We start from the raw sequence: 55,413 nt of genomic DNA, 5'->3' as shown, positions 1-55,413 counted from the left end.
GGGGCCCAGAGATATGTTATGGTCTGTCGTAGTTCACAAGCCGGAGAGCCTCATGTCTACACAGCCTGTCCCCGTCAATTCCCTGCTGGATACGTTGCCGCTGCCTTCCCGACCCGCAACCCAAGCCGATATTCCCTACCTGCTGGATCTGCGTCACCGCACCATGGATCGTCACCTGCAGGCCCATGGTCTGGCGCCTAGTGAAGAGGAGTACTTGGCGCGGGTGACGCTGCATCTGGATCATGCTCGCATCCTGCTCTGCGACTCCGTGACCATAGGGCTCTTCAAATTGGTGGCTAGCGGAACGAACTGGGAGTTGGTACAGATCCAGCTTGAGCCGCAGACTCAAGGTCAGGGATTAGGCGATCGGTTATTGGGGTGGACGGTTGGACAGGCCCGATTGGCGGGGGCCAGTGTGGCCTTGAGTGTATTCAAGCTCAATCCCGCCCTGCGACTTTATCTGCGCCACGGCTTTGTGCTGGATCAGGAGAGTGAGCATACCTTTGAGATGATCTATCCGGGCTTAGCCGAGTAGTAAGGCGCGATGCTCGGGCCGTCACAGAGTAAGCCGACTACACTCAGAGAGTGAGTGCATCTTCACCGCTGGCGCTATTGCGCTCGTCCCTCCTTAGACGAGGTAGTCACATGACCGACAAGATCAGTGAGTTGATCGTCAAGATCCGGTTATTGCAGGAGGAGATGGAGCAGGAATTTCGCCACAACCGGGAAAGTTTCCACTTCGTCATAGAGAAGAAACGCATCCGGTTTAGTGAAGAGGTGGCTCGCCAGCAGCGGCACTTCAAGACGGGGCTGTTTCGTTATCTGCGCCGGGCTAGGGTGCTGAATCTACTCACTGCCCCCATCATCTACTCTGGCATCATCCCCTTGCTGCTGCTTGATCTCTTCTTGTGGATCTATCAGCGTATCTGTTTTCCCATCTATGGGATTTCTCGTGTGCGCCGGGCTGACTATCTGCTGTTTGATCGCACTGACTTGCCCTATCTCAACCTCATCGAGAAACTCAACTGTGGCTACTGCTCCTATGGCAATGGGTTGGCGGCCTATTTTCGTGAGGTGGCGGCTCGCACGGAGCAGTATTGGTGTCCCATCAAACATGCTCGTCGCATTCGCGCTGCTCACGATCATTACCCGCAATTCTTTGAATATGGTGATGCCGAGAGTTATCGCCAGGGATTATTGCGTTATCGGCAAGAGTTGGAAGAGGCAAATAGTGAGCACCATGAGGAGTGAGGCGGCGAGAAGGCACAGGGAGTTGAGGTAACATAGGGTGATCTCATCTGCCAGGCTAACGCTTTGCTCATCTGTGGCCAGGTTTACGATCTATTTTATTCATCCAATAGCTAGAGGAGCCTATGACCCAATATCTTGGCGGGTTACTGTTGTGGCTGGTAAGCCAGAGTCTGTTCGCGATACCTCTGCAAGAGCAGAGCCAGTGGAATGATTACTTTGTCAAAGAGGAGGTGCATGGTGTCTTGATCCTGTGCAAGGAGAGCAGCCAAACGTGCGTCACCAACGATAAGGTTCGGGCGGCAACGGCCTTTATTCCGGCCTCGACTTTCAAGGTGCCTCATGCCTTGATCGCGCTGGAAACCGGGGTAGTGCAGAGTGAGCAGCAGATCTTCAAATGGGATGGCAAGCCCAGGGAGATGGCTCTGTGGGAGCAGGATTTTACCCTGCGCGGGGCCATGCAGGCCTCTGCTGTACCTGTATTCCAGCAATTTGCCCGGCAGATAGGGCCCAAGCGGATGCAGTCCTATCTTGATAAGTTTGCCTATGGCAATCGGGATAGTAGCGGGGGCCTAGAGCGGTTCTGGCTGGATGGCGGCTTGCGCATCTCGGCGCAGCAGCAGGTGCACTTTCTGGAGGCGCTCTACCATAACCGTCTACCGGCGACTAAACAGAATCAGCTGATCGTCAAGGATGCCCTGATTGCCGAAGCGACGCCTGAGTACCTATTGCGCGCCAAGAGCGGGTACACGGGGATCAAGGGCAAGATACAACCGGGCATTGCCTGGTGGATTGGCTGGGTGGAGAAAGGGACAGAAGTGACCTTTTTTGCCTTCAATATGGATGTCAGCGACGAAGCCAAGCTTCCGGTGCGTAAAGCCCTGCCCATGGCGATCATGAAAGCAGAGGGGGTGCTGTAGTTGTCGTTCCCTGCGCTTTAAGCATTGAGATGACGTCGCTTAGCTACTCGGCCTTGGCCAGCTAACAAAAAACGCAGCTCATGGGCTGCGTTTTTTATTTTGGTGTCCCCGCCGGGAATCGAACCCAGATCGGTCGCTTAGGAGGCAACAGTTTTATCCAGTTAAACTACGGGGACATTTGCTCTAGCATGACCTGCCGAGCGGCGTGCATTATAGCAAAGCCAAGGTTGAAAGCCAGACTGGAGACACAATTGCTCCAGTCTGATCAGGGGCTTATTCAAGCACGGCCAGATCGTTGATCTGGATGTTACCGGGAGCGTAGCGGTTCAACGGCATCATGACAGCATTGTCTTCATAGACCCGTTTGACTTCCATCATCCCTGTCGTGGGGTTGCGGATGGTGCGATCGCGGCCAAAGCCATCGGTAAAGTCGGCCCTTTGCTCGATATAAAAGTGATCGCCGGTTTTGATGCCATTACGCTTACCAAGATTGATATGGTAGTTGTCGCCATCGATGCGCATAATGCGGGCAATGGGGTTGGTGCATTGTAGCTTGAGCTGCAGATCTTGTACCGCCCGATTGAGTTGGGCGCTGATCTCCATACCATAAGCAGAGTTCCAGAACTTCTGACCAGTGACATCCACTTGCTCCTGCTTATCAAAACTCCAGACAGCTTCGCCTTGATAGTTTTTTTGCTCGCTGAGCTCGCCGGTGAGGCCATCGAACAGGTAGAGCTGCATGCTGAAGTGACGGATGGGGTCATCCAGCCACTGATCCAGCAGGTTGCCCTGGGCATCGCGCAAAGAGATGTCCTGCAGTACGCCAAACAGTAGGTACTGGCTGTCGGTCTCGGCGGCTAGACTTTGCAGTTGACGGTGGTAACTGTTTTCCCCCTGCAGCAGGCGACGTGGATCCAGTCCCAGGTTTTCATCTAACCAGCGGCGAGTGACGAAATTTTGACTCAGGCCGCTCAGGCGGTTGAAGAGTTGACGGGTGATCTCGCTGTTGAGTTCATAAATTTGACCATGTCTGGCTTGATCACTGTCGGCCAGACGAAAACGAATCAGGGTGATGCCCTTAGCATATTGGGCACCGCTGCAGCGACTGCGGTCGGCGACTATATAGGCACGCAGGGTGACAAACAGCCGGTCGTTTTGCCGCTCCTCTTCCAGCAGATTATATTGGCGGATCTCACTGTTGGCGCGGATCTGGAACATGTCGCGGGTGAGGGCGCCGTTGCTGAGGTTTTGGATGCTGGAGACCGAGGCTCCTGCCTGCAACATGGCCTGACGCAGGGCATCTTGGGTGGCCTGTTCGCGGGCAAATTCGGTATCGCCATTGACTATGGGCGCGCTGCCACGTGCTTTGATCCAGTTGGCCTGAACGGGAAGGGCCAGCAGAAGAATGAGCCAAATCCACTTATTCATGGTATCCATCTTGCTAGGTTTTTATCATCATGAGCCATTCAATGCATTTAGCATGCCGCCAAGCTAGTGTGAAATGCGGCTTCAGGAATGGACGGTCAGGCCGATAACCTGTGAAACAAGGATAAAGGGTGGAGAGTCTTATGAACAAAACGGCGTTGTGGCTTTGCCTGTTGCTACCACTTTGTGCCTGCAGTACCCAGACTCAGCCGAAGAGCACTCCCTATGCTGGGCCCAATGGTTCGGGAGTTGAACTCAATCGCTTGGTCTCCGAGTTAGCGGATCGCCTGTTCCAGACCAAGCTTAGCGGCGGCTCGATACTGAACCCGATCGCTGTGGCCTCATTCGTCAATCTCAACACCCTGGAAAATACCAATTGGTTGGGGCAACAGATGGCCGAAGACATGATCCATGAGTTGCATAGACGCGGTGAGGTGGTGCTGGATTACAAGGTGACTGGCAGCATCAAGGTAACCCCGGAAGGGGATTTTATCTTTAGCCGGGATTGGACTGAGCTCGCCAAACGCGTGCCGGTGTCGCGTATCCTGACCGGCACCCTGTCGCGCAACGATCAGGGCGTCGTGGTCAATGCCCGTATCGTCAGTCTGAAAACACATATGGTAGAAGCCACGGCTCAGGGCTTCATTCCAAGCGATATGCTCAAGGGCGGGCTGGAGCCAGGCAGTACGGGGCGTACTGTGACTGTCACCAAGGGGATGATAGTGCGGGGTGAGTACCCCTATGGCCAGTACAGCCCATCCGTTACGTTAACCCATTGAGGCATTCATCATGTGGCAGCGATTGTTGATCGGTAGTATGGCGTTGTGGCTGGTGGCTTGCTCTAGCAATGGGGTCACTCGCTATCAGGTGGAGGAGCCGGATCGTTTTCCGGTTCTGCATGCGGTTGGTTACGCCATAGTCGATGTGCAGCCTGGTCCAAGCCGGGCGGAGAAGATGCTGCAAGCCCTGCGTGCGTCCAAACTCGATGCCTATCGGGAGCTGACTGAGCAGGTGTATGGCCAGTCACTACAAGGCTCCACCACCTTGCGGGATGCGGTGCAGACCAATAACCAGTTGCAGGCCTCAGTAGAGGGGATGGTGCGTGGTGCTCGGGTGCTCAAGAGCTACCCGGTAGATAACATGTATGCCACCGAGCTGGAACTCGATACCCGGGTACTCTACGATCTCTATAAACTGCAGAACGCCTATTAATCTGGTAGTGCCGTGCTCTTCGGTGCGGCGTATTTCCCTTCTTTTACCAAAACCTTCATCTCTTCCGAGCATTGCCTGCGCGAGATATTTCTTCGGGAAACAGAAGAGGGTTATGGCTTAGATAACCTGCGTGTGGAGAGGCGGCAGGGCGGTTAAAACAAAAAAGCCTGATGGGTGTCAGGCTTTGATCCCTATGGTGGAACTGGTGGGACGAGTGTGCCCCTTGCTGTCATAGGTGATGTTGTTCTTGTCTCGGATCTGGGTCAGCATGTTGGCCAGACGGCGATTTGAGTTGAGAGTCAGCTCAATGAGGCGGCCATTTACATCGTTCTTTTCCTGACAATGGGTCAGGGTTTCACGCAGTTGCTGCTGCTGGCTGAGCAGAGAGGTGTTGAGTTCTGCCACATCAGGGTGAGCTGATATGCTACTGTCCAGGGCTTGGATCTGTTCGAGCAACTGTTGTTTCTGCTCGGCAACTTCGGCCAATGGAATAGCATGACGCTGCTTGAGCAAGTCCAGCTCTTGCTCAAGCAGCGTCATCATGGTGTCAAGATTCTGTTGCTGTTGCTTCAGTAGCTCTATCAGCGGCATCATTTATTCAACTTATCCAATTCGGCTTCCATATCCAGCATCTTTTTGGCTACGCGCTGGCTGTCGACTGTGTAGTCGCCTTTCTCAATTGCGGCCTTCAGATGTTCCACCTTGGTTTGATTGGTGGTGGTGGAGGAGCCAATCTTCTGTTGCATCTTAGTCAGCAGCTGAGCCTGGTCGGTCAGCAGCACAGCATCCTGACGCACCACACCCTTGCTGGCATTATTCACCGCTTCTTGGGTGGCGCTGTTGTTGGCTGCGACATTGCCGCTGGTCTGCGCCGGGGCTGATTTACTGCCGGTAACTTTACCACTGGCATTGTTCAGCATGTTGTTCAGGTTGTTGATGGCCATGATGAGCTACCTTGGTTGCCGAATTCTCTTCATGCCTTGGTATCGGCAGAGTAGAGGTTAACTTTAGAAAATATTTTGCAGTTTCTCACATCTCGACCTTTACCACGCCCACTGCCACGACTTGGGCTGATATGACCTTGTGGGAGCGTAAGTTTTCAACCCGCAACTGCTCACCATAACTGGCATCCTGTAGCGCCTTACCGGCGGTACGAATGGATATGCCACCTGTCTCGGCGACAATTTCTACCGTGTCATCTTTGCATACTACACAGATTTGGTTGCTACGCACAGGTTGGCCAGGACGCAAATCTCGCTTGCTGCGAGTGCCGATAAGTTTCTCTATGTTATCAAAGCTGTCACCTCGCATCAGCACCTCCTCCATGAACTCCACTTTCAGATTTTCGGCCGAAAGGGTCGTGGATTTAGCCACGGCTTGGCTCACAGTGACAAAGGGGCGCAAGATCTTGACTCGTACCGGTACGAAAATCTCCCAGCGTGGGTCACTATCACAACTTAATTTCACCGCGGTATTTCGTTTGATCTCACCATTACCAGCTACACTAGCTGTAATATGCTCAGGGCAGGCATGAAGTTGTCGGCGCGAGTCTATCTGACTGGCGTTGACTTCAACTTGGCTTGTGGGGTCGATAATCAACTGACTGTAGACAAATTGTTCGGCCTGATCTTGTAGCTGCTGCAAGAGATCGTCAGCCGCCCAGGTCGAAAAGGTGATGCAGAGCCCTGACACGACAAGAGATAACCGACTAATCGTTTTCAAGTGCTTGCCGATAAAGCAGAATAACGACATATAGAAATATACTATCCTTGAATAAGACGACCGAGACGGCCCCGGTCTAAGGTTAATAGCCTAACGCTACCACTTCACTTTGCCGAATATGCAGGTTTGGTGCCAACGGCCTTACAATGGAGATAACTATGGCGAGTATCCTGGACTCAGTGAATCAGCTTACTCAATTGGTAGGGCAAAACCGATTGGAGTTACTGCTTTTTCGTTTGAATGGCCGTCAACGCTTTGGCATTAACGTCTTCAAGGTGCGTGAAGTGCTACAGTGTCCATCGCTGACAGTCATGCCTAAACTTCACCCCTATGTGCGTGGTGTGGCTCATATCCGCGGTCATACCATATCAGTCATTGACTTGAGTATGGCCACGGGTGGCCGCCCTATCGGTGATCTCTCCAAATGTTTCATCATCATTGCTGAGTACAACCGTTCGGTGCAGGGCTTTTTGGTCAGCAATGTTGAGCGTATCATCAACATGAACTGGGAATCCATTTTGCCTCCCCCCAAGGGTGCGGGTCGTTATAACTACATGACGGCGGTTACAGAAGTGGACGGTGAGCTGGTGGAGATCCTTGATGTGGAGAAGATCCTCGACGAGATCTCGCCCATCAATACCGAGGTGAGTAAGGCTTTGGTGGAGGAGAGTAGTCGCAGGGATCCTCATAGTCGTCCGGTTTTGGTGGCAGACGATTCCTCTGTGGCCCGTAAGCAGGTTGAACGCGCGCTCAATGCCATTGGCGTGAGTTGCATCTTGGCTAAAGATGGCAAAGACGCCTTGGATATGTTGAATGACATGGCCAAGAAAGGACCTATCGCAGAGCAAATCGCCTTGGTGATCTCCGATATTGAAATGCCAGAAATGGATGGTTACACCTTGACTGCCGAGATTAGAAATAATCCTGCGCTCAAAGGATTGCACATTATTTTGCATACCTCCTTGAGTGGTGTATTCAACCAGGCCATGGTGCAGAAGGTTGGAGCGAACAACTTTATTGCCAAGTTTCATCCAGATGAATTGGCGAAGGCCGTTCAGGATGCCATGTAACTTACTAGATGCAGAAATTAAATGAAGACACTGTCCGAAGACTTGTATAAACAGTTCAGTGCCTTTTTGGAGGTCCAAAGCGGGATTGTTTTGGGCGCCAATAAGCAATATCTGGTCAAGAGCCGTCTTGCTCCCTTGCTGGGGCAATACGGTTCTGACTCCCTTTCTGATCTCATCAAACGCGCCATGGATCCCAAGGAGCGGGATCTAAAGATGGCAGTCGTGGATGCGATGACCACTAATGAAACCCTCTGGTTTCGCGACATCTATCCGTTTCAGTTGCTGACGGACAAAATTTTCCCCGAACTGGGCAAGAATGGCCGTCCACTGAAGATTTGGTCTGCCGCCAGTTCCTCTGGGCAAGAGCCCTATTCCATTGCCATGACGGCCTTGGAGCACCAATTCAAGAAACCGGGGACCCTGTCAGGGGGAGTGCAGATCACGGCCACTGATATCTCACCTTCTATGCTTAACCAATGCAAAGAGGGGGTATACGACAGCCTAGCCCTGGCCCGAGGCCTGTCGGCGGAGCGTAAGCGTCAATTTTTCGAGCCCTTTGGTGAAACCAAAATGCGCGTCAACGACAGAGTCAAAAAATTGGTGGCCTTTCGCCCCTTTAACCTTCTGGATAGTTACAGCTTGTTAGGCAAGTTTGACATTATCTTCTGTCGCAACGTACTCATCTACTTTGCACCGGAAGTGAAGTCGAAGATCCTCAACCAGTTTGCTGGCAGCCTTAATCCTGGTGGCTACTTGATGCTGGGGGCCTCGGAGTCCCTGACCGGCTTGACCGATCGCTTCGAGATGGTTCGCTGTAATCCAGGCATAGTCTACAAAGTCAAATAACCCGCCTCAATTCATGGCATACCTCTTGCACAATAAATTTGACAGGAGGTGCGCCATGGCCATTTCATTTGATAAAGCATTCGGGATCCATCAGTACACCCTCGGGGCTCGCGCTCAGCGCGCCGAGGTGTTGTCGAACAACATCGCGAATGAAGATACACCGGGATATAAGGCTCAAGATCTCGATTTTTCTGCGGCGTTGCAACAAGCCCAGTCTGGTCAAAGTTTTGGTCTCTCTTTGACCAATGAGCACCATATTCGCAGTGAAGTGAGCTCATCTGGCGCACTGAAATATCGCGTTCCAAATCAAGCAGATACTGGTGACGGTAACACAGTGGATATTCAGCAAGAACGCAGCAACTTCTTGGAAAATGGCCTGCAGTATCAGGCATCACTGGAGTTTCTCAATGGCCGTATCGCCGGGCTGTTGAAGGCGATCAAGGGAGACCAAGCATGAGTCTGTTTCGGATTTTTGACATAGCTGGCTCGGCCATGAGTGCGCAATCCGTGCGCTTGAATACCACTGCCAGTAATTTGGCGAATGCCGATAGTGTCAGCTCCAGTGCGGATACGACTTACCGTGCCAGGCGGCCGGTTTTTGCCGCAACGCTGGATGATGCTATGGGTGGCGAGCAATCTGCCGGTGTTCAGGTGAAGGGGATAGTCGAAAGCGATGCGCCCCTGCTGCGTGAGTTCAACCCGACCCATCCGCTGGCCGATAAAGATGGTTTCATCTATCGGCCCAATGTGAATCAGGTGGAGGAGATGGCCGACATGATGAGTGCCAGCCGCTCCTACCAGACCAATGTGCAGGTAGCCGATTCGGCCAAGCAGATGTTGCTGCAAACCCTGCGACTGGGTAAAGGCTAAGGAGGCGTCTCGTGTCTATCTATAGCAATCTAGGGCTGACCACTAATGAAGCTGCGACTGCCGCAGCCAGCAAGAGTGCGTCGGCGAAAAATAGTGGCACTCTGAGTCAGAGCGATTTTCTGTCGTTGTTGACTACTCAGTTAGCCTACCAGGATCCAACCAAGCCGGCGGATAACGCCGAGATGGTTTCCCAGATGGCGCAGATTTCGACTGTGGATGGCATCGCCTCCCTGAACAAGTCGGTGACCAGCCTGAGTAGTTCGGTTACCTCCAGTCAGGCGCTGATAGCCTCGAGTCTGGTGGGGCAGAAGGTGCTGCTGCCCTCTAACGCGGGCTACCTGGCCAAGGATGGCGTCATGGATGGTGTGTTGGCTACCGGTTCCGGCGCTTCGGATCTGAAGGTGAGTATTACCAACGCCAGTGGTGAGGTGGTGCATCAGTATGCCGTCTCAGGTTCCCAGAGCGGGAATGTCCCCTTCAGTTGGGATGGTAAAGATGACAAGGGCAATGTCGCTCCGGAAGGTAAGTACACGGTCCAGGTTAATGGCCTAGTCAATGGCAAGAGCCAGGAGTTGTCGGCTCTGGTCTACGGCAAGGTCAACAGTGTGACACTGGGGTCATCCAGTACTTCGACCAGTTTGAATCTCAGTGGACTAGGCTCCATTGAGTTGAGCAAAGTTTTGGAAGTATCCAAATAAGTTATAGGCGAATCGCGAAGGAGCCATTATGTCATTCAATATTGCACTGAGTGGGCTGAATGCCGCACAGAAAAACCTGGATGTGACAGCAAATAACATTGCTAACGTGAATACCACCGGTTTTAAAGGCTCCCGAGCAGAATTTGCCGATGTCTACTCGAGTTCTGTCTTCGCCAATGCCCGAACCCAAGTGGGGAATGGCGTGGCCACGGCGGCGGTGACCCAGCAGTTTCATCAAGGCGCGCTGCAGAACACCAATAACGCCTTGGACTTGGCCATCAAGGGCGACGGCTTTTTTGTCACCTCGGGTAGTGTGGGTAGTCTGGATCGTTCCTACACTCGGGCCGGGGCTTTCCAGGTTAATGATGCCGGTTTTGTGACCACGGCGCAGGGTAACTACCTGCAGGTCTATCAGGTGAACTCCGATGGCACCCCCAAGGCGGTGAGCCTGGATTCGACGCAACCCTTGCAGATCCCGGCGGTGGCGGGTAAACCGCAGATGACTTCTCAGATCAATGCCAGCCTGAATTTGCCGGCCAATGGCAAGACAGTGGACCCAGCCAAGTTTGATCCAACCGAGTCTGATACCTATACCTCCTCTACCTCTGTGGTGATCTATGACTCGTTGGGCCAGTCCCATACGGTCAGCCAATACTTCCTGAAGGACTCCACTGCGGCTAATCCCAATACCTGGCGCCAGCTTACCTACGTGGATGATATGCCGGTTGATATTGCTGGTGGCTATGCGGCGACGCCCCCCCTGACCACGGCCTCCATGCCGCTGGGTGCCACCTTGGTGTTTGATTCCCAAGGGGTACTGGATACTACAGTGGCCACTAATCCGGCGCCTAATCCCCTGCGTACCGAGACATTGGGGGCTGCGGGTGTTATCACCAATGGGGCGGATGGCACCCAGGTGTTTGACATGAAATATGACAGTATCACTCAGTATGCCTCGCCGTTTGAAGTCAACAGTCTGGCCCAGGATGGCTCCACCGTCGGACAATTGACGAAGGTGAATATCGGTTCCGATGGTGTGGTCAGCGCCGCTTATAGCAACGGTTCGACGGTTAATCTGGGCATGGTGGCTATGGCCAAATTCTCCAACCCTCAGGGGCTTACCCAGATCGGTGATACCGCGTGGAAGGCCTCCCTAGATTCAGGTGAGGCTGTTCCCTCAGTGGCTGGGGTGGGTACGGTTGGTAGTGTGCAGTCTTCGGCTCTGGAGGCCTCAAACACCAACCTCTCTTCCGAGTTAGTGGATCTCATCACTGCGCAGCGTAACTATCAGGCCAACTCACGGGCGCTGGAAGTGAACAGCACACTGCAGCAGACCATACTGCAGATCCGTTAATTAGTGGTTCCCTCCGGGCGGCAAACATTGCCGCCCTTTTTTTAAGTTTCGTTTCTGTTTTCTCCTCTGTCTATTTCCTTTCTAATCCTTGGCACCATAGTTGCAAGCTTGATGATTAAGTCACCCTTTTGACTGGAGCGAGCCATGGATCATCTGCTGTACATCGCCATGTCGGGCGCCAAGGAAAATATGAATAGCCTGGCGATCCGCGGTAATAACTTAGCCAATGCCAACACGGTTGGCTTCAAGGCCGACCTGGAGCAGGCGCGGGCCATGCAGGTGTACGGCGATGGTTTACCCTCCCGGGTGTTTGCCATGACGGAGAGTCCAGGCCAACGAATGGAGCAGGGTGGTTTGATGACCACGGGTCGGGATCTGGACGTGGCGGTGCAGGGGGACGGTATGTTGGCGGTCAAGGATGCCAATGGTCAGGAGGCGTTTACCCGTATGGGGAGCCTGCGCGTCTCGGCATTGGGGGTGCTGGAAACCAGCACGGGTCTCAGTGTCGTGGATGATGCGGGACAGCCCATCATTTTGCCGCTGCCCATGGAAAAGATTGAAATCAACCAGGATGGCACTGTGGTCGGGCGGCCTGAAGGCGCGGCACCGGACACGATAGAGGAGTTTCAGCGGATCAAGTTGGTCAAGCCAGATCTCAAGGGTGTGACCAAGGGGCAGGATGGCCTGTTCCGTCGGCTAGATGGTAAATCAGAGCTGGCGGCCGCCGATGTCACCGTGATGAGTGGGGCACTTGAGTCCAGCAATGTGAACGTAGTGGATGAGATGACCAACCTTATTCGTCTGCAGCGCCAGTTTGAAACCCAGGTCAAGATGATGCAGACCGCCGAAAAGAATGATGAAGCACAGAATCAGCTATTACGGCTGAGCTGAGTCCAGTAGGAGGACGCTATGATTCCCGCATTGTGGATTAGTAAGACAGGACTGGATGCCCAGCAAACCAATATTTCTGTGGCTTCAAACAACTTGGCCAACGCCTCGACGGTAGGTTTCAAGAAAGGGCGGGCGATTTTTGAAGATTTGCTCTATCAGAATATCAACCAGCCCGGCGGTCGCTCCTCGGCTGATACCACGCTGCCCTCCGGCTTGATGCTGGGGGCGGGAACCAAGGTGGTGGCCACACAGAAGAACTTTACCCAGGGCAACGTGCAGACCACGGACAACTCGCTGGATGTGATGATCCAGGGGCGGGGTTTCTTCGAAGTACAGATGCCGGACGGCACGACCACCTATAGCCGTAATGGCCAATTTTCGCTGAACTCGGAGGGGACCCTGGTCACCTCCGGCATGGGCTATCCCATCCAACCCGAGATCCAGATACCGCAAAACGCCGAGAGCGTGACCGTGGGGGGGGATGGCCAGGTTTCGGTGAAGTTGAAGGATCAAGCCGAATCTCAGGTGGTCGGCCAATTGACGCTGACTGACTTTGTTAACCCGTCCGGTTTGCAGCCCATAGGTGAAAACCTTTATGCCGAGACCCAATCCAGCGGTGCGCCACTGCAAGGGGTTGCGGGAGCTGATGGGTTGGGCGTGATCAAACAGGGCATGCTGGAAACCTCCAACGTCAATGTAACGGAAGAGCTAGTCAATCTGATCCAGGCCCAACGGGTTTATGAGATGAACTCGAAGGTGTTGAGTACGGTCGATCAGATGATGTCGTTCCTGACACAGCGTAGCTGAGTCAGGTTGGTTAGGAGGTGGTTATGGTTAGTCGTGTCTGTTTGTTGTTGTTGCCCTTGCTGGTCGTGGGTTGTACCTCTCTGCCCAATGGTCCCAAGCCTAATGATCCCGATTTTGCGCCAACCATGCCGGAAGAGGATATGGTCAACGTGGAGCCGACAGGCTCGATCTTCAATCAGGGACAGGTCAACAGCATCTATTCGGATATCAAGGCGCACCGGGTGGGGGACATCATCACGGTACAACTTGCTGAATCGACTACTGCCAAAAAAAATGCCAACTCGCAACAGGGTAAAGACTCCAGTCTCGGGATGGATGCGTTGAAGCTGGGCGGCGATACCGTCACGCTCAATGGTTACAATACCAGCGCCAGCATGGGGGCCACGAACAGCTTCAAAGGGCAATCCAAGGCGGATCAGAGTAATAGCCTGCAAGGCAATATCTCGGTCAGCGTCGTCAAAGTTTTGGCGAATGGCAACCTGATGGTGCGCGGTGAAAAGTGGTTGATGTTGAACAACGGCAACGAATATGTCCGCATTACCGGCATAGTGCGTTCCGAAGACGTAAATGCGGACAATACAGTGATCTCCCAGCGGGTGGCCAATGCCCGGATCCAGTATGGCGGCTCGGGTGACTTCGCTAATTCGCAAGAACGTGGCTGGTTGGCACAGTTTTTCAATGGTCCATGGAGTCCCTTCTAGGAGATGGTCATGAAACAGTCGATTCGGATAGTATGGGCTTCACTGCTGCTGACGCTTTGCCTACCAACCCAGGCCGCGCGCATCAAAGATTTGGCCAAGGTACAAGGGGTGCGTAGCAACCAATTGATGGGCTATGGTCTGGTGGTGGGCCTACCGGGAACCGGTGAGAAGAACAACGCCTTCTCCGAACAGACCTTCCGCACCATGCTCAACAACTTCGGCATCAAGGTGCCGGATAACCTCAAGCCCAAGATTAAGGATGTGGCCCCGGTAGCGGTTCATGCCGAGCTGCCAGCCTTCTCCAAGCCGGGTCAAACCATTGACGTAACCGTTTCCGCCATTGGTGAGGCCAAGAGCCTGCGCGGCGGTACTCTGCTGCAAACCTTCCTCAAGGGGGTGGATGGCCGGGTCTACGCTATTGCTCAGGGCTCTTTGGTGGTGGGTGGGCTAGGGGCCGAGGGTGCTGATGGCTCTAAGGTGGTGGTGAATACCCCTACCGTGGGCCGGGTACCCAATGGCGCCATGGTCGAGCGCGAAGTGGCCACCTCGTTTGCCAATGGCGATACCATCACCTTCAACCTCAATCGTTCCGACTTCACCACGGCTAAACGCATGGTTGATGTGATCAATGGCTTGGTGGGCCCCGATACTGCCCAAGCCCTGGATGCGACCTCGGTCCAGGTCTATGCGCCCCGGGAGCCCTCACAACGGGTCTCCTATCTGGCGACGCTGGAGAATTTGGAAGTGGATCCGGCTGATGAAGCGGCCAAAATCATAGTTAACTCCCGGACGGGTACTATCGTCATTGGTAGTCAGGTCAAACTCAAGCCTGCCGCTATTACCCATGGTGGTTTGACGGTGACCATCTCCGAGAATCCCCAGGTCTCCCAGCCCAATGCCTTCTCTAATGGTGAGACAACCGTGACGCCGAACTCGACTATTAATGTGCAACAGGCTGATAGCCGCATGTTTAAGCTGGATACCGGCAATTCGCTGGATGATTTGGTACGGGCGGTGAATCAGGTTGGGGTCGCGCCTGGTGATTTGATGGCCATTCTGGAGGCCCTGCAGCAGGCAGGTGCGATTCAGGGTGAGTTGGTGATCCTTTAAGGTCGAGGTGGCTATGGACAAGTTAACCACAGACGTTGGCCTGGTGCAGGATGTGCGTGGACTGGATCAGTTGCGCAAACTCAGCACCAAGGATGCGGGCAGCCAGAAACAGGCACTGGAAGCCGCTGCTCGGCAGTTTGAGTCTATCTTTAATCAGATGTGGGTGAGCAGCATGCGCGAGGCCAACGAGAGCATAGCGCCTGATAGCCCATTGCGCAGTCGTTACAGCACCATGTTTGAAGGCATGCTCGATGAGCAGCGCACCTCGACCATGAAGGGCGCCGGTGGCCAGAGCAGTCTGGCGGCGCTTATCGTCAAGCAACTCTCTCCTGAACAGCACAGCCAGGCCCAAGAGGCAAACCGCACCTTGAAAATGCCCGACGAACGGCTACCGGTGATGCGGCGTTTCGCGCGCTGGGAGGGTAATGCTGATGATAAGGCTGAAGCTGGCGCAAATATTGCTAACTTAAATCAGTTAAATCGGGTCAATGGCACATCCGCTGGCAATGATGGCAGTGCCAATAGCGGGGTGGCAGCCGCAGAGCGCTTCGTGGCGCGTCTGGACAAGATGCAGCGCAATTTCACCCGGCCAGTAGGCTCGGCGGCGGCAACAGGTTCGGGCCAATTCTCCTCCCCCGAGGAGTTTGTGCGGCAACTGTTGCCAGCGGCCAAACAGGTGGCCAAGCGCATAGGGTTGTCGCCTGTCGCTCTGCTGGCCCAGGCGGCCCTGGAGACAGGCTGGGGGCGCAACATGATGAGCAACGGTGATGGTTCAGCAGGTAAAAACTTGTTTGGCATCAAGGCCGGTAGTCGTTGGCAGGGTGGCAGCACCCTAGCCAACAGCCTGGAATATGAGGGCGGGCAACCCGTGATGCGCAAGTCAGCTTTTCGCAGCTATAGCTCCTTTGTGCAGAGCATGGAGGATTATGTGCAACTGATTGGTAACAATGATCGCTACAGTAAGGCCAAGGCTGTGGCCCATGACCCAGACGCCTATTTTGATGCCTTGCAGCAGGCTGGGTATGCCACCGACCCCCACTATGCCAACAAGCTCAAGCAGGTGATCCGCAGCGATGCTTTCAACAGTGTGTGGCAAGCGGCAGAACTGTAAAACTGCCATTAGATAAGGAGTGGATATGTCATCAGATCTTCTGTCAATCGGCAGCTCAGGCGTGCTGGCCCAGCAGAAGCTGCTGTGGACCACGAGTAATAATATCTCCAATATTAATACTCAAGGCTACACTCGGCAGTCCACCACCCTCTACACCAATACTACTGGGTTAGGGGTTGGCATGAGCCAGACCAACCGCCTGCTGGATCTCTATGCTCAGAACGAGGTACGGCGTGACACCTCGGATTTTAAATATTACCAGAGTGCCTACAACCAGTTGGCCACCACGGATCAGCTGCTCAGCGATGATGCCAACAGTATTTCCACGGCCCTGAACAATTATTTCAAGGCCTTTCAATCAGCCAATGAGAGCCCGAATACCGACGCTAGCCGCGAGAGTCTGATGAGTCAGATTAAGGGGGTTTCCAACCGCTTCCAAACCATCTCCGGCTCGCTGAATAAGCAATATACCACCATCAATAACAAGGTGGAGGGCGAGGTCAAGAGCATCAATGACTTGCTCTCGGGGGTGAATGATTTGAACCAGCAGATCGCCAAGTCTGGTGGTAACACAGATGGCACTGAGCTTAATTTGGTGGATCAACGAGATGAGCTGATCAGCCAACTCTCGGAGAAGATGGATATTCGCACCGTAGCCCAGAGCAACGGCACTATGCTGGTCAATTTGAGCTCTGGTCAATCTTTGGTATTGGCCGGTGGCGCGGCTAGTCTCTCGGTGACCCAAGGCAACCCGGATGTTACGCAGACGGGTTTGCAGTTGACGATTGGTACCAGCAAGGCATCGCTTGATACCGCGGTCGGTGGCGCCTTGGGCGGTTTGTATGAGGCTCGTGACGGGTTACAACCGGTACAGCGTGAGGTGGGCCAGTTAGCCGTGGCGCTGAGTGATGCCATGAACAGCCAGAATAAGCTGGGGATGACGCTCAACAATCAATTAGGTTCCGATCTCTTTACCTTGCCGACCTCCAAGGGGTTGCCCGATGCCAACAACACAGGCTCGGGTGCCATCAGTGTGGCGTTTATGGCGGGCAAGGGGAGTGACGTGACGCCCAATGACTTTGAGGTCAAATTCACCAGCGGCACCGGCTTTGAGGTCTACATGCTGGATGGGGATACCAAGTCGTTGGTTACATCGGGCTCTACACCGCCCAGTCTGTTCCAGATGCCCGATTACGGTATTGAATTCACTGTGAGCGGGGCGCCGGCAACAGGGGATTCTCTGTTGCTGCAACCGACCAAGGACGCAGCCAGCAATATCTCAGTGGCCATCTCCCGTGGTGAGGACATAGCGCTTGCGGCCTCCGTCAAAACATCGGCAGTGGCCACTAACTATGGTACGGCCAAGATCTCGCTGGCCGGGGTGTATAACACGGGGGCTGGTTCCAATTTCACCAGCAATAGCTTGCAAGCTGCCGCGCCCCACACGGTAAAGCTGGACAGTGCAGGTAATTATGAGGTGTATGACGGTGGTGCTCCCGCCACCTTGCTAGGGGTGGCTCCAGCGGCCAGTAAGGGGCAAAACCTGTTCGCTAATATGGAATTACCATTGGGTGGCCCCAAAAGTTACGCTGATGTCAAAGTATTACCGGGTTTTGATGTGAATGTCAGCGGCATCGCTAAGGCTAATGATCAATTCAGCATTGGTTTCAACACCAATGGATTTTCCGATAATTATAATGGCCTGGCTTTGGCTACCTTGCAGACTCAGGATATGGTGCGCAAAGGCAACAGCACGGCTGCCGATAACAAAATGACCTTCAACGAGGGTTTTTCTGCCACAGTTTCGAGTCTGGGATCGAGCGTAAGCAGTCTGAAGACTAATTCAGATGCGGCCGAGGCCAAGCAGACTCAAAGCCTGGATCGCTTCAACAGCGAGGCTGGGGTCAATATGGATGAAGAGGCGGCCAATCTGGTGCGATTTCAGCAAGCCTATGCGGCTTCAGCCCAGATCATCACGACTGCCAAAACGGTATTTGACACTCTGCTGAGTGCGGTGAGGTAATAACAGATGCGTATCACGACCAATATGATGTTTGATCGCAATCTCAGCAATATGGGCAAGAGCACCACGCGCCTGGATCGTGCATCCGAGCAGATGTACACAGGGGAGAAATTCAAAGTTGCCAGTGAAGATCCAGCCGGTATGGCCCAGAAGTTGGGTTTGACCAGCGAGATTGAGCTATTTAAGCAGTACAGTACCAATGGCGGGCTATTGCAGGGGAGTTTGAGCCTGGAAGAGACGGTGTTGGATTCATTGAATAGCACCATGACTAGTGTCTATACCAAGGTACAACAGTCAATGAATGGTGCACAGGATGCGACGGATAAGGAGGCTATTGCCACTGAGCTGGAAGAGCTGCAGAAGCATATGTTTGATCTGATGAACAACAAAAATGCCTCCGGAGAGTATATTTTCGGTGGCAATCAGAGTCAGACCCAGCCCTTTATCAAAGACAGCAGTGGCATCTATCAGTTCCAGGGGGATACAGGGCAGCGTTTTGTCCAAGTCTCGCCCTCGGTGCGTATTGCCTCCAACGACTCAGGGCTAGAGCTGTTTCAGGCTGTACCTACGCGACGGACCGCCACCGCGAATACGGCCAATATCACAGCGGCGGTGGCAGATCAGGGGCAATTTGATAGCTTCTACCGTACCCGCTATGATCCGGGCACCCCAGCTAACAACACCTATACCGTCAATACCTTGGCAGGCGTTCCGCCTCAATATGAAATCCGGGATACCAGCGGTACGCTGATGCAGTCGGGAAATTATACCCAAGGTGGGGCCATTGGTTTTAATGGCCTGGAGTTGAAGGTGAATGTGGTGGCGCCTGGTGCCGCGCAGACCTTCGATCTCACTCCGCCGAAGAATGACAATATCCTCAATACCATGAGTGACATGATTGCCGCATTGCGCGATCCAACCTTAACACCGGAGCAATTCAAGAGTGCGGTGGCGGACACCGAGGTGCATATCAACAAGGCGCGCGATACGGTTAACGTGGCTACCGGGCATATAGGTGGGCGCATGAATAACCTGGATGATGTGTTGAACTCTAACGAGGGGTTGAACGTACTGAATCAAGAGTCGCGGGCCAATGTATCCGAGATCGATTTGTATGAAGCCATATCGAATGTGACTAAAGAAAACTCGGCGTTAAGTATTGCCCAGCAGGCATATACTATGGTCAATAAAACTACATTGTTTAGCTATTTATAATATATCCCCGCCTTTTCACCTGACAGCTTAGATTATTTTTTTATCTGGGTGGTTTAATTCCGCCCAGAGCCTGTTCTGCTGTCGTTAATAGGTGTCGCCTATGCTTGCTTGAACGTTTTCACTCCCTGCTTCCCCCATCGCTTTGTCATTCCACTCCTGCCTTCTGGGCGGCGTTTTCAAAAAATCAACTCATAACGCATTGATTTTAATGGTGAATGCTTCAGTGACTGTCTTTTGGTGTTTTTATTAAAAAAACACTAAAGCTTTGCGGTAGGGTGACGATAACTAATATGTAACGGTTATCTCAAAGCAGCGAAGCGAAAAAAATTGCTAAAGTTCTTCGAGAGGCAGCCGATAAATAAAGTAAGCATGGCGAAGATAAAAATAATAAGCCAGCACAGTTAACACTTTAGAATCGCTTAGGAGAAAACATCATGGCTATGTACGTCAACACCAACGTTTCATCACTGAATGCCCAGCGTAACCTGAGTAACACAGGTAAGGCAATGGACACCTCTTACACCCGTCTGGCTTCTGGTCTGCGCATCAACAGCGCTAAAGACGATGCCGCTGGTCTGCAGATTTCCAACCGTCTGACCTCTCAGATCAACGGCCTGGATCAGGGTAACCGTAACGCCAACGATGGTATCTCCTTGGCTCAAACCGCCGAAGGTTCCATGGATGAAGTGACCGGCATGTTGCAGCGTATGCGTACTCTGTCACAACAAGCTGCCAACGGTTCCAACAATACCGAAGATCGCTTGGCCCTGCAGCAAGAGTATGCCCAGCTTGGCACTGAAATTAACCGGATCTCCACAGATACTACTTTTGGTGGCCAGAAGCTGCTGGATGGTACTTACCGAGGGGAGTTTCAAGTGGGGGCGGATGCCGCTCAAACTATCTCCTTCACCATGACCACCTTTGAGTTTACTGTGAGTGGTATCGCAGCCGCCAACAGTATCTCTTACTCCGTCTCTGCTGATAGCTTGGGTGACTTCAAAGTTTCCTCTACTGTCGGTGGTGCCCTGGCATTCAGTTCCATCAGCGATATCTCAGGTTCTACTGCCAGCAATGCCGAATTGGCGATGGCAAACCTGGATCTGATGCTCAAGAAGGTGGATGGTAAGCGTGCCGAGCTGGGCGCGGTGCAAAACCGGATGGAATCGACTATTCGTAACCAGTCTAACGTCTCTGAAAACGTCAGTGCCGCCCGTTCCCGGATCCGTGATGCGGACTTCGCTACCGAAACGGCCAATATGACCAAGAACAACATCCTGCAACAGGCAGCCTCCACCATACTGTCTCAGGCCAACCAAAGACCGCAGGCGGCGCTCTCTCTGCTGCAAGGTTAAGATAGCAAGCAATAAAAACAGGGCGGTGGTTCAGGCCGCCCTGTGGGAAGAGTGATCGGAGGGGTGTTCGGACGCGGTCTCTGATCAATCGGGAAAACACTGTTTTAGTTCTACCCTGGCAAGGTTACGCGGATCGGTTCATCTGCTTCCCCTGTCAGGTTCATCTCCTGAGCATCTGCTCATTGGCCAGCCATGCTGGCCTTTTTTTTTGTGTGTCGAAAACTCGACAGCAATAAATTATTAGCATAAGCCGTGCCAACGTCTGAGGTTCATCTCTGCTGCTTACTTATAGTGTTAAGTATATCTGTGATCCGCTGGCCTGGGGTGAGGGTCGGCAACTTTTGCCGCTTAATTGCAAAAGTGGCAAAAAATGTCCTAAAGCTTTCCTAATCCTTGCCGTTAACTAAAGTGAAGCAAAATGAGGGGTGTTCGGAAATCCAACTTTTGCGGTGCTGCGGGTCGTGCGTCCGGTTCAAACGCAAGACCCGCCTCGGAGTAAGCGGATCGGTTCAATCTGCTTGTTCTGAACGGTGGGACTCATCATGGCTAGTTAGCAGACGAGACCCGCAGTTTCTGATTTATCGGGAGAATTATCATGGCTATGTTTATCAACACCAACGTTTCATCGCTCAACGCCCAACGCAACTTGACCAATACTGGCAAGGCGATGGATACCTCCTACACCCGTCTGGCATCTGGTCTGCGTATTAACAGCGCCAAGGATGACGCCGCTGGCTTGCAGATCTCCAACCGCTTGACTTCTCAGGTCAACGGCCTGGATCAGGGTAACCGTAACGCCAACGATGGTATCTCTGTGGCGCAAACTGCCGAAGGCTCCATGGATGAAGTCACCGGTATGCTGCAGCGTATGCGCACCCTGGCACAGCAGTCGTCTAACGGCTCCAATAACACGGATGACCGCTCTGCGCTGCAACAGGAGTATGCCCAGCTCTCTACCGAGATTAACCGTATCTCCACTGATACTACCTTCGGTGGTCAGAAGCTGCTGGATGGTACTTACCGCGGGGAGTTTCAAGTCGGTGCTGATGCCGCGCAAACTATCTCCTTCACCATGACCACATTTGAATTTACCGTCAGTGGTATTGCCGGTGCGGCCAGTATCTCTTACTCCGTCTCTGCCGATACCTTGGGGGATTTCAAAGTTTCCTCTACTGTCGGCGGCGCCCTGGCGTTCAGTACCATCAGTGATATCTCTGGCTCCACGGCCAGTAATGCCGAACTGGCGTTTGCCAACCTGGATCTGATGATCAAGAAAGTAGATGGCAAGCGCGCCGAGTTGGGTGCGGTACAGAACCGTCTGGATTCCACTGTGCGTAACCAGTCTAATGTGGGTGAAAACCTGAGCGCCGCACGCTCTCGGATCCGTGATGCAGACTTCGCCACTGAAACCGCCAACATGACCAAGCAGAATATCCTGCAACAAGCTGCGTCTACCATACTGGCGCAGGCTAACCAACGTCCGCAGGCTGCTCTCTCTCTGTTGGGCTAACTATGGGCTAGGTAAACGAAGGAGGTTATTATGGCAAATGATACGATCAACCTTTCGTCTGCCAGCGCCTCTTCTGTGGTGAAAAGTGAGAAGGGCGGCCATAAGGCCGCTCAACTCCTTTCTGAAACAGCGACAGCGGCCGCATCTACACTAATAGAAACGGCCGGTGTCACATCTGTTCCAGGAGATGGCTCTCGGGTCACTGCCGGAAAGGAAGCGCAAGACACCATAGCCACTGCGGCTAGGCAATCTAATGAGCTGGAGAAGCAGGCGCAAAAATTGCAAGAGCTGAGCCAACTCAAAGGGTGGGCGGTCAGTTTTTCGGTGGATAACGATCTCAACAAGACAGTGATCCGTGTTGTTGATTCTGAAACACAAAAAACGATCCGCCAGATACCGAGTGAAGAGTTGTTAACCATTAGCAAACGGATACAAGAGCTGCGAGATGGCGATGACAGCAAGACGGCCTTAGCCGGTTTACTGTTTGACCGTCAGATATAGCCAGGCTCAATAAGGTAAGGGTAGAGGAGGAGACATGAGTACAATTACTTCTGCAGGTGCAGGCTCTGGCATTGACTTGGAAAGTGTCATTTCCTCTAGCGTGGCCGCACGCAAGGCGCAACTACAGCAACCGATCACTACCAAAAAAGCGCTTACCCAAACTACGCTCTCTGGTGTTGGTCAGCTTAAGTCTGCCATCTCCTCCTTCACCTCTGTGCTGGATAAACTGTCCGAGAAAGGGGCATTTAATAAACGGGCTGTTACCATTACCCAGGATAAAGATGACCCTATTCTGAAGGTTGAAAGCAAGTCGGATGCTTCAAATGGCCAGTACAATATTACTGTCAATAAATTGGCGACGACTAGCCGCCAAGAAGGGATCTTTGATAGTTCCACCACCCAGCTGGCGACAGCAGATGGCCAATTAACATTCAAGGCGGGTGACAAAGAGTTCACTGTCGATGTAAAAGCGGGTGATTCCCTGCAGAATATTCGTAAGCGTATCAACAGTAATGGCGACAATTTTGGGCTTTCAGCCAATATAGTCAACACGGCAGATGGTAAGGCCAAATTGGTGTTGGACTCAGGGGTTTCTGGTGACGGCAAAAACTTGGCTATCACGGCGACGACCAGCGAATTGAAACTCTTCGAGACTGGAGCGGTAGAGAGCAAGATGTCGCAAACTCAGGCCGCAAGTAGTGCCGAGATTAATGTGGATGGTAGCGTACTGAAGAGCGACACCAACACGTTCGACGATTCTGTGCAGGATTTGAAGATTACCGTATTGCGCACATCGGATAAGGATGCGGATGGCAACGCTAAGTCGAATAAAGTGGACATCGCTACCGATAAGACCGCCATCCAGGATTTGGTCAAGAAGTTCATTGACAGTTACAACGCACTTCAGGATAAGAGTACAGCCCTTGGCAAACGTAATTCCATTGTTGCCGGTGAGAGCCAAGATGATGGCGGTGCCTTATCTGGTGATTCGGTAACCCGTACCATCAAAGGCTTGATGATGGGGGCTATCACCGAGAAGTCTACCTTGAGCACCACTTTCTCTAGTATCTTTGAAGTGGGCGTCAAGATGGATAACAAGGGTAAGTTATCCTTGGACAGCGATAAGTTTACCAAGGCGCTGGATAACAACTTCGATCAGGTAGTCGCTCTGTTTGGTGGCGACACAGGCGTTCCAGGTAAACTCTCTACCCAACTGAAGGAGTATACCAAGACGGGTGGTTTATTGGCGCAGCGGGAAGACTCTTTAAATACCGATCTGCGAGGCGTGGCGACCAAGCAAGCAGACGTGAATGCGGCGTTGGTTAAGTATGAGGCCAGTCTGCGGCAGAAATATGGGAATCTGGATGCCTTGCTGGTAAAGATAAATAAGTCGGCATCTTCGTTGAGTGCTTTGACTTCAGCTTAGAAGACATCGGTGGCTCTGGGGGCTGATGGGGGTTAGTAATGTATAACAAGAATATAAAAGCATATAAAGTCAATAACTTACAGGCAGATCTCGCGGTGGCAGATCCCCATCGGGTGATCCAGCTTTTATTGCAGGGCTTACTTGAACGTTTAGCCCAAGCCAAAGGTTATATCGAACGTAGAGAGTATAGAAAAAAGGCTGAGTCCATTTCTTCCATTCTAGCCATTATTAATGGTCTGCAAGATTCACTGGATCTGAGTCAAGGTGAAATACCTGAAAATCTGTTCGCACTGTATGAGTACATGAAGAATCGTGTGATGGATGCCAATATGCAGATGGATAATACGCCACTGGATGAGGTAGCCAACCTGTTGATTACAATCAAATCGGCATGGGATCAAATTCCAGATGCAGAAAAGCAAAAGGCATATGCTGAACGACAAAGAAAAGAGTCGTCAAATGGAAACGCTTGATGTTGTCACGTTGGCTTTGGAACAGCAGACAGATGCCTTGTTAAAGGCCCTTGAGCAGGATGATTTGGGGCTTGCGTTGCGCCTTGCTGATGAGCGTCAGCAGCTCATTGAACGACTCCAACCTTTTTCTCACAATGCAACCTATCGAGTCAGTATAGAGCAACTGGCTGAGAAGATGCTGGCTGTCGATATGACGATGCGGGAGTATGTTGAGCGTCAGAAATCAGAAGTAGAGGTTTTGCTGAAGAGACTCAACTCTGGTAACAAGGCAGTCAAGCTTTATGCGGGTGTTTCAGGGGAATAGATGATGCAGGATGATTTAGATAAGATGCTGGCCGAAGCCGAGCTGCTGGCTGCTAGATTGGCTCTCCAGGCTGAGCAAGAAGAGGCGCTTCGTCAGGTCGTTCCTATTCGTTATCAAGAGAATCTGGCTGCATTTGAAAAATATATGCCAGATGTTGCCAATACGTTTAGAGACTACAAGCCCGTTAGGGCTTTTCGTTTATTCTGCACAGGGAATGGCATACCTAATTTGGAGTGGCTGGATACCTCAACCGCGATTTATGGTGAGGATCCTTATCTAATTTGTTCGCAGCAGATCAAGGAAATATTGGCAGCCAGTGCTTTGACCAGAGTGGATTTTTCGGAAGAGTATAATCCGGTAAACTTTTTTCATCTGGATTACTTGAACGAGATGGTTCGCTGTTTTAAAAAGGCCGATCAGGAGTTACCATTTCTAATGGCTATTCCAGACTCCATTCCCATGATGATGATGTTTGGTATTGGTCTGGGTTATCAGCTGGCTTATCTTTATGAAGCGAAGAGAATTGATAATTTATTTCTATTTGAACCTGATCTGGATCTCTTCTTTGCATCATTACACTGCTTTGATTGGGTGTCATTATTAGACCATCTGGCTAAAGAGAATATGGGGTTGCATATTTTTCTAGGGCAAGATGAAAAAAGCATTATGAGCGATTTGCTGATGGCCATCCATAGGCGTGGTGCCTTTTTGGCAATCAACACGCTGCCTTGCTGGCATTATCCATCACCTGAAATATTTAAACTGATCGATACAGTAAAACGAGAGTTTTCATTAATCTATCGAGGGTGGGGTTTTTTCGAGGATAATATATTCTCCCTTTCTCATTGTATGAGAAATATCGAAACACAAACCCCATTTTTGTTGGCTAATACCAAGGTTAAGAAACAATGGCGGGATGTCCCCATCTTTGTGATTGGTAATGGCCCCTCTCTCGATAGCACTATTGACATCATAAAGCAGCATCAAGATGCTGCTATTATCGTTTCTTGTGGCAGTACTATCTCTGCTCTACATAAGGCAGGCATTCGCCCTGATATTCATGTTGAAACAGAAAGAACTAAATCGGTTCCTGATTTCTTAAGACTGTTGGAAGATGATGACTACTTACGCGATATTCTCTTTTTGAGTAGTGACGTCATTCATCCTGACTGTATGGGTATATTCAAGCGGGCCGGGCTGTGCTTTAAATATGATGAACCCAGCGCCATGTTATTCGCACTCTATTTTCCTGAGACAAGAAGACGAGCACATATAAGTGGCGTTAACCCATTAGTTTCCAATATAGGTTTGTCTATATCCTGTGCGCTAGGGTTTGAAAATATTTATCTATTCGGTATTGATAACGGTTACCGTGATGGAAAGCACCACCATTCCAGTTTTAGTTCTTATTTTGCTGGTGGAGAGAAGGCGGTCGAGCGCCTGACTAAACTTGTGGCTGGAGGGGGGGAGTACCCTGTCGCGGGGAATTTTGGTGATGAGGTGCTAACGACAGGTTTATTTGATTCATCCCGTCGTGTTCTGGGTCATACTCTCACCTATTATCCGGATGTGATTTGTTATAATTGCAGTGATGGGGCCATGATTGAGGGGGCTAAACCCTTACCGGCAGATAAGATCATTATCTCTACTCAGAAAAAGTTGGATAAGAGTGCATTGCTAGATCATATATATCAGGATCTCTATGTTCCCCTGCAGATCGAGCGAGTGGCAGTAGAGGATAAGCTGGATATAGAGTTTTTTAATAAACTGGTTGATCAAATAGTCCTTGAATGGTCAGAACCATTGATGAATCGTGAGCAGGTGGCTGAAATAATGCTGCATCAATATGGCTATCTAGTTCAAATATCAGAAACTATGCAGCGCCATATTTATAAGATGTTGGTTGGCTCTATGAACTATGTGTTTGCCTTAGTCAATATGATGCTATATCGCTATCAGAATGAGGAGGAAAATTTACGGATCGTGGCGCAAGCCATTGAGATTGTTGTTGCCTATCTAAGAAAAACCCAGCAGGTGTATCCTCATGCGCTGGATGGTGTTGATTTGGTTGATAATGAGGTCATCTCGCTGTTTAAACGGGGAAAATAGTGCAAACCAGCGACTGTTGAATTTTTGAAATATGGATATTAGACAATTAAAATACTAATAGGGCCGGCCATGCCGACCCTATTAGTTTAGTAGGGGTTATGTCCTTGCAGCAGACGGCTATCTTTACGCAATATCTGCACCGAAACCATATCGTTTGGCTCAAAATGAATGGGTTGCCTATCTTGATGATGAAAGAGTTGTTGATGGATCAGGCAATAAGCAGGGTGCCAGGAAAATAGTTTGCTGTAATCCATCTTGTAGCTAAAAACGCCCTCTTTGTGGATATAGGGATTGCGATAGTGTCCGGTTGGTGGGTGAAAGTCGAGGACAACAATATGTCCTTGATCCTTTAACAATCGGTCACTCTCCATCGCTATTTTGAAGAGATCCTGCGGATCACACAGATAGAGGCAAAAACCGAAAATAATAAGATCAACGGGCTCAATGGCGGGTAGTGCGTCAGCCGTTCCCACGCTGAGTTGCAAGGTAGTATGCTCTGCTTGGCCAGTGGTAATCGCCTGCTCTGATGGGTCTATGCCATAGCTTTGGCAGCCATAGCGGCGTTCTATTTCCGCCAACCTCCAGCCATCAGCACACCCTATCTCCAGCACTCGCTCGGGTGCCATCATACAGTGGTTGAGGGCTTGCAGTACGGGATCCTCTGCTGTGGCAGTCGAGAGCGCCGATTTGTTACGCTCATACCATTGGTTTCCTTCACCGGATAGGAAGACCTTTTTCTGGCTCATACTCTCTTCTCCATGCGTGATATGTTTCATACCAGCAACTCCCAACTCAGTGGTGTGCCTGCTGGAATGGGTTGTTTGGCTCTGCGCCCTAGTAGCTTGGGTAACTCTGCCGGTGGCAGGCCATCGCTCGGGCGCACTGAACGTACGTTCTGTGTGGTTAGCGCTTCTCCTGCCGCAATATCCTGGCTGACAAAGAGTGAACGGGCAAACTTACGGCTGGCTTTGACCTTATCCGTGAGTTCATAACTGACACAGCCTAGCGCCAGCTCGGCGGCTCTTACCCCATCAACCATCAGCTTGAACTCCTCCGGTGTGAGGGAGAAGGAGGCATCGGGGCCGCCTATGGCACGATCCAGGATGAAATGTTTCTCTATCACTCGGGCACCGAGCGCGACGGCGGCAATAGCCACAGCATGGCCCAGGGTGTGATCCGATAGCCCCACCTTCACGCCGAAGGTCTGAGCCAGGTTGGGGATCGTCAGCAGGTTGGCGTCTTCCACCGGGGCTGGGTAGGAGGAGGTACATTTTAACAGTGTGATATTCTGATTCCCCACCCGCCGACAGGCATGCACCGCGGCTTCAATATCGGCCAGGGTGGCGATACCGGTGGAGATGATCATGGGTTTGCCCTTGCTGGCGGTATATTCGATGAGGGGAATATCAGTGATTTCAAACGAGGCTATTTTGTAGAGTGGAACCGCTAGTGTTTCGAGGAAGTCGACGGCGGTAGGATCAAATGGTGTAGAGAAAAAGATCAGCCCCTCTTTTTCGGCCTCGGCTTGAATGGCCGCATGCCACTCCCATGGGGTGTAGGCCTGCTGGTAGAGCCGGTGCAAAGTGGTACCATCCCAGATAGTGCCCTGTTTGATCTGGAAGTAGTCATTGTCACAATCCAGGGTGATGGTATCAGCCGTGTAGGTCTGGATCTTGATGGCATCGGCACCGCATTCTTTTACTTTACGGACTGTAGCGAGTGCTGTTTCTAGGCTATGCCCGTGATTGGCGGATAGTTCAGCAATTATTAGTATCTTAGAAGATAAATTTGGTTCCATGTCAGCACTCTCTTATATATTTAATGAGCTATTTATTTTAGCTTGCAGCGATAGAAACAACATAATTAATCTTGAATGGTATTTCGGCTTATGATCTATCATGTAAGCTTGGCGTTTCCTGCAGCGTTACATCTGCCGCCATCTTCTTTGGTTGTTTACTCTGCTTCCGAGCCTAGAATGTTCATCTGTCTATCGTGACAGGCCGAAGATGGTCCTGCAAGCGTAGAGCTGTCATACTTCAAACTATGATAGGCAACGTTAAAAACTCTATGCATGGAGTTTTTAACGCGGCAAATCAGAAGCGTCTATCTCTGTACTTGACGGAGTTCTGCTTTAATCTTAATCACTGATTCAATCTGGAGTCAATGTTAACGGATTTGGCAAGGGCAGGATCTTGAACAGCAACTATATCGTAATCGCACGTTGGCTCAGGCTGGCTGAGTTGAGATGGTAATCAGGTAAAAAATCAATTAGTGTTGCTATAGCTTGTCGAGTTTTTGCATGACCAGCTAAAAAAGAAGATTGGTTATTTTAATTTTGGTACCAAATGTTGGCACAGGTGCCGCATAAGGAGATTCACAATGAGCACAACAAATCCAAGGGCAATCGAGCTTGTTCCTCTGATATCCCTCGGAACCGAATTGCAGATGGAAGTCAGAAAGATCAGAAATGAAGGAAATGTTCGGAAATGGATGTACACAGGGCATGCTATCGGTGTAACTGAACATCTCGGCTGGATAAATCGGCTTAAACAAGATGAACGGCAAATCGTTTTTGCTGTGTTGAACGAAGAGCACTGTCCTCTGGGAGTTGTCAGTGTCAATGCAATCGATCGTCTCCATAAAAAATCCGATTGGGCGTACTACTTAACGGAAACCTCACGAGGCGGCTTAGGTTCAGCTCTTGAATATTCATTTATTAATTTCATTTTCGATACATTGGGAATGGATAAATTGAATTGTGAAGTAATCGAAGGAAATGATGCGGTTGTAAAGTTACATAAAAAATTCTTGTTTCAAGAAGAAGGATTTAGACGTTCAAACATACTAAAAGACGGCACTCGGTTAGGCGTCCATTTCCTCGGCTTGACCAAAGAGGATTGGCTTGATGGCCGGGCTGCTATTCAAGAGAAATACAAAGGTGTGTTTGAAAAATTCTCTGTATCAGTTCAGTGGCAATTAAGTAAATAGAGGGTTAGTCATCCGATTGATAAAATTAAACTATAATGGTCTGAACTGAATGAATATATTCAGACTTGTACCGGAAACGTTAGGGCAAACGCATAAATGTATTTTAGGTATTGTCTATGTTTAAAACGAACGCTATTGGTTTCGCCTGTGGGCAGGTTCAGCTTTAAACACACAAAAATTGATTTAATCCTATCCAATTTGACCAAAAATCACGTACTCAGGTGTTCGCCTTGCAGACATATCATCGCTGAAGTTAAATCTATAGAACAGGATGTAATTATGTTTACCGATAAGTAACTCGAGTGAAATTGCATATGAGTGCCGTTTCTTGGATGATTATATTGCACTCAATTGTCATCGTTGAGTTTAAACATTAGATTTTCTTAAGTGCCATATTTTTAATGCTTGTGGATTGGTAAGAAGATGCTAAATTGACAATGCTAGTTGGTGTGAATATTGGTTAATTAAGTAAGCGCGACACCTTAATATAGCATGTTTCTCTCAGTTGGTTTTATGAGGCTATTTGATGTGGCATGATCATGTTATTTATTTTTGGGTCGCGTCAGTTCAAATGGTTGGTGCATATTCTGGTGGGCAAGTAAAAAATATTTTGTGATTTACATTAATGGGGTAAATAATGGGAAAAGTAGCGATTGCATTGGTGTTGATATTTTCATTCTGTTTTTCAAGTGAGGCTGCATCAATCTACTATACAGATTTGGGGGAATTTGAAAGCTTGGTTACGAGTAAAGTTGTTGATGACTTTGAAAACGTAAAATATAAAAATACACCATTACCATCACTTTACAATAACAACAATATATACACAAGCATGTCAAACATTTTGGTAAGCTCACCTGGCTATAATAACTTTGGTGTTCCTATAACAAGTAGTAGTATACTGACTTCTAATGGAGATGAGGATTTTTTTATCAACTTTGGAAACCCCGCAAATGCTTTAGGGTTTGACACATATCTAAATGGATATGGCCCAGCAACGATTCAAATATTCGGAAATCATGGCTTAATTGATACATATTATCTGGATCACAATTCGACAAGAGTAGGTTTTTGGGGTGTAATTTCAGATGAGGTTATATCTTCTGTTCGATGGGCTTCAATAAACGGAAAGGTTGTGAATACAGGTATTGATAACATTAGACAAGGCGAATTCAGTGTGACTCCAGTGCCAGAGCCGTCAACGATTCTTTTAATGGTAGTAGGTATGATTGGTCTTGCTGGAACAAGAAAGGAATTAATAAACAATACATGATTCCTTAGATGCTCGATGGGCCAGCTGGGATATTGGTGGCAATAATAGTTACGCTAACACCAATTACAGTTGGCCGTTAACTCGCTGGATTTACATGCTTTTATAACGTGAATTGTTGTCAGGATAATCTAAACAGTAGCTATGATTGGCTGATAATTCAGCCATGATAAGTTTTACTATTCCATTATGTATCATACCTTTCGAGATATATTTTATATTTACATCCATTTATTTCGAAAAAGGCAGGGAAATAGTTTGGGTTTGCTATTCGTAAAAGATTGAATTGCTCTGCTATTGATTTGTTAGGGTCTAGTTGGTTATCTTGAGGCGTTCGTCTTCTATAAAAACTACCAACCCCAATTTGCTTATAAGGTAATGCTTCGTTAATGTGATTAACAGCCCATGTCATTGCCTCAATCTCAGCTGAAAAAATTTCATTATTTATCTCGTCAAATAGCTCAGTCCCATCAAGTTTGATTGGTATTTGAAACCAGATATCGCCAGAGTCAAGTTCATCTTCAGCATTGAGTAATGTTAGTGTGAGTTCGTTCTTTCCCTCAATAATTTGCCATATATGGGGTGACATACCTCGACCAACAGGGAGGGGACTTGCATGAAGGACAAGTGTAAACTTGAATCTATCTCTGAGCTCTTTAGTTATTTTCTCATGGCAAGATATCAAAAAAAGAATGTCGCCAGCCTCTACTTCTATTCCTGTCCTTACGAGTTTTATTTGATGGTTATCACTGTACTTTGTCATCCATTTGTATAGCCATGAGTTAACTGGATGACTTTCATTAGTACAAAGGATGGTAATCTTCATTTGTCCTCCACTAATAGCTGGAAAAGATTGGTAATTCCTCGATTGCTCATCACTCGCTGAGCATTCCAAGCTCTATTTAGGCGATAATCAGGATTTGCCATTTTTTTAAGCGCCGTAATTAGTTTTTCCTCAATGAGAATATCATTCCACCATACCCCATCTGGGAAAATCCCATTCTCTTTCCACCAATTGAATTGGCCAGCTTGGTTGTCAATGAGACAGATGAGAATCGCGGGTAAACCACATGCAGCAAGTTCATAGGTGGTTTGACCGGCTGCACTTATTGCTAGGTCACATTTGCACATCAAATTTGCCATTTGTGTATCATTCAAGTTGGAATGAATAGTGCAGCCATCATGAGACTTAAAATTTGCATTGTTTGAAATAACATTAATTTCGGTGTCTGGATAAATACTTTGAACAATATTTATGACCAATGGCATCATATTTCTGACGTCTGTTGCGCCCATCATGATTAAAATTTTCTCTATTTTGTTGGCAACAGACGTTCGTGTTGATACATCCCAGAATGCAGGTCTGAGTGGATGCCATTGCAGTCCAATAAGCCACTCAGCCTCGCCATTGGTATATTCTTTTTTATCTGACGAACTGTGGATGACATACCCCTTGGGGTAGGGCAGTCTATATGTATCATCTATATAAACCACACGAATGAAATTTTCTGCAATTTTCTGCAATAAAAATTGCGCTGCTGAATAACTATCAACAATAGCGAATCCATGAGTTGAGGTGAGTAGCTCAGGACTATTCTGCCATGCTCGCCATGTTACTGTTTCGGCTTGGAGAAATCGCTGTGCTGTTGCGTCACCATCCACGACCCACTGTACCTCTCCACCCTGTAGCCGCCAGGCCGCGGCATAGGCGCTGCAGCGGCTTAGGTGGCCCAAGCCGCGTTTTTGGTCGCCCTCGCTGAATATCCACAGTGGCAACACTTAGCGGACCTTAAATACCGGCTGGATTGGCTCACCATCCAGGGCCTCTGCCACTTTGCCTGCCGCATCCAGGCGGATAAGTTCGGGCAGTACCTCGGCATAGACCTTGAGCAGGGTCTGTATATCTTGCTCGCTGTGTGCCAGATTCAGATTATGGCTGCCCAGGGTGAGAATGCCGCGCTTGCACAACTCCTGAATGAGGTAGCTCTTGAGCAGCCAGGTGGTGTGGTTGGCAGAATCTGCCACCAGCAAGAAACTCCAGCTGGGGTGGCCGGCGGTGCTGAGCCAGCCCGGAGCGTTTAGCTCCTGCAACAGGGCATTGAGCCCATCGAGCAGCTGTTGGCCGCGCTCGGCCAAGCGGGTGGGAACATCCAGGCGCCGCATCTTCTTGATGACGGCATTTGCGGCGGCCAGGGCAATGGCGTCACCACCAAAGGTCCCGGAGAAGAAGATATCCTCCATGCGGCGCATATAGTCGCGCTTGCCAACTACCGCCGAGATGGGGAAGCCGTTGGCCATCCCCTTGCCGAAGGCGGCGAGATCGGGGGTGACGCCAAACAGGGTTTGCGCGCCGCCGATATGGTTGCGAAAGCCGGTGATGGTCTCATCGAAGATAAGCAGCGCACCCTGTTCATCGCACAGCTGGCGCAGGCCGGGAAGAAACGCAGGCGTCGGCCAGGTGACATTCATGGGCTCCAGGATTACGGCGGCAAATTCGCCGGGGTGAGCCGTGAACAGGGCCTGCAGTGAGGCTAAGTCGTTGTAATCGAAGCGATGGGTCAGTTCACGCACGCACTCGGGTACGCCCAGATGGCGGGTGGTGGAGCCGATATACCAATCTTGCCAGCCATGGTAGCCACAGACGGCCACGCGCTCACGACCCGTAATGGCGCGGGAGAGACGGATAGAGGCCGAGGTGGCATCCGTGCCGTTCTTGCCGAAGCGGACCATCTCGGCGCAGGGGATGAGCTCGATAAGCTGCTCGGCGACTTCGGTTTCCAGACGATGGGGCAGGGAGAAGATGCTACCCAAATTGAGCTGTTCGATCACGGCTTGATTCACATCCGGGTCGCAATAGCCCAGGCTGATGGCCAGCAGACCGCTGGCAAAGTCCAGATATTCGTTGCCGTCTACATCCCAGACCTTGGCCCCTTGGCCGCGTTCAATAAACAGCGGGGCGGCGCCGTAGGGAAAGCAGAGCCGGCTCTTGGAGAAGGTCTGGGAGCCTAGCGGAATGCTCTGCTCGGCGCGGGCCGAGAGTGCCAGTGAGTGTTGGTAGCGTGGATTCATGAGTTGGCCTCCTTGGCCAGCGACTTGGTCAGACCTTCATTACGCTGGTGCTGGGTATTGAGGGTGGCGAGTTCCGGCTCCTGCTCTAGCAGGGTCAGGATATCCTGGGTGGTGAAGCCGGGCAGATCCGGATAGAGACGACTGTAGATTTGCTCGACCAGGGCAAAATCGGCGGCTTCATCGACGGTCCAGCGCAGGTGAGCCAGGCTTGGTGTGCGACTCAGCTGCCCTATCTTGAAATGCTGGGGGTGGCGACGGATAAAGTAGGTCACGTGCTCCCGTTCGGCTTGGGTCCAGGCTTTTTCGGTCAGCAGTTTGAGCGTCGGGAAGCTGACGACTTCGGCATCCAGGCCATCTGGATAGCTGGGCTCCCAACAGTTGCAGCTATAGTCATAGCCACCATTGAGATGAAAGGCGATGAGTTCATCTATCAGCTCAGGGTCGGCCAGCGGGCAGTCGCCGGTCAGGCGGACAATTTGTGTTGGGTGAAAGGGGAGGGCGGCCAGATAGAAGCGCTGCAGTACGTCTTCCAGTGGGCCGCGAAAGCAGGGAATGTCGAGCTGGGCGCAGAGGGTGGCGATGGCCTCATCTTCTACATGGTCGCTGGTGGCGACCAGCAGCTGGTCCAGCCGCTTCGAGCGTTTGAGTCTTTCTATCTGCCGGGCCAGCATGGGCTCACCAAGCAAGGGTTTGAGTACCTTGCCAGGCAGTCGGCTGGAGCTGACTCTGGCTTGCAGAATACCAAGTATCATGATGGGCTCCAAAGTCCAGGATTGATGAGCTGAGGCTCCGAGCTGGCCAGGCTGGCAAGCTCAGGGTCGCATAGTGAATGCAGGTGTTGATAGGCTGCGGCTATGGCGGCTAGCTCGTGAGCATGACACACCCCCACCACGAAACGGCTAACTTGAGGTAGAGCCGTGATAAGGCTAAGGGCTTTATTCAGTGGTGCCAGATGAGGGCGCCAGTTATCCAGTCGCGTCAGTGCTTGGCTGAAGGCTTGAAACTGCTTGGGGCGCTGTGCCGGGGCCATCAGTAGCAGCCCTTGCAAAAAGAGGGATCGTACATGAATTTCGCACCCCAGCGCCTGCAATCGATCCAACCAGCCCGAGCGCAAGAAGCGTTGATCCAGCAAGTTCGCAGGCAGTTGCACCAGCTGCAAGGGGTAGCCCAGGGCCAGCCACTGCTCAAGCTCCTCTGGCGAGTAGACAGAGACGCCCAACTTGCCCACTTTGCCTTGTTGTTGCTGTTCCAACAAAGCCGAAAACAGCTCTGGGGTGGCGTCTTGACTGCGATGCAGCAGCAGGCCATCCAGGCGGGTGCGCCTTAACTGCTGCAAGCTGCCTTCGATAAACTGGTTGACCTGAGCGGCTTGTACGCCGGGAGCCAATTTATTGACTAAAGAAAAGTCGGCCGTTTGCTGTGCACCTAACCTTTGCTCGGCTTCACCGTAGGCTTGCGCCGTGTCCAGGGTATCGATCCCCAGCTGGCGGGCCAGGCTCAAAATGGCGGTTAGCTCACTCTCGCTCACCTTGCCCGCTTGGTTGCTGACCCCATAGGCCAGACCAAACTGTACTGTGCCCAAGGCTAGACGCATAGCTCGCGTTCCAGTGTGTGGATGACCCTATCCTGATCCGTCAAGGAGAGGGTGGGGAACAGCGGCAGGCTGATGGCACTGCGATAGTAAGCCTGAGCGCCGGGATAACGAGCCGGATCTTGGCCCAAACTGCGGTAATAGGGTTGGGCCGGGATAGGAATGTAGTGGACATTCACCCCTATGCCCGCGGCCCGCAGGCGGGCAAACAGGCTGTCGCGCTCGGCCACCTGGATGACATAGAGATGGTAGCCAGAGGTGCGATCGGTTTGCTGGCGTAATGGTTGCAGTGGCAAGTTAGCTAGCAGGTTGTCGTAGCGGGCCGCCAGCGCCCGTCGGCTGGCGATCAGGGCGTCCAGACGAGTTAACTGGCTCAGACCCAGGGCCGCCTGAATATCGGTGAGGCGATAGTTAAAGCCCAATACCTGCTGCTCATAATACCAGCCGCCCGGGCTGGCTTGCTGCAGCTCAGCGGGTTCACGAGTGATGCCATGGCTGCGGTAGAGGCGCAATTTAGCGGCCAGCTGCTCATCGCGGGTGGTGATGGCGCCGCCTTCGCCCGTGGTGATGGGTTTGACCGGGTGGAAGCTGAATACCGTCATGTCACTATAAGCACAGTTGCCGATGGGGGCCTCGTGATAACGGGCACCCAGGGCATGGCAGGCATCTTCGATAAGCTGTATGCCATAGTGACGGCATAGGGCGCTGATCTCTTGCAGATCACAGGGTTGTCCCGCCAGATGGACGGCGATCAGGGCCTTGGGCAGGGTCTGACTGCGTTGGGCCAGTTGCAGCTTGCTCTGCAGGGCGCTGACGCTCAGGTTACCGGTGTCGGGCTCCACATCGACAAAATCCACTTGGGCACCACAGTAGCGGGCACAGTTTGCCGAGGCGACAAAGCTGATGGCCGAGACCCAGACCCAGTCGTAGGCACCCAGCTCCAGCGCTGCGCAGGCCAGATGGAGCGCCGTGGTGCCATTGCTGCAGGCCACCACATGGGGCACCTGGCAGTAGTCGGCCAGCCCCAGCTCGAAGGCAGGCACGGCCTCGCCTTGGGTCAAGTAGTCCGACTTTAAGACCGCAACGACGGCTTCAATGTCAGCATCGGTAATGGATTGGCGTCCATAGGGGATCATTCCGCGAGCACCTGCTGGTTCATGGCGTGTAATTCAGCTATCGACAGGAAGTGCTGATTGTTTAGGGAATTGTATTCAAATCCTGGCTCGACCGGCTTGGCCACTTCGCCCAGGGCGTTGACGGTAAAGTCATTGTTGCGGTTGGAGAAGCTGATGCTGGGGGAGATGACATAATAGTCGTGGAATTCGAAGGTGTGGTAAGAGTCATCGGCCGGACACATTACCTCATGCAACTTTTCTCCCGGGCGAATGCCGATGATATCCAGGGGCAGATCGGGGGCCATGGCGCGGGCCAGATCTGTCATGAGGACCGAGGGGATCTTGGGTACAAATAGCTCCCCCCCCTTCATGCGGGCAAAGTTCTCCAGTACAAAGTCCACCCCCTGCTGCAGCGTGATCCAGAAGCGGGTCATCTCGCTATGAGTGATGGGCAGGCTCTTGGCACCGCTCTTGATCAGTTTATCGAAGAAGGGGACCACAGAGCCGCGGGAGCCCACCACGTTACCGTAGCGCACCACAGAAAAGATAGTCGGGTTGCTGCCCGCCATATTATTGGCGGCCACAAACAGCTTGTCGGAGCAGAGTTTGGTGGCGCCATACAGGTTGACCGGGTTGGCCGCCTTGTCGGTGGAGAGGGCGATGACCTTCTGCACCCCATTGTGCAGGGCGGCCTGAATGACGTTTTCGGCTCCGCCCACATTAGTTTTGATGCATTCCATGGGGTTGTATTCGGCGGCGGGCACCTGTTTGAGCGCGGCGGCATGGACTACATAATCCACGCCATGCATGGCCATGTCTAGCCGCTGGGCATCCCGGACATCGCCTATGAAGTAACGCATACAGGGTTGATTGAAGGTCTGCTGCATCTCGAACTGCTTGAGCTCATCCCGAGAGTAGACAATGACCTTCTTGGGGGTATAACGAGCCAGTATGGTGGCGATAAATTTTTTGCCGAAGGAGCCAGTTCCCCCGGTGATGAGAATGGTCTTGTCGTTCAACATCTTGCTGTCCTTAATAGGTTTTTTCTCAAACCAGGTGCGTGGTTCTGTATAGGCAAAAAACAGGCCAGACTATTTTGACGTGATTTTTACCAGGATGAGCGTCTGAATTGCCCGATTTTTTGACGAAGCGACGATTTTCTGACACTTGTGCTGAGAATAAGCTAATTGGCTGATATATTACGGCAAACAGAATATTCGAGCTGAGAGTTCGGTTAAAGGATTAGACGATGGATTTGATGGGGAATGTGCTAATCATAGATGGCAATGAGGCCCGGCGTCAGCAACTGGAGACCATACTCGCCTTCATGGGCTGGCAGTGGCAGAGTGGGCCAGAGGAAGATTGTCTGGCCTATCTCTCTGCTTTGGAGCAGATATCCGCCGTGGTGGTGGGGGAGTTGACTAGCACCTCGCTGGATAAGCTGCTGACTCTGCATCCCGGCATCCCCTTCATCGCCTGCTCTGCCATCGAGTTGCCCAATCGCAATCTCATCGGTTCGTTGGCTGAGCCCTGCACCTACGAACAACTGACCCGGTTGCTCCATTACTGTCAGTCTTTTGTCTCCATGCATCCGGCCCTGCAGGGCAGCGAACACAGCCAAACCCTGCTGCGCCTGTTGGTGGGTAAGGGCAACGCCATTCAGAGCGTGCGGCGCCTCATAGAGCAGGTGGCCAGCAAGGATGCCAACGTGCTGATCCTTGGCGAATCAGGTACCGGCAAAGAGGTGGTGGCCCGGGCCATTCATGAGCTCTCCCCCCGGGCTAATGGTCCCTTTGTACCCATCAACTGTGGTGCCATCCCCGCCGATCTGCTGGAGAGCGAACTGTTTGGCCACGAGAAGGGTTCCTTTACTGGCGCCATCTCCTCACGGCGCGGACGTTTTGAACTGGCCCAGGGGGGAACCCTGTTTCTGGATGAGATAGGCGACATGCCTATGCCCATGCAGGTTAAGTTGCTGCGGGTGTTGCAGGAGCGGCTATTTGAGCGAGTCGGGGGCACCAAGCCGATAGAGGCCGATGTGCGCATCATAGCCGCCACCCACCGCAATCTGGAGCAGATGATAGTGGAGAACCGTTTTCGCGAAGATCTCTACTACCGCTTGAATGTTTTTCCCATCGAGACCCCCTCATTGCGGGAGCGCGTCGACGATATTCCGCCTCTGCTGCAGGAGCTTATCAATCGCCATCAGGTGGAGCATCGTGCCTATGTACGTTTTACTCAGCGGGCCATGGAGTCCCTGATGCAGCACAACTGGCCGGGGAATGTGCGGGAGCTCTCCAACTTGGTGGAGCGTCTGCTTATCCTGTTTCCCAACCGCATCGTCGATATCAAGGATCTGCCGGTGAAGTACCGTTATGGCAGCGAGGTCTGGCAGGAGGAGGGACCGCTCAACGAGTGGGCCGAGCGTGATGCCCTCATTGAGGTGCTCTCCGAGCCGGCCATGCCGCTGGAGGAGCCCCTGCATGATCCTTTTTCCCAAGTGCTTCCCGAAGATGGCGTGAACCTCAAGGAGATGCTGGCAGAGCTGGAGATCGAGATGATACGCCAGGCCTTGGAGATGCAAGATGGGGTGGTGGCGCGGGCCGCCGACATGTTGGGTATGCGCCGCACTACTCTGGTGGAGAAGATGAAGAAATATGAGATGACGGCGCGGGATATGTAGTCATCCTCCTATGACCCCAAGGGCGCTCATTGCGCCCTTGGTCGTTTCTGGCATGCATATTGAATAAACCAGCTATCACCCCTGTGACCATCGGGTTTATGACATGAGTAACGCAGCGACGCCACTATTAGCCAATGAGCTGGCCACCCCCACCCTATTTAGCGAGATCTTTGATCAGATCCCCTCTGGCTTGGTGGTGCTTGATGGTTCAGGGCGCATAGCGCGAGCCAATCGGGCGGCCATTGCCTTGCTGGGCGAGCCGCTGGAGGGCGAGAGCTGGTTGGCGGTGATCCAGCGGGTCTTCTGCCTGCGACCGGATGATGGCCATGAGGTCTCCTTGACCAATGGCAAGCGAGTGCAGCTCTCCACTCAGCCCTTGACCCAGCAGGTGGGGCAGCTCATCCAGATAACCGATCTGACGGAAACCCGACGCTTGCAAGAGCAGTTGGGTCACATGGAGCGTCTCTCGGCCTTGGGCAAGATGGCGGCCAGCCTGGCTCACCAGATCCGCACTCCGCTGGCTGCGGCCATGCTCTATGGTGCCAACCTGGCCAACAGAACCCTGAGCAATGAGGCGCGAGGCAGCTTTCAGAAGAAACTGATGGATCGATTGCGGGATCTGGAGGGGCAGGTAAGCGATGTGCTGCTCTTTGCCCGCAATGGTGAGCAACAGGTCGTTGCCCCCATCGAATTGACCGAACTGATTGGTTCCATTGAGCGCGGCGCCGAGGCCATGCTGCTGCAGGCGGGTGCCAAGCTAACCCTGGAGCTGGATAACCCGCCCATTCCCTTGTTGGCCAATACCACAGCCCTCTCCAGTGCCATCAATAATCTGTTGACCAATGCTCTGCAGGTCGGGGCTAGTCAACTGCTGCTCTCGGCACACCGGCAGGAGGATGAGGTCGTGATCCGGGTGGTGGATAATGGCCCCGGCATGCCCCGTGAGCGGCTGCAACGTATCTTTGAACCCTTTTACACCACCCGCTCTAATGGTACGGGTCTGGGTCTTGCCGTGGTGCAGGCCGTGATCCAGGCCCATCAGGGCAAGGTGGAAGTGGCCTCGGTGGAGGGAGAGGGGAGCTGTTTCACCCTGCGTCTGCCCTGCCATGGCAGTGAGGCGCAACGACGAGCCCTGGGAGGCCAATTATGAGTCAGGCACGCGTTCTAGTGGTCGAGGATGACCATGGCCTGCGCGAGGCCATTGTCGATACCCTGATGCTGGCCGGTTATGCCTGTCAGGAGGCTGACAGTGGCGAAGCCGCCCTGATAAGCCTGGGACGGCAAGGCTGTGACATGGTGATCTCCGATATTCAGATGGGCGGTATGGATGGTCACACTTTGCTGAGCAACATACGGCAGAAGTATCCACAGGTGCCCGTGCTACTGATGACCGCCTACGCCAATATTGATGGTGCGGTGCGCGCCATGCGCGAAGGGGCCATCGACTATCTGGCCAAGCCCTTCTCCCCTGAGGTATTGCTCAATCAGGTGAGCCGTTATGTGCCGCCTCAGAAGATTGAGCGCTGCACGCCGATTTATGGGGATGTGAAAACGGCCGAATTGCTGCAACTGGCCGCCAAGGTGGCCAAGGTGGATGCCACCGTCATGATCACTGGCCCTAGCGGCACCGGTAAAGAGGTGCTGGCACGCTTTATTCACGATCAGTCCGGGCGGGCCGAGCAAGCCTTCATTGCCATCAACTGTGCGGCGATACCGGAAAATATGCTGGAGGCCACCCTGTTCGGTTACGAAAAGGGGGCCTTCACCGGTGCGGTACAGGGGTGCCCAGGCAAGTTTGAACAGGCCCAGGGTGGCACTCTGCTGCTGGATGAGATCACCGAGATGGATCTGGGGTTGCAGGCCAAGCTGCTGCGGGTGTTGCAGGAGCGCGAAGTGGAGCGCCTCGGCAGTCGCAAGACCATACCCCTGGATGTTCGGGTGATCGCCACCAGCAACCGGGACCTGCGTCAGGCGGTGACAGACGGGAAATTCCGCGAGGATCTCTTCTATCGCCTGAATGTCTTCCCCCTGCGCTGGTGTGCCCTCTGTGAGCGGCCCGACGACATACTGCCCCTGGCCGAGCATCTGCTGCTGCGCCATGCTACCCAGCAGGGGAGTGCAATACCTGAGTTGACGCTGGGCGCCCGGGAGTTGCTACTGAACTATGGCTGGCCGGGCAATGTGCGCGAGCTGGAGAATGTCATCCAGCGTGCCCTGATCCTCTGCGATGGTGTACAAGTGCGCGAGCTGGATCTGATCCTGGATCTGCCCGAGTGGGGCGGGGCATCGACAAACGTCGCGGCTTTGACCATGGAGAGCAGCTATGCTGTCGGGGTCGATCGCTTGCCGGGCATGGAGCAACTGGGTAACGAGTTGCGTCAGCAGGAGCACCAGATCATCCTCGATACTCTGATCGCCTGTCAGGGTAGTCGCAAGGCGGTCGCCGAGCGGTTGGGGATCAGTCCCCGCACCCTGCGCTACAAGTTGGCTCGGATGCGGGATGTGGGGATTGAGGTCCCGGATTAACCAGGCTGAATAAACGTGACCAGGCCCGCTTCTTGCGGGCCTTCCTTCTTAAAAACACTTCAATGACAGTCCCTTAGCTGTGTTATTCTCCTGGCACTAAAATTGCTCTATCTAGGTATATCCCGGTGTGAGTCAATTTTACGACGTTAAGGAAAAGCCTATGGACGTGCAAGCCGCTTCCCTGTTCAAAGAGCTCCAGTCCCTGCGCTTTGAGGCCAATGGTACCCGAGCCACTCCGGGCAATGGTGCCGTCCAACAAGACTTTAGCACCATGCTCAAGGCCGCTCTGGATAACGTCAATGGTCTGCAAGAGCAAACCAGCGATCTGCGTACCCGCTTTGATATGGGTGACAAGAGCGTCAATCTGTCGGATGTGATGATTTCTGGACAGAAGTCCTCCATCGCATTCGAAGCAACAGTTCAGGTGCGGAACAAGGTGGTCGAGGCTTACAAGACCATCATGAATATGCCGGTTTAAGAGGTGAATCATGGCCGATGATAAGCGTAATGACCTGATGGTGGCGGGTGGTGACCCCCTGTTAGGTGGCGGCCTGGATGATGTCGCCGCTGCCCCTAAACCCACCTCTTTTGCCTTTTTGTCCAATCCGGATGTGCTGCGCCAGATCACCCTGATCCTGGGCCTGGCCATCTGTCTGGCGATTGCCGTTTTTATTCTGGTCTGGGGTTCCGAGCCCGAGATGCGCCCGCTGGGTAAATTTTCCACCGAAGAGTTAGTCAAGACCCTGGATTACCTGGATCAACAGAAGATCAGCTACAAGGTTGAAGGCAGTACCGTCATGGTCAGTGCCGAGGAGTATCCCAACATCACACTGCAGCTCAAGCGCTCCGGGCTGGCCCAGGCCGAGTTGCCCAGTGGTGATGCGCTGCTGCTGAAAGATACCGGTTTTGGTGTCAGTCAACGGCTGGAAGGGGAACGGCTGAAGTACAGTCGTGAACAGCAGCTGGCCCGCGCCATTGAACAATACAGCAGCATAGGCAAGGCCACGGTACTGCTAGCCATTCCCAAGGAGAATGTCTTCGCCCGCAATGAGCGCAAGCCCAGCGCCACGGTTGTGGTCTCCTTGAAGGGCAGCAGCGGGCTCAAGCAGGAAGAGGTGGATGCCATAGTCGATACCGTGGCTTCCGCGGTCCATGGCCTGGAGCCAGGGCATGTGACTGTCACCGATCAGAATGGCCGCCTGCTCAACTCTGGCTCTCAGGATCCGATCGCCGCGCGGACACGCAAAGAGTTCGAGATGCAGCAGAAGAAGGAGTCTGAGTATAAACAGAAGATCGACTCCATTCTCATTCCTGTACTCGGTGTGGATAACTATACCGCCGAGGTAGACATCAGTCTGGATTTCACCGAGGAGGAGCAGACCCGCAAGAGTTATAACCCGGACTTGCCTGCCGTACGCTCCGAGATGACGGTGGAAGAGAATAACGTGGGTAATGGTGCCATGGGCGTGCCGGGGGCACTCTCCAACCAGCCGCCACTCAATAGCTCCATTCCGCAGCAGGCCACTACAGGCACCAGTAGCCAACAGAGTCAGGCCAGTGGGCGTAGCCGCAAGGAGGCGACCCGCAACTTTGAGTTGGATACCACCATCAGCCGTACTCAGCGCAATATGGGCGGCATCCGGCGCCTGACGGTTTCTGTGGGGGTGGATTATGCTAATAGCACGGGGGCCGACGGTAAAGTAACGCGCGCAGCCCGCAGCCAGGAGGAGCTCGACACCATACGCCGTCTGCTCAAGGGCGGACTGGGTTTTGATGTCAGCCGTGGTGATAACCTGGAGGTGGTTAGTCTGCCCTTCAATCGCCCCGAGTTGCAGAATGTGGATACCGCCACGCCGTTTATGGATGATCCTCGCTTCTGGCGGGCCCTGCAGATTGCTGCCTCTGTGCTGGTCATCATAGTGCTGATCGTCACCGTCGTCCGGCCCATGATGAACCGCCTGCTCTACCCGGATGCCAGACCCGAAGGCAAAGAGGTGGATATGGATAGCTCGCTGGCCTTGGAGGGGGATGACGAACTGAGTCTGTTAGCCACCCAGGCCGAGATGCATGAGCCAGTATTTGGTATCCGCAATGGTCAGTTGATGTTGCCCGATCTGCATAGGGACGAGGATCTGCTCAAGGCGGTCCGTGCCCTGGTGGCCAATGAACCTGACTTGGCCGCGCAGGTGGTCAAGGAGTGGGTTGCCAAGGAGATGCCGACTAAATGAGTGAAAACAAGAATCAGATCACCGCAGAGCAGAAGCAACTGCTGGATGCCATGAGTGGTATGGAGATGGCGGCGGTATTGATGCTCAGCCTCAATGAGGAGGATGCGGCCCAGATCTTCCGTCACCTGGAGCCCAAGCAGGTGCAACGGTTGGGGATGTCCATGGCCTCCATGAAAGACTTTGGCCACGAGCGCGTCACGGCCGTGCATCGCCAGTTCATCGAGGATATCCAGAAGTTCTCCAACATAGGTATTGGTAGCGAGGACTTCGTGCGCAAGGCTCTGGTGGCGGCGCTGGGTGAAGACAAGGCTGGTAATCTGGTGGATCAGATCATCATGGGCTCGGGCGCCCGGGGTCTGGACTCGCTCAAGTGGATGGATGCGCGCCAGGTGGCTAGCATCATCCAGAACGAACATCCACAGATCCAGACCATAGTGCTCTCCTACCTGGATCCCGAGCAGTCGGCGGAGATCCTCAGTCAGTTCCCGGAGCAGGTGAGACTGGATCTTATTATGCGTATTGCCAACTTGGAAGAGGTGCAACCGGCGGCGTTGCAAGAGTTGAACGATATCATGGAGAAACAGTTTGCCGGTGCGGCGGGTGCGCAGGCGGCCAAGATGGGCGGCCTGAAGGCAGCGGCCAGCATCATGAACTACCTGGATACCAATGTGGAAGGGCAGTTAATGGATGCCATCCGTGACTCCGATGAGGAGATGAGCCAGCAGATCCAGGATTTGATGTTCGTATTCGAAAACCTTATCGATGTGGATGATCGCGGGGTACAGAGCTTGCTACGCGAAGTTCCTGGCGAGTTGCTGCAAAAGGCCCTCAAGGGGGCCGACGATCAGCTCAAGGATAAGTTCATGAAGAACATGTCCAAGCGCGCGGCCGAGATGATGATCGAAGATCTGGCGGCCATGGGGCCGGTGCGGGTTAGCGATGTGGAAGCGGCGCAGAAGGAGATCCTCTCCATTGCCCGCCGCTTGGCCGACGCGGGCGAGATCATGCTTGGATCCGGTGGTGGCGACGACTTCCTCTAACATCTAGTGGACAAGGTAGGTTATGGATAAGCCAGGCAAACCCGATAATGCATCCCAGCCCGCTCTCTCTGACGAGGAGCGGGCTTTTGCCGCTTGGAATTGGCCGCTGATGGAAACGCCCAAGTCCAGCGAAGAGAGCAATGTGCTGGGCTATGCCCCCAACTGGTACGAAGAGTCCCAGGGAGCCGAGGAGGAGGAGCTGCCCCCCGAGCCAGAGCAACAACCCTTGACACTGGAAGAGATAGAGGCGGTACGCCAGGCGGCCTACGAGGATGGTTTTGCCGAGGGGCGTGAGGCGGGTTTTAACCAGGGTCAGGAAGAGGGCAAACTGGCGGGGCTGCAACAGGGACATGCGATCGGGCTCGAGCAGGGCCAGGCCGAGGGCTTGGCCATGGGCCAGTCACTGATTGCCGAACAACTGAGTCACTGGCAGGCCATGCTGGGCAAATTGGCCCAGCCTATGGAGCAGGTGGATATTCAGGTGGAGCAACAACTGGTCTGGCTGGCGATGATGTTGGCCAAATCCTTGATCAAACAGGAGGTTCACTCCTCGCCTGATTTGTTGCTCGGTTCATTGAAAGAGGCGGTCAAGCAGTTACCCTGTGCCGAGGAGGGGGTGACGTTGGAGTTGCACCCCGATGATCTCGCCATGGTGCTGCAGGCGTATGGTGAGGAGGAGTGTCAGAAGCGCGGCTGGACTCTGGTGGCTGAGCCGGCTCTGCAGCGCGGTGATCTGCAGCTCACCAGCCGTACCTCCAGCATCGACCTGTTGCTGGAGCAGCGCATCGAGAACCTGCTACGCAACTTCCTGCGAACCAATGCGGATCGTGCGTTATGACCCTGCTGAGCCAGTTGCAACGCTACAAAATTGGCGAGGTGCCGCCGCGTTTCAATGTGGCCGGCAAACTGACCCGGGTGGTGGGGCTGACCCTGGAAGCCATTGGCTGCCGTACTGCGGTGGGCACCCTCTGCCGTATCGAGACTCTGGACGGGTATCTGGAGGCTGAGGTGGTCGGTTTTTCCGGCGAGAAACTCTTCCTCATGCCCAGTGAGCAGCTCAAAGGGGTGGTGCCTGGTGCCAAAGTGACACCCATAGGTGAGGAGCACGGTATCCCGGTCGGCATGGAGCTGCTGGGGCGGGTGATCGATGGGGTCGGTGTGCCATTGGACGGCTTGGGGGAGATCATCACCGCCAATTCGGCCCGTTTTGTCTCCAAGCGGCTCAACCCCCTCTCCCGTAAACCGATCCACCTGCCCATGGATGTAGGGGTGCGCGCCATCAACGCCATTCTGACCGTGGGCCAAGGGCAGCGTATGGGGTTATTTGCCGGCTCTGGGGTCGGTAAATCCGTGCTGTTGGGCATGATGACCCGAGGCACTACTGCCGATGTGGTAGTGGTGGGGCTTATCGGCGAGCGGGGCCGAGAAGTCAAAGAGTTTATCGAAGAGATCTTGGGCGAAGAGGGGCGAGCGCGCTCCGTGGTGGTTGCGGCACCGGCCGATGCCTCGCCCTTGATGCGTCTTAAGGGGTGCGAAACAGCCCTGACCATAGCCGAGTATTTTCGCGATCAGGGGCTTAATGTTCTACTGCTGATGGACTCCTTGACCCGTTATGCCCAGGCTCAGCGGGAGATAGCTCTGGCCATAGGTGAGCCGCCGGCTACCAAGGGCTATCCGCCCTCGGTATTTGCCAAGCTGCCAGCTCTGGTCGAGCGGGCGGGCAATGGTGCCGAGGGGCAGGGCTCCATCACCGCCTTCTTTACCGTGCTGACCGAAGGGGACGATCTGCAGGATCCCATCGCCGATGCCGCCCGGGCCATTCTCGATGGCCACATAGTGTTGTCGCGGGACCTGGCCGACAGCGGTCACTACCCAGCTATCGACATCGAAAAATCCATCAGCCGGGTGATGCCCATGGTCACCTCGGACGAGCATCTGGCCATGGCCAGAACCATCAAGCAGTATTACTCCCTCTACCAACAGAACCGGGATCTCATCACTATTGGCGCCTATCAGCGTGGTGCGGATCATCGTCTGGATCTGGCGATTGCCATCCGGCCCATGCTGGAGCAGTTCTTGCAGCAGCAGATGAAAGAGGTCGTGCCCTACGATAGCTGTCTGCAAGGTCTGCAGCAGGTGGCGACGACCCTGTTGCGAGGTCAAGCATGAGTAAGGCACTGCAATTACTGGCGGAGAGGCTACATGAAGCCGAGGATCGCGCCGCCCGGGTCTTGGCCCAGGCCAGGCAGGATCAGCAGCGCTTTGAGATGCAACTGGATGCCTTGAACCAGTATCGGCAGAACTACTCTACTCAGCTGACTGAGCGGGGTAGTCAGGGGTTGACCGGCTTGCAGTTTGGCCACTTTCAGGCCTTCATCAATAAGTTGGATCATGCGTCAAAACAACAGCTGGAAGGGTTGAACCAGGTACGCCAGGTGACGGAAAAACGTCGTCAGGAGTGGCTGGAGTTGCAGCAGCAGCGTAAGGCGCTGGAGACCCTGCTGGAGCGCAAGGCCAGCAAGGAGGCGCAGCGCTTGGCCCGACAAGAGCAAAAATTGCTCGATGAGTTTTCCACCTTCCAACATTTTCACCGCCAGACTAACGAGAATAGTTAACTCAGATTCACTCGCGTCTTTCTCGCCTATTCCTCCTTTCTATTCATTCCCTAGCATCATGACCATCAATACCTGGTCTGAATGTTGCTAGTAAAAGGCATGATGTGCGTGATCATAGCCGCAGGCGCGGGGTGATGCCGCGTTATCATCCGCTTTTTTAACTTCAACAGGCTCTGAGTCCAGAGTAGGTGGTCGCCGATGCTGCAATCGATAACAACAGCCAAGCTGGAGAGTGTCTCTGAGGGGCCGGCTCAATCTGCTCTTCCGGCTAATCGTGGCGATAGTGGTTTTTCGGCTCTCATGGATAAGCAGCGTTCTGGCACCGATGCCCGCCTATCTGCGGACGCTTCACTGGAAGCCGGCAAGGCACAGGCCAGCATCGAGGCGGCGGATCTGCGGCAAGAACGCCTCAGTGCAGAGGATGAGGCAGCGCCCGAAGTCACTGATGGCGAGAGTAAGATGAGTCATGGGGTGCATACCGCTACTCCCCAGGCATCTAAGGGCGCTAAAACGGGCAAGCAAGAGCAGCAAGAAGCGACGATAGACTTTTTACAACATCTGCAAGCCTCGTTAGTGACTCCGACCGAGTTGGGTTTACCCAAGGAGGGGGATGAGGCCTCTAACTCCGACTCCGCTACGGATAGCGACTCAGTCACGAGTCGTGATGTCGCTGAGACGTCGAGCAAAACGGGTCATCAAGCACAGGGCGGCAAACTATTGCCGCAAGAGCGTGATGGTGAGGCTGTGCTCTCTTTGTCCATGCTACCGTTGAGCGGTTCCTCAGCGCCTGTCGGTAGTGGATCGGCAGCCGAGGAGCAAGATACGGCACTGGAGCTGATGGTCAGTCAGGGTGGGGGTCAGTTGCCACCCATTTCGGGGCAGCACTCTGCTGCCGCTGGGGTTGACGCGGATCCTTTGCTCACCGATGCCAAGGGAAAACCCCGCTTGTTGGCGGAGCACGCTCGAACTCTTGGCAGTACAGCTGCCGCACAAACTCAAACCGATACCGAGGCAACGGCGAGTCTGAGCTCAAAATTGCAGGTAGCATCAGAGACAACGCAAGAGCCGAGTACGTCCACGGATCTCTCTGCGGCGAACAAAGGCCAAGAGGTAGCCAAGTCGCTAGCCACGCCAGAGGCGAGTGGCAAAGGCGAGGCGGATCGAACTGTTGCATCCTCTTCCTCTTCACCCCAGAGGGATCTTCAGCCAGCCATGGACTCGGCAGAGCCTATGGTGGGGAGGGATACCGTTGGCGCGGCAGCGACGGCGGTGGTCGATGCCGCGGCGAGCCTGGTATCGACCGAGAGCTCGGCGACGTCCGCTGCGGCACCCCCAAGCAAGAGTAAAGCTGAGCCGACGCTAGGTGAGTTACCTCAGGGGGATACGCAACGCATTGTCACCCTGTTGGGCGAGGAGAGTAAGGAAAAGAGCCTGGGTAAAGCCAATAAGCTGGAGCAGCCGGTCGCAGAGAGCGGGCCGCAGACATCAAGCGGTATGGCTGAGCCGGTCAACCCAAGCCATCTGGCGCAGGTGGCGCATGCAACGCCTGCAACGCCTGCGCAGTCTGGAACGACGCCGTTGACGGCAGCGGCCGAGCGGGGGAGCGAGATCTATCGTGAACTGGCAGCGGTCAACATGGAGTCCCATAGCAAGGCGGCGCCTGAGCTTGCCGAGCGTTTGACTCTGATGATAGGGCAGAAATGGCAAGAGGCAGAGCTGGAACTGGAGCCCCGAGGCATGGGTAAGATGACCATTCAGCTTTCCATTGGCCAGGATCAGCAGGCCAGCGTGCAGTTTATCGTGCAGCAACACCACTCCCGCGAGGCGGTGGAGCAAACCCTGCCTAAACTTAGAGAAATGTTGGCTCAGCAGGGCATACAGTTGAATCAGGCCACGGTGCAGCAACAGGCATCGGGGCAGGGGCAGAGCGGGCAATCTGGCCAGTGGTCGGCGCAAGCCGGGGGCGAGAGCTCAAGCGGGCGGGGTCAGTCGAGTAGCCAGGGCCGTGGGGCGGAAAGCCAAGCCGGTGAAGTGTCCGAGCAGAATCTGAGCGTTCGCTCGCGCCAGGCCGCAGGAATTGATTTCTACGCTTGATGCCGGTGGCAGGGAGCTTATGATTAGGCCCCAGAATGCGGGTGACTCAAGGATTAGGACGCGCTCATGGCAGAAGAAGAGAAACTGGAACTTAAAACCAGTGGTGGCAAGAAAAAACTGATCATCATCATAGCGCTGGCGCTGTTGTTGATCGGGGGCGGTGTGGGCGGCTGGCTCATGTTTGCCGGTGGTGGCCATACAGCCGAAAAGAGTGCCGAGCCTGGGGGCAAGAGCCCAGAGGAGATCGCTGCCGAAAAGGCCGCCAAACAGGCTGTATATGTGGTCTTGCCTAATCCCTTTGTCTTCAACGTCACGGGTAAGCCCAAGGATCGCATGGTGCAGATCAAAGTGGCCTTGTTGGTGCGCGGCCCAGAAAATGAAGCATTGGCCAAACTGCATACGCCTCTAGTCGAGGGGGCGTTACTTAAGGTGGTTTCTACCTTTACTTCCGATGACATCATTACCATAGAGGGTAAGGCCAAGCTGCGCAGCGAAGCGCTGAAAGCCATTCAGGCATCCATGAGTGAAGTGACCCAGAAACCCGTGGTGGAGCAGTTGCTGTTCACCGGGTTTGTCATGCAGTAGAGGGACGAGCGTGAGCGATATATTAAGCCAGGATGAAATCGACGCCCTATTACATGGGGTCGATGAGGTCGAAGAGGAGGAGGTCAGCGCGGGAGCCGCACCCGGTATCGTCTCCTTTGACTTTTCCTCTCAGGATCGCATCGTCCGCGGGCGTATGCCCACGCTGGAGTTGGTGAATGAGCGGTTTGCCCGCCACATGCGGATCAGCCTGTTTAACATGATGCGCAGGACCGCTGAAGTCTCCATCAACGGCGTGCAGATGCTCAAGTTCGGCGAATACGTCCATACCCTGTTTGTGCCTACCAGTCTGAACATGGTGCGGTTCCGCCCACTCAAGGGGACGGCGCTTATCACCATGGAAGCCCGTCTGGTGTTTATCCTGGTGGAAAACTTCTTCGGTGGTGATGGCCGTTACCATGCCAAGATCGAGGGGCGAGAATTCACTCCCACAGAGCGACGCATCATCCAGATGCTGCTCAAGTTGGTGTTTGAGGACTATAAAGAGGCCTGGGCACCGGTCATGGATGTGGAGTTTGAATACCTGGACTCCGAAGTGAACCCGGCAATGGCCAACATAGTCAGCCCTACCGAAGTCATAGTGGTCAGCTCCTTCCATATCGAACTGGATGGCGGCGGCGGTGATTTCCATGTGGCCATGCCTTACTCCATGCTGGAGCCGATCCGTGAATTGCTGGATGCCGGGGTGCAGAGTGACAAGGGCGATACCGACTTGCGTTGGAGCAAGGCGTTACGTGACGAGATCATGGACGTCAAGGTGGGGATCAGCGCCAAATTACTGGAGACCGAGATCACGCTTCGCCGCCTGATGGAGTTGCAAGCGGGGGATATTATCCCTGTGGTGATGCCAGATAGCCTGCTGTTGGCGGTGGAGGATCTGCCCACTTTCCGTGGCAAGCTGGGACGCACCCATGAGAAGGTGGCGATCAAAATTACCGAAAAAATTAAGCGCCCCGAGTCAGTCAAGAATGAGATGACTCTGGTAACTCGTCGCGGCATGCCGATAGATGGCATGGCCGAGCTGGATCAGCTGGAACAATCGATTGAGGATGATAATTGATGGATGATCAAGATCTGATGGCAGATGCCTGGGCTGAGGCGCTGGGTGAACAGAGTGCTGCCGAGATTAAGCCCGCCGAGTTGGAAGAGTTCAGCTCTGATTCTCCCATCAGTGCTGAAGAACGTCGCAAACTGGATGCGATTCTGGATATTCCAGTCACTATCACCATGGAAGTGGGGCGTAGCCAGATCAGCATTCGTAATCTGTTGCAGCTGAACCAGGGCTCGGTCGTGGAGCTGGATCGGGTGGCCGGTGAGCCACTGGATGTCTTGGTGAACGGCACCCTGATTGCTCACGGCGAGGTAGTGGTGGTAAACGATAAGTTCGGTATTCGCCTTACCGATGTCATCAGCCAGACCGAACGGATCAAAAAACTGAAATGATGAAACCTTGGCCATGGCTGTTTGCTTTGGTGGCTAGCCCTGTCTGGGCGGCACCGGGAGATATTACAACGGGGTTGGGACAGTGGTTGCTCAGCTGTTTCCTGGTCATCGGGTTTATTCTGTTGCTGGCCTGGTTCATGAAGAAGAGCCGATTGATCCAGCCTATGGCCCAGGGGCAGCTCAGGGTGTTGAGCTCGTTACCGTTAGGCACCCGGGAGCGTTTGCTGGTGGTCAAGGTCGGAGAGCAGCAACTGCTCCTGGGGGTGACGCCGGGAAATATTCGTTTCTTGTGTCAGCTGGAGCAGCCGCTGGATGAGCAGCAACTGCCGCAACCCTTTGCCACCCAGTTGGGCAAATTGATGAATCGACAGGTCCGGCCGTCAGTGTCAGCTGCGAGTGAGGGTAAGCATGAGACTTAATGGCGGGTTCTTGTTGCTATTGTGTTGCTTGGTGCCCTGTTTTGCCTGGGCCCAGGATGCGGGTTTGTCGGCGGTGACGGTGACAACTCGGCCGGATGGATCTCAGGAATACAGTCTGACCCTGCAGATCCTGATCCTGATGACCCTGCTGACCTTCTTGCCCTCCATCGTCATCATGATGACCTCCTTTACCCGCATCATAGTGGTGCTCTCTATATTGCGGCAGGCGCTGGGATTACAGCAGAGCCCCTCCAACCAGGTGTTGGTCGGTCTGACCCTGTTTCTCTCCCTGTTTATCATGGCACCTGTGTTTGATCGCATTAATAACGAGGCGCTACAGCCCTATCTGCAGGAGGAGATCACCTCTCGCGAGGCTTTCGATAAGGCTCAGGTACCACTACACCAGTTTATGCTGGGACAGACGCGGATCAAGGATCTCAACACCTTTTTGGAGTTTGCCGATCTGCATGTGGAGAAGCCTGAAGAGGTGCCGATGCGGGTTTTGATCCCGGCCTTCATGATCAGTGAACTGAAGACGGCCTTCCAGATAGGTTTCATGATTTTTCTGCCCTTCCTGGTAATCGATCTGGTGATCGCCAGTATCTTGATGGCCATGGGGATGATGATGCTCTCGCCCATGATCATCTCTTTGCCCTTCAAACTGATGTTGTTTGTCATGGTGGATGGCTGGGGCCTTATCATGGGGAGTCTGGTGAGCAGCTATGGCATTGGAGGGGGCTGATGAATCCGGAGACGTTTGTCGATGTGTTTCGCGAGGCGTTGGCTATCGTCAGCTTGCTGGTCAGTGCCACCATACTGCCCAGTCTGCTGGTTGGCCTGGTGGTCTCCATCTTTCAGGCTGCCACCTCAATTAACGAACAGACCTTGAGCTTTCTGCCCCGTCTGCTGGTTACTCTGGCCGCCCTCTCCATGGGTGCACACTGGGGGCTGGAGCGGCTGATGGACTTCTTTATCATGATAGTGCATCAGATCCCCGAGGTCTTGGGATGAACTATCCGGCCGAGCTGGTGATGGAGTGGATTGCCTCCTACGCTTGGCCCTACTCACGCCTGGCCGCCATGGTGATGTCGATGTTCGTCATTGGCTCCCAGAACGTCCCCGTCATGTTGCGGGCCAAACTGGCCATAGTGCTGACTGTGGTGATAGCACCCATGTTGCCCACCATGCCCGCCGTCGAACTCTTCAGTGTCCAGGGGGCGCTCATCACCAGCCAGCAGGTGCTGATTGGTGTGGCCATGGGCTTCGCCTCTCAGCTGCTAAGCCAGACCTTCATCATGGCCGGACAGGTCATTGCCATGCAGACCAGTTTGGGCTTCGCCTCCCTGGTGGATCCTATCAATGGGGGCTCGACCCCTGTCATTGGCCAACTCTACCTGATGCTGGGCGCCCTGGTCTTTTTTGCCATCGACGGCCATCTGACCATGCTGCACCTACTGGTGCTGAGCTTCACTACCCTGCCGATTTCGACTACCGGGATCTCTCTTGACGGATTGCAGAGTCTGTTTGGGTTCATGACCGTCATGTTCCAGATGGCGGTCTCCGTCTCCTTGTCGGCCATAGTGGCCATGCTGCTTATCAACTTTGCCTTTGGCGTTATGACCCGGGCTGCGCCTCAACTCAACATCTTCAGCATGGGCTTTGCGGTCAGCATGGTGTGTGGCTTGCTGGTGCTCTGGCTCTCCCTCGGTGGCTTCATGGAGCACTTCTTGCTGCATTGGCAGCAGGTACAGGGGTTGATCTGTACCCTCATCAATACTCAGTGCGAAGGGGGTTAAGATGGCTGAGTCGGATGGTCAGGAAAGAACAGAAGCCCCCACAGGCAGGCGACTGCAACAAGCCAAAGAGAAGGGACAGATCGCCCGCTCCAAGGAGATGGGGACGGCCGTGGTGTTGCTGACCGGGGTGATAGGCCTGATGTTGACAGGGCGCTGGCTTGCCGAAACCATGATGGGTGTTTGGCGTAGTAACTTTAGTTTTGAACGTGAGCTAGTCTTTGACCCGGACAACATGCTGACAGCCCTGGAAGCCGATCTTGGCAACCTGATGGGCCCGCTGCTGACCCTGTTCATCTTGATCCTGATCGCCTCGGTTTTGGGGAACGTGCTGATCGGGGGCTTTAACTTCAGTGGTGAGGCGATACTGCCCAAGTTCAACAAGCTCAACCCTATCAGCGGGATCAAGCGGATGTTTGGTGTCCAGTCGCTGATTGAGCTGGTGAAGTCGATTGGCAAGGTGCTGTTCATTGCCATCATGGCCTGGGTGGTTTTCAAGGCCAACTTTGCCCACATCATGGATTTGAGTCAGCGTCAGTTTCCATTTGCCATTGAGGACGCGCTGCAGATCTCCCTGTGGATTGGCTTGTTGCTCTGCTGTGCCCTGTTGCCCATTGTCATGATTGATGTCCCTTTTCAGTTATGGAATCACTCCCGCCAACTGAAGATGACCAAGCAGGAGGTCAAGGACGAGTATAAGGACTCCGAGGGCAAGCCCGAGGTCAAAGGGCGGATGCGGCAGATGCAATTCGAGATGGCTAATCGTCGCATGATGGCCGAGGTGCCCAAGGCCGATGTGGTGGTGACCAACCCAACCCACTACTCGGTGGCGCTGAAATATGACAAAAGTAAACCCGGCGCCGCCCCCGTGGTGGTGGCGAAGGGCGTGGATGAAGTGGCGATGAAGATCCGTGAAATTGCCCGTGAATACCAGGTACCCATGGTGGCATCGCCGCCTCTGACTCGAGCCTTGTATCACACCACCAAACTGGATCATGAAATCCCCGAAGGACTCTTCGTGGCGGTGGCCCAGATCCT

58 protein-coding genes and 1 tRNA gene (1 of these 59 running past the window's edge) are annotated in these 55,413 nt (G+C 53.2%); 45 read left to right on the top strand and 14 right to left on the bottom strand.

Annotated features, from left to right (window positions below):
- Positions 1 to 52: 52 nt before the first annotated feature.
- The 3 genes from ACZYTD_RS06365 to blaOXA all read left to right on the top strand — a co-directional run bounded on the left by ACZYTD_RS06365 (position 53) and on the right by blaOXA (position 2,168).
- Entirely contained in the window at positions 53 to 535 is a 483-nt protein-coding gene (locus ACZYTD_RS06365) for an N-acetyltransferase family protein (RefSeq protein WP_463890406.1), read from the top strand.
- 110 nt (positions 536 to 645) lie between these two features.
- Entirely contained in the window at positions 646 to 1,251 is a 606-nt protein-coding gene (locus ACZYTD_RS06360; protein WP_463890405.1) for a hypothetical protein, read from the top strand.
- 122 nt (positions 1,252 to 1,373) lie between these two features.
- Positions 1,374 to 2,168, top strand: a complete 795-nt coding sequence (gene blaOXA / locus ACZYTD_RS06355) for a class D beta-lactamase (protein WP_463890404.1) — start codon at positions 1,374 to 1,376, stop codon at positions 2,166 to 2,168.
- Positions 2,169 to 2,268: 100 nt separating this feature from the next.
- Here the strand turns inward: blaOXA and ACZYTD_RS06350 are convergent.
- Positions 2,269 to 2,344, bottom strand: a tRNA-Arg gene (locus tag ACZYTD_RS06350).
- Positions 2,345 to 2,441: 97 nt separating this feature from the next.
- The gene (locus ACZYTD_RS06345; protein WP_463890403.1) at positions 2,442 to 3,596 is read right to left on the bottom strand and encodes a flagellar assembly protein T N-terminal domain-containing protein; all 1,155 of its coding nucleotides are present in this window, start codon (positions 3,594 to 3,596) and stop codon (positions 2,442 to 2,444) included.
- 140 nt (positions 3,597 to 3,736) lie between these two features.
- Between ACZYTD_RS06345 and ACZYTD_RS06340 the strand changes: the two genes are divergently transcribed.
- Positions 3,737 to 4,372: a FlgO family outer membrane protein gene (locus ACZYTD_RS06340; protein WP_463890402.1), complete on the top strand. Its 636-nt coding sequence runs from the start codon at positions 3,737 to 3,739 to the stop codon at positions 4,370 to 4,372.
- A 10-nt stretch (positions 4,373 to 4,382) separates the two neighbouring features.
- Positions 4,383 to 4,805: an LPP20 family lipoprotein gene (locus ACZYTD_RS06335; RefSeq protein ID WP_463890401.1), complete on the top strand. Its 423-nt coding sequence runs from the start codon at positions 4,383 to 4,385 to the stop codon at positions 4,803 to 4,805.
- Between the two features lie 177 nt (positions 4,806 to 4,982).
- Here the strand turns inward: ACZYTD_RS06335 and ACZYTD_RS06330 are convergent, their stop codons facing one another.
- From ACZYTD_RS06330 to flgA, 3 genes are all read right to left on the bottom strand, one after another.
- On the bottom strand, positions 4,983 to 5,399 hold the full coding sequence (locus ACZYTD_RS06330) for a flagella synthesis protein FlgN (protein WP_463890400.1): 417 nt from the start codon (positions 5,397 to 5,399) through the stop codon (positions 4,983 to 4,985).
- Entirely contained in the window at positions 5,396 to 5,749 is a 354-nt protein-coding gene (gene flgM / locus ACZYTD_RS06325; protein ID WP_463890399.1) for a flagellar biosynthesis anti-sigma factor FlgM, read from the bottom strand. The genes ACZYTD_RS06330 and flgM overlap by 4 nt, the downstream gene beginning before the upstream one ends.
- A gap of 85 nt (positions 5,750 to 5,834) precedes the next feature.
- Positions 5,835 to 6,557, bottom strand: a complete 723-nt coding sequence (gene flgA, locus ACZYTD_RS06320) for a flagellar basal body P-ring formation chaperone FlgA (RefSeq protein ID WP_463890397.1) — start codon at positions 6,555 to 6,557, stop codon at positions 5,835 to 5,837.
- A 128-nt stretch (positions 6,558 to 6,685) separates the two neighbouring features.
- Here flgA and ACZYTD_RS06315 point away from each other — a divergent pair, with 128 nt between their 5' ends.
- The 20 genes from ACZYTD_RS06315 to ACZYTD_RS06220 all read left to right on the top strand — a co-directional run bounded on the left by ACZYTD_RS06315 (position 6,686) and on the right by ACZYTD_RS06220 (position 26,898).
- The gene (locus ACZYTD_RS06315; protein WP_463890396.1) at positions 6,686 to 7,597 is read left to right on the top strand and encodes a chemotaxis protein CheV; all 912 of its coding nucleotides are present in this window, start codon (positions 6,686 to 6,688) and stop codon (positions 7,595 to 7,597) included.
- Positions 7,598 to 7,618: 21 nt separating this feature from the next.
- Positions 7,619 to 8,443, top strand: coding sequence for a CheR family methyltransferase (locus ACZYTD_RS06310; RefSeq protein WP_463890395.1), 825 nt, complete (start codon positions 7,619 to 7,621; stop codon positions 8,441 to 8,443).
- 55 nt (positions 8,444 to 8,498) lie between these two features.
- Complete coding sequence (flgB, locus tag ACZYTD_RS06305) at positions 8,499 to 8,900, top strand: flagellar basal body rod protein FlgB (protein WP_463890393.1); 402 nt, start codon at positions 8,499 to 8,501, stop codon at positions 8,898 to 8,900.
- The gene (gene flgC, locus ACZYTD_RS06300; RefSeq protein WP_463890391.1) at positions 8,897 to 9,313 is read left to right on the top strand and encodes a flagellar basal body rod protein FlgC; all 417 of its coding nucleotides are present in this window, start codon (positions 8,897 to 8,899) and stop codon (positions 9,311 to 9,313) included. Before flgB ends, flgC begins: the two co-directional genes overlap by 4 nt.
- Before the next feature lie 11 nt (positions 9,314 to 9,324).
- Entirely contained in the window at positions 9,325 to 10,011 is a 687-nt protein-coding gene (locus ACZYTD_RS06295; protein ID WP_463890390.1) for a flagellar hook assembly protein FlgD, read from the top strand.
- 28 nt (positions 10,012 to 10,039) lie between these two features.
- Complete coding sequence (gene flgE / locus ACZYTD_RS06290) at positions 10,040 to 11,365, top strand: flagellar hook protein FlgE (RefSeq protein ID WP_463890389.1); 1,326 nt, start codon at positions 10,040 to 10,042, stop codon at positions 11,363 to 11,365.
- A gap of 144 nt (positions 11,366 to 11,509) precedes the next feature.
- Positions 11,510 to 12,256, top strand: a complete 747-nt coding sequence (locus tag ACZYTD_RS06285) for a flagellar basal body rod protein FlgF (protein ID WP_463890387.1) — start codon at positions 11,510 to 11,512, stop codon at positions 12,254 to 12,256.
- Positions 12,257 to 12,274: 18 nt separating this feature from the next.
- Positions 12,275 to 13,063, top strand: coding sequence for a flagellar basal-body rod protein FlgG (gene flgG / locus ACZYTD_RS06280; RefSeq protein ID WP_463890385.1), 789 nt, complete (start codon positions 12,275 to 12,277; stop codon positions 13,061 to 13,063).
- A 23-nt stretch (positions 13,064 to 13,086) separates the two neighbouring features.
- Complete coding sequence (gene flgH / locus ACZYTD_RS06275) at positions 13,087 to 13,764, top strand: flagellar basal body L-ring protein FlgH (RefSeq protein WP_463890383.1); 678 nt, start codon at positions 13,087 to 13,089, stop codon at positions 13,762 to 13,764.
- Between the two features lie 9 nt (positions 13,765 to 13,773).
- The gene (locus tag ACZYTD_RS06270; RefSeq protein WP_463890381.1) at positions 13,774 to 14,874 is read left to right on the top strand and encodes a flagellar basal body P-ring protein FlgI; all 1,101 of its coding nucleotides are present in this window, start codon (positions 13,774 to 13,776) and stop codon (positions 14,872 to 14,874) included.
- Between the two features lie 13 nt (positions 14,875 to 14,887).
- Complete coding sequence (flgJ, locus tag ACZYTD_RS06265; protein ID WP_463890379.1) at positions 14,888 to 15,985, top strand: flagellar assembly peptidoglycan hydrolase FlgJ; 1,098 nt, start codon at positions 14,888 to 14,890, stop codon at positions 15,983 to 15,985.
- A gap of 25 nt (positions 15,986 to 16,010) precedes the next feature.
- The gene (gene flgK, locus ACZYTD_RS06260) at positions 16,011 to 18,008 is read left to right on the top strand and encodes a flagellar hook-associated protein FlgK (protein ID WP_463890377.1); all 1,998 of its coding nucleotides are present in this window, start codon (positions 16,011 to 16,013) and stop codon (positions 18,006 to 18,008) included.
- 6 nt (positions 18,009 to 18,014) lie between these two features.
- The gene (gene flgL / locus ACZYTD_RS06255) at positions 18,015 to 19,223 is read left to right on the top strand and encodes a flagellar hook-associated protein FlgL (protein WP_463890375.1); all 1,209 of its coding nucleotides are present in this window, start codon (positions 18,015 to 18,017) and stop codon (positions 19,221 to 19,223) included.
- 434 nt (positions 19,224 to 19,657) lie between these two features.
- Positions 19,658 to 20,575 carry a flagellin N-terminal helical domain-containing protein gene (locus tag ACZYTD_RS06250; protein WP_463890373.1) on the top strand — a complete coding sequence of 306 codons (918 nt, stop codon included), beginning with the start codon at positions 19,658 to 19,660 and terminating at the stop codon, positions 20,573 to 20,575.
- Between the two features lie 595 nt (positions 20,576 to 21,170).
- Positions 21,171 to 22,085: a flagellin N-terminal helical domain-containing protein gene (locus ACZYTD_RS06245; RefSeq protein WP_463890371.1), complete on the top strand. Its 915-nt coding sequence runs from the start codon at positions 21,171 to 21,173 to the stop codon at positions 22,083 to 22,085.
- A gap of 30 nt (positions 22,086 to 22,115) precedes the next feature.
- Positions 22,116 to 22,586 (top strand): flagellar protein FlaG, encoded by a 471-nt coding sequence (locus tag ACZYTD_RS06240; RefSeq protein WP_463890369.1) that lies wholly within the window; start codon positions 22,116 to 22,118, stop codon positions 22,584 to 22,586.
- A 34-nt stretch (positions 22,587 to 22,620) separates the two neighbouring features.
- Entirely contained in the window at positions 22,621 to 24,012 is a 1,392-nt protein-coding gene (fliD, locus tag ACZYTD_RS06235; RefSeq protein WP_463890367.1) for a flagellar filament capping protein FliD, read from the top strand.
- 38 nt (positions 24,013 to 24,050) lie between these two features.
- Positions 24,051 to 24,485: a flagellar export chaperone FliS gene (gene fliS / locus ACZYTD_RS06230; protein WP_463890365.1), complete on the top strand. Its 435-nt coding sequence runs from the start codon at positions 24,051 to 24,053 to the stop codon at positions 24,483 to 24,485.
- A complete protein-coding gene (fliT, locus tag ACZYTD_RS06225; RefSeq protein WP_463890362.1) occupies positions 24,472 to 24,789 on the top strand; it encodes a flagellar protein FliT in 318 nt (105 codons plus the stop codon). Before fliS ends, fliT begins: the two co-directional genes overlap by 14 nt.
- The gene (locus tag ACZYTD_RS06220) at positions 24,790 to 26,898 is read left to right on the top strand and encodes a motility associated factor glycosyltransferase family protein (protein WP_463890360.1); all 2,109 of its coding nucleotides are present in this window, start codon (positions 24,790 to 24,792) and stop codon (positions 26,896 to 26,898) included.
- A gap of 86 nt (positions 26,899 to 26,984) precedes the next feature.
- Here the strand turns inward: ACZYTD_RS06220 and ACZYTD_RS06215 are convergent, their stop codons facing one another.
- Both ACZYTD_RS06215 and pseI read right to left on the bottom strand, forming a co-directional pair.
- Positions 26,985 to 27,644: a class I SAM-dependent methyltransferase gene (locus ACZYTD_RS06215; protein WP_463890358.1), complete on the bottom strand. Its 660-nt coding sequence runs from the start codon at positions 27,642 to 27,644 to the stop codon at positions 26,985 to 26,987.
- A 26-nt stretch (positions 27,645 to 27,670) separates the two neighbouring features.
- Complete coding sequence (pseI, locus tag ACZYTD_RS06210; RefSeq protein ID WP_463890356.1) at positions 27,671 to 28,696, bottom strand: pseudaminic acid synthase; 1,026 nt, start codon at positions 28,694 to 28,696, stop codon at positions 27,671 to 27,673.
- Between the two features lie 581 nt (positions 28,697 to 29,277).
- On the opposite strand from pseI, the gene pseH reads away from it, so the two are divergent.
- Together pseH and ACZYTD_RS06200 are read left to right on the top strand one after the other, a co-directional pair.
- Entirely contained in the window at positions 29,278 to 29,886 is a 609-nt protein-coding gene (pseH, locus tag ACZYTD_RS06205; RefSeq protein ID WP_463890354.1) for a UDP-4-amino-4,6-dideoxy-N-acetyl-beta-L-altrosamine N-acetyltransferase, read from the top strand.
- Between the two features lie 637 nt (positions 29,887 to 30,523).
- Positions 30,524 to 31,159: a PEP-CTERM sorting domain-containing protein gene (locus ACZYTD_RS06200; protein ID WP_463890352.1), complete on the top strand. Its 636-nt coding sequence runs from the start codon at positions 30,524 to 30,526 to the stop codon at positions 31,157 to 31,159.
- Between the two features lie 184 nt (positions 31,160 to 31,343).
- Here ACZYTD_RS06200 and ACZYTD_RS06195 read toward each other — a convergent pair whose 3' ends face one another.
- Genes ACZYTD_RS06195 through pseB form a run of 7 tightly spaced genes read right to left on the bottom strand, consistent with a single transcriptional unit; the run spans position 31,344 to position 37,953 of the window.
- Positions 31,344 to 31,982, bottom strand: a complete 639-nt coding sequence (locus tag ACZYTD_RS06195; protein ID WP_463890350.1) for a formyltransferase family protein — start codon at positions 31,980 to 31,982, stop codon at positions 31,344 to 31,346.
- Positions 31,979 to 32,935 (bottom strand): hypothetical protein, encoded by a 957-nt coding sequence (locus ACZYTD_RS06190; RefSeq protein WP_463890348.1) that lies wholly within the window; start codon positions 32,933 to 32,935, stop codon positions 31,979 to 31,981. The genes ACZYTD_RS06195 and ACZYTD_RS06190 overlap by 4 nt, the downstream gene beginning before the upstream one ends.
- Positions 32,936 to 34,225, bottom strand: a complete 1,290-nt coding sequence (locus ACZYTD_RS06185) for an aminotransferase class III-fold pyridoxal phosphate-dependent enzyme (RefSeq protein ID WP_463890346.1) — start codon at positions 34,223 to 34,225, stop codon at positions 32,936 to 32,938.
- Positions 34,222 to 34,977 (bottom strand): cytidylyltransferase domain-containing protein, encoded by a 756-nt coding sequence (locus tag ACZYTD_RS06180; RefSeq protein ID WP_463890344.1) that lies wholly within the window; start codon positions 34,975 to 34,977, stop codon positions 34,222 to 34,224. The genes ACZYTD_RS06185 and ACZYTD_RS06180 overlap by 4 nt, the downstream gene beginning before the upstream one ends.
- Complete coding sequence (locus ACZYTD_RS06175; RefSeq protein WP_463890342.1) at positions 34,974 to 35,819, bottom strand: aldo/keto reductase; 846 nt, start codon at positions 35,817 to 35,819, stop codon at positions 34,974 to 34,976. The genes ACZYTD_RS06180 and ACZYTD_RS06175 overlap by 4 nt, the downstream gene beginning before the upstream one ends.
- On the bottom strand, positions 35,810 to 36,952 hold the full coding sequence (gene pseC, locus ACZYTD_RS06170; RefSeq protein ID WP_463890340.1) for a UDP-4-amino-4,6-dideoxy-N-acetyl-beta-L-altrosamine transaminase: 1,143 nt from the start codon (positions 36,950 to 36,952) through the stop codon (positions 35,810 to 35,812). Before pseC ends, ACZYTD_RS06175 begins: the two co-directional genes overlap by 10 nt.
- Positions 36,949 to 37,953 carry a UDP-N-acetylglucosamine 4,6-dehydratase (inverting) gene (pseB, locus tag ACZYTD_RS06165; RefSeq protein WP_463890338.1) on the bottom strand — a complete coding sequence of 335 codons (1,005 nt, stop codon included), beginning with the start codon at positions 37,951 to 37,953 and terminating at the stop codon, positions 36,949 to 36,951. Before pseB ends, pseC begins: the two co-directional genes overlap by 4 nt.
- Before the next feature lie 227 nt (positions 37,954 to 38,180).
- Between pseB and ACZYTD_RS06160 the strand changes: the two genes are divergently transcribed.
- From ACZYTD_RS06160 to flhB, 18 genes are all read left to right on the top strand, one after another.
- A complete protein-coding gene (locus tag ACZYTD_RS06160; RefSeq protein ID WP_463890336.1) occupies positions 38,181 to 39,614 on the top strand; it encodes a sigma-54 dependent transcriptional regulator in 1,434 nt (477 codons plus the stop codon).
- A 103-nt stretch (positions 39,615 to 39,717) separates the two neighbouring features.
- Positions 39,718 to 40,764 (top strand): sensor histidine kinase, encoded by a 1,047-nt coding sequence (locus ACZYTD_RS06155; RefSeq protein ID WP_463890334.1) that lies wholly within the window; start codon positions 39,718 to 39,720, stop codon positions 40,762 to 40,764.
- Complete coding sequence (locus tag ACZYTD_RS06150; protein ID WP_463890332.1) at positions 40,761 to 42,140, top strand: sigma-54-dependent transcriptional regulator; 1,380 nt, start codon at positions 40,761 to 40,763, stop codon at positions 42,138 to 42,140. The genes ACZYTD_RS06155 and ACZYTD_RS06150 overlap by 4 nt, the downstream gene beginning before the upstream one ends.
- A gap of 160 nt (positions 42,141 to 42,300) precedes the next feature.
- Positions 42,301 to 42,618, top strand: a complete 318-nt coding sequence (gene fliE, locus ACZYTD_RS06145; protein ID WP_463890330.1) for a flagellar hook-basal body complex protein FliE — start codon at positions 42,301 to 42,303, stop codon at positions 42,616 to 42,618.
- 10 nt (positions 42,619 to 42,628) lie between these two features.
- The gene (fliF, locus tag ACZYTD_RS06140; protein ID WP_463890328.1) at positions 42,629 to 44,368 is read left to right on the top strand and encodes a flagellar basal-body MS-ring/collar protein FliF; all 1,740 of its coding nucleotides are present in this window, start codon (positions 42,629 to 42,631) and stop codon (positions 44,366 to 44,368) included.
- A complete protein-coding gene (gene fliG / locus ACZYTD_RS06135) occupies positions 44,365 to 45,408 on the top strand; it encodes a flagellar motor switch protein FliG (RefSeq protein WP_463890326.1) in 1,044 nt (347 codons plus the stop codon). The genes fliF and fliG overlap by 4 nt, the downstream gene beginning before the upstream one ends.
- Before the next feature lie 22 nt (positions 45,409 to 45,430).
- On the top strand, positions 45,431 to 46,246 hold the full coding sequence (gene fliH / locus ACZYTD_RS06130; RefSeq protein WP_463890324.1) for a flagellar assembly protein FliH: 816 nt from the start codon (positions 45,431 to 45,433) through the stop codon (positions 46,244 to 46,246).
- Entirely contained in the window at positions 46,243 to 47,577 is a 1,335-nt protein-coding gene (gene fliI, locus ACZYTD_RS06125; protein ID WP_463890322.1) for a flagellar protein export ATPase FliI, read from the top strand. Before fliH ends, fliI begins: the two co-directional genes overlap by 4 nt.
- Positions 47,574 to 48,023 carry a flagellar export protein FliJ gene (gene fliJ / locus ACZYTD_RS06120; protein ID WP_463890320.1) on the top strand — a complete coding sequence of 150 codons (450 nt, stop codon included), beginning with the start codon at positions 47,574 to 47,576 and terminating at the stop codon, positions 48,021 to 48,023. The genes fliI and fliJ overlap by 4 nt, the downstream gene beginning before the upstream one ends.
- A gap of 198 nt (positions 48,024 to 48,221) precedes the next feature.
- Positions 48,222 to 50,117 carry a flagellar hook-length control protein FliK gene (locus ACZYTD_RS06115; RefSeq protein WP_463890318.1) on the top strand — a complete coding sequence of 632 codons (1,896 nt, stop codon included), beginning with the start codon at positions 48,222 to 48,224 and terminating at the stop codon, positions 50,115 to 50,117.
- A gap of 66 nt (positions 50,118 to 50,183) precedes the next feature.
- Positions 50,184 to 50,702 (top strand): flagellar basal body-associated protein FliL, encoded by a 519-nt coding sequence (gene fliL / locus ACZYTD_RS06110; protein WP_463890316.1) that lies wholly within the window; start codon positions 50,184 to 50,186, stop codon positions 50,700 to 50,702.
- Between the two features lie 10 nt (positions 50,703 to 50,712).
- Positions 50,713 to 51,780, top strand: coding sequence for a flagellar motor switch protein FliM (fliM, locus tag ACZYTD_RS06105; RefSeq protein ID WP_463890315.1), 1,068 nt, complete (start codon positions 50,713 to 50,715; stop codon positions 51,778 to 51,780).
- On the top strand, positions 51,780 to 52,163 hold the full coding sequence (gene fliN / locus ACZYTD_RS06100; protein ID WP_463890313.1) for a flagellar motor switch protein FliN: 384 nt from the start codon (positions 51,780 to 51,782) through the stop codon (positions 52,161 to 52,163). The genes fliM and fliN overlap by 1 nt, the downstream gene beginning before the upstream one ends.
- Complete coding sequence (fliO, locus tag ACZYTD_RS06095; protein ID WP_463890311.1) at positions 52,160 to 52,582, top strand: flagellar biosynthetic protein FliO; 423 nt, start codon at positions 52,160 to 52,162, stop codon at positions 52,580 to 52,582. Before fliN ends, fliO begins: the two co-directional genes overlap by 4 nt.
- Complete coding sequence (fliP, locus tag ACZYTD_RS06090; RefSeq protein ID WP_463890309.1) at positions 52,572 to 53,324, top strand: flagellar type III secretion system pore protein FliP; 753 nt, start codon at positions 52,572 to 52,574, stop codon at positions 53,322 to 53,324. The genes fliO and fliP overlap by 11 nt, the downstream gene beginning before the upstream one ends.
- Positions 53,324 to 53,593 (top strand): flagellar biosynthesis protein FliQ, encoded by a 270-nt coding sequence (gene fliQ, locus ACZYTD_RS06085; protein WP_463890307.1) that lies wholly within the window; start codon positions 53,324 to 53,326, stop codon positions 53,591 to 53,593. Before fliP ends, fliQ begins: the two co-directional genes overlap by 1 nt.
- Positions 53,590 to 54,378, top strand: a complete 789-nt coding sequence (fliR, locus tag ACZYTD_RS06080) for a flagellar biosynthetic protein FliR (RefSeq protein ID WP_463890305.1) — start codon at positions 53,590 to 53,592, stop codon at positions 54,376 to 54,378. Before fliQ ends, fliR begins: the two co-directional genes overlap by 4 nt.
- Before the next feature lies 1 nt (position 54,379).
- Positions 54,380 to 55,413: the 5' portion of a flagellar biosynthesis protein FlhB gene (gene flhB, locus ACZYTD_RS06075; RefSeq protein WP_463890303.1), read on the top strand. The gene runs 100 nt beyond the window's last position; 1,034 of the gene's 1,134 nt are visible here — the first part of the coding sequence; the start codon lies at positions 54,380 to 54,382; its stop codon lies beyond the right edge, outside the window.

It is taken from the genome of Pseudaeromonas sp. HNCC25DJ180, assembly GCF_055413345.1.
The sequence above is the reverse complement of the archived record's forward strand: the minus strand, read 5'-3'. Positions and strand labels throughout refer to the sequence as shown.

What these genes read in the sequence shown, in the direction of transcription:
- ACZYTD_RS06365 (WP_463890406.1), top strand. Translation starts at nt 53, where the DNA reads ATGTCTACACAGCCTGTCCCCGTCAATTCCCTGCTGGATACGTTGCCG.
- ACZYTD_RS06360 (WP_463890405.1), top strand. Translation starts at nt 646, where the DNA reads ATGACCGACAAGATCAGTGAGTTGATCGTCAAGATCCGGTTATTGCAG.
- blaOXA (WP_463890404.1), top strand. Translation starts at nt 1,374, where the DNA reads ATGACCCAATATCTTGGCGGGTTACTGTTGTGGCTGGTAAGCCAGAGT.
- ACZYTD_RS06345 (WP_463890403.1), bottom strand. Translation starts at nt 3,596, where the DNA reads ATGAATAAGTGGATTTGGCTCATTCTTCTGCTGGCCCTTCCCGTTCAG.
- ACZYTD_RS06340 (WP_463890402.1), top strand. Translation starts at nt 3,737, where the DNA reads ATGAACAAAACGGCGTTGTGGCTTTGCCTGTTGCTACCACTTTGTGCC.
- ACZYTD_RS06335 (WP_463890401.1), top strand. Translation starts at nt 4,383, where the DNA reads ATGTGGCAGCGATTGTTGATCGGTAGTATGGCGTTGTGGCTGGTGGCT.
- ACZYTD_RS06330 (WP_463890400.1), bottom strand. Translation starts at nt 5,399, where the DNA reads ATGATGCCGCTGATAGAGCTACTGAAGCAACAGCAACAGAATCTTGAC.
- flgM (WP_463890399.1), bottom strand. Translation starts at nt 5,749, where the DNA reads ATGGCCATCAACAACCTGAACAACATGCTGAACAATGCCAGTGGTAAA.
- flgA (WP_463890397.1), bottom strand. Translation starts at nt 6,557, where the DNA reads ATGTCGTTATTCTGCTTTATCGGCAAGCACTTGAAAACGATTAGTCGG.
- ACZYTD_RS06315 (WP_463890396.1), top strand. Translation starts at nt 6,686, where the DNA reads ATGGCGAGTATCCTGGACTCAGTGAATCAGCTTACTCAATTGGTAGGG.
- ACZYTD_RS06310 (WP_463890395.1), top strand. Translation starts at nt 7,619, where the DNA reads ATGAAGACACTGTCCGAAGACTTGTATAAACAGTTCAGTGCCTTTTTG.
- flgB (WP_463890393.1), top strand. Translation starts at nt 8,499, where the DNA reads ATGGCCATTTCATTTGATAAAGCATTCGGGATCCATCAGTACACCCTC.
- flgC (WP_463890391.1), top strand. Translation starts at nt 8,897, where the DNA reads ATGAGTCTGTTTCGGATTTTTGACATAGCTGGCTCGGCCATGAGTGCG.
- flgE (WP_463890389.1), top strand. Translation starts at nt 10,040, where the DNA reads ATGTCATTCAATATTGCACTGAGTGGGCTGAATGCCGCACAGAAAAAC.
- ACZYTD_RS06285 (WP_463890387.1), top strand. Translation starts at nt 11,510, where the DNA reads ATGGATCATCTGCTGTACATCGCCATGTCGGGCGCCAAGGAAAATATG.
- flgG (WP_463890385.1), top strand. Translation starts at nt 12,275, where the DNA reads ATGATTCCCGCATTGTGGATTAGTAAGACAGGACTGGATGCCCAGCAA.
- flgH (WP_463890383.1), top strand. Translation starts at nt 13,087, where the DNA reads ATGGTTAGTCGTGTCTGTTTGTTGTTGTTGCCCTTGCTGGTCGTGGGT.
- ACZYTD_RS06270 (WP_463890381.1), top strand. Translation starts at nt 13,774, where the DNA reads ATGAAACAGTCGATTCGGATAGTATGGGCTTCACTGCTGCTGACGCTT.
- flgJ (WP_463890379.1), top strand. Translation starts at nt 14,888, where the DNA reads ATGGACAAGTTAACCACAGACGTTGGCCTGGTGCAGGATGTGCGTGGA.
- flgK (WP_463890377.1), top strand. Translation starts at nt 16,011, where the DNA reads ATGTCATCAGATCTTCTGTCAATCGGCAGCTCAGGCGTGCTGGCCCAG.
- flgL (WP_463890375.1), top strand. Translation starts at nt 18,015, where the DNA reads ATGCGTATCACGACCAATATGATGTTTGATCGCAATCTCAGCAATATG.
- ACZYTD_RS06250 (WP_463890373.1), top strand. Translation starts at nt 19,658, where the DNA reads ATGGCTATGTACGTCAACACCAACGTTTCATCACTGAATGCCCAGCGT.
- ACZYTD_RS06245 (WP_463890371.1), top strand. Translation starts at nt 21,171, where the DNA reads ATGGCTATGTTTATCAACACCAACGTTTCATCGCTCAACGCCCAACGC.
- ACZYTD_RS06240 (WP_463890369.1), top strand. Translation starts at nt 22,116, where the DNA reads ATGGCAAATGATACGATCAACCTTTCGTCTGCCAGCGCCTCTTCTGTG.
- fliD (WP_463890367.1), top strand. Translation starts at nt 22,621, where the DNA reads ATGAGTACAATTACTTCTGCAGGTGCAGGCTCTGGCATTGACTTGGAA.
- fliS (WP_463890365.1), top strand. Translation starts at nt 24,051, where the DNA reads ATGTATAACAAGAATATAAAAGCATATAAAGTCAATAACTTACAGGCA.
- fliT (WP_463890362.1), top strand. Translation starts at nt 24,472, where the DNA reads ATGGAAACGCTTGATGTTGTCACGTTGGCTTTGGAACAGCAGACAGAT.
- ACZYTD_RS06220 (WP_463890360.1), top strand. Translation starts at nt 24,790, where the DNA reads ATGATGCAGGATGATTTAGATAAGATGCTGGCCGAAGCCGAGCTGCTG.
- ACZYTD_RS06215 (WP_463890358.1), bottom strand. Translation starts at nt 27,644, where the DNA reads ATGAGCCAGAAAAAGGTCTTCCTATCCGGTGAAGGAAACCAATGGTAT.
- pseI (WP_463890356.1), bottom strand. Translation starts at nt 28,696, where the DNA reads ATGGAACCAAATTTATCTTCTAAGATACTAATAATTGCTGAACTATCC.
- pseH (WP_463890354.1), top strand. Translation starts at nt 29,278, where the DNA reads ATGAGCACAACAAATCCAAGGGCAATCGAGCTTGTTCCTCTGATATCC.
- ACZYTD_RS06200 (WP_463890352.1), top strand. Translation starts at nt 30,524, where the DNA reads ATGGGAAAAGTAGCGATTGCATTGGTGTTGATATTTTCATTCTGTTTT.
- ACZYTD_RS06195 (WP_463890350.1), bottom strand. Translation starts at nt 31,982, where the DNA reads ATGAAGATTACCATCCTTTGTACTAATGAAAGTCATCCAGTTAACTCA.
- ACZYTD_RS06185 (WP_463890346.1), bottom strand. Translation starts at nt 34,225, where the DNA reads ATGAATCCACGCTACCAACACTCACTGGCACTCTCGGCCCGCGCCGAG.
- ACZYTD_RS06180 (WP_463890344.1), bottom strand. Translation starts at nt 34,977, where the DNA reads ATGATACTTGGTATTCTGCAAGCCAGAGTCAGCTCCAGCCGACTGCCT.
- ACZYTD_RS06175 (WP_463890342.1), bottom strand. Translation starts at nt 35,819, where the DNA reads ATGCGTCTAGCCTTGGGCACAGTACAGTTTGGTCTGGCCTATGGGGTC.
- pseC (WP_463890340.1), bottom strand. Translation starts at nt 36,952, where the DNA reads ATGATCCCCTATGGACGCCAATCCATTACCGATGCTGACATTGAAGCC.
- pseB (WP_463890338.1), bottom strand. Translation starts at nt 37,953, where the DNA reads ATGTTGAACGACAAGACCATTCTCATCACCGGGGGAACTGGCTCCTTC.
- ACZYTD_RS06160 (WP_463890336.1), top strand. Translation starts at nt 38,181, where the DNA reads ATGGATTTGATGGGGAATGTGCTAATCATAGATGGCAATGAGGCCCGG.
- ACZYTD_RS06155 (WP_463890334.1), top strand. Translation starts at nt 39,718, where the DNA reads ATGAGTAACGCAGCGACGCCACTATTAGCCAATGAGCTGGCCACCCCC.
- ACZYTD_RS06150 (WP_463890332.1), top strand. Translation starts at nt 40,761, where the DNA reads ATGAGTCAGGCACGCGTTCTAGTGGTCGAGGATGACCATGGCCTGCGC.
- fliE (WP_463890330.1), top strand. Translation starts at nt 42,301, where the DNA reads ATGGACGTGCAAGCCGCTTCCCTGTTCAAAGAGCTCCAGTCCCTGCGC.
- fliF (WP_463890328.1), top strand. Translation starts at nt 42,629, where the DNA reads ATGGCCGATGATAAGCGTAATGACCTGATGGTGGCGGGTGGTGACCCC.
- fliG (WP_463890326.1), top strand. Translation starts at nt 44,365, where the DNA reads ATGAGTGAAAACAAGAATCAGATCACCGCAGAGCAGAAGCAACTGCTG.
- fliH (WP_463890324.1), top strand. Translation starts at nt 45,431, where the DNA reads ATGGATAAGCCAGGCAAACCCGATAATGCATCCCAGCCCGCTCTCTCT.
- fliI (WP_463890322.1), top strand. Translation starts at nt 46,243, where the DNA reads ATGACCCTGCTGAGCCAGTTGCAACGCTACAAAATTGGCGAGGTGCCG.
- fliJ (WP_463890320.1), top strand. Translation starts at nt 47,574, where the DNA reads ATGAGTAAGGCACTGCAATTACTGGCGGAGAGGCTACATGAAGCCGAG.
- ACZYTD_RS06115 (WP_463890318.1), top strand. Translation starts at nt 48,222, where the DNA reads ATGCTGCAATCGATAACAACAGCCAAGCTGGAGAGTGTCTCTGAGGGG.
- fliL (WP_463890316.1), top strand. Translation starts at nt 50,184, where the DNA reads ATGGCAGAAGAAGAGAAACTGGAACTTAAAACCAGTGGTGGCAAGAAA.
- fliN (WP_463890313.1), top strand. Translation starts at nt 51,780, where the DNA reads ATGGATGATCAAGATCTGATGGCAGATGCCTGGGCTGAGGCGCTGGGT.
- fliO (WP_463890311.1), top strand. Translation starts at nt 52,160, where the DNA reads ATGATGAAACCTTGGCCATGGCTGTTTGCTTTGGTGGCTAGCCCTGTC.
- fliP (WP_463890309.1), top strand. Translation starts at nt 52,572, where the DNA reads ATGAGACTTAATGGCGGGTTCTTGTTGCTATTGTGTTGCTTGGTGCCC.
- fliQ (WP_463890307.1), top strand. Translation starts at nt 53,324, where the DNA reads ATGAATCCGGAGACGTTTGTCGATGTGTTTCGCGAGGCGTTGGCTATC.
- fliR (WP_463890305.1), top strand. Translation starts at nt 53,590, where the DNA reads ATGAACTATCCGGCCGAGCTGGTGATGGAGTGGATTGCCTCCTACGCT.